46 protein-coding genes and 1 riboswitch (1 of these 47 cut by a window edge) are annotated in these 48549 nt (G+C 71.1%); of the genes, 32 read left to right on the top strand and 14 right to left on the bottom strand.

The genetic code is table 11. The features are described from left to right. The first annotated feature begins 462 nt into the window (after nucleotides 1–462). The 4 genes from ACFVWY_RS20365 (at nucleotide 463) to ACFVWY_RS20350 (ending at nucleotide 7447) form a co-directional block, all read left to right on the top strand. Complete coding sequence (locus ACFVWY_RS20365; RefSeq protein ID WP_389874179.1) at nucleotides 463–1956, top strand: SulP family inorganic anion transporter; 1494 nt, start codon at nucleotides 463–465, stop codon at nucleotides 1954–1956. A 195-nt stretch (nucleotides 1957–2151) separates the two neighbouring features. After that, on the top strand, nucleotides 2152–3420 hold the full coding sequence (locus ACFVWY_RS20360; RefSeq protein WP_389874177.1) for a sensor histidine kinase: 1269 nt from the start codon (nucleotides 2152–2154) through the stop codon (nucleotides 3418–3420). Continuing rightward, on the top strand, nucleotides 3417–4112 hold the full coding sequence (locus ACFVWY_RS20355; protein ID WP_389874174.1) for a response regulator: 696 nt from the start codon (nucleotides 3417–3419) through the stop codon (nucleotides 4110–4112). The genes ACFVWY_RS20360 and ACFVWY_RS20355 overlap by 4 nt, the downstream gene beginning before the upstream one ends. Before the next feature lie 188 nt (nucleotides 4113–4300). Beyond that, nucleotides 4301–7447, top strand: coding sequence for an efflux RND transporter permease subunit (locus tag ACFVWY_RS20350; protein WP_389874172.1), 3147 nt, complete (start codon nucleotides 4301–4303; stop codon nucleotides 7445–7447). A gap of 74 nt (nucleotides 7448–7521) precedes the next feature. On the opposite strand, the gene ACFVWY_RS20345 is transcribed toward ACFVWY_RS20350, so the two are convergent. The 3 genes from ACFVWY_RS20345 to ACFVWY_RS20335 are packed head-to-tail and all read right to left on the bottom strand — an operon-like array spanning nucleotide 7522 to nucleotide 8767. After that, nucleotides 7522–7716: a DUF397 domain-containing protein gene (locus ACFVWY_RS20345; RefSeq protein WP_389874170.1), complete on the bottom strand. Its 195-nt coding sequence runs from the start codon at nucleotides 7714–7716 to the stop codon at nucleotides 7522–7524. 29 nt (nucleotides 7717–7745) lie between these two features. Continuing rightward, complete coding sequence (locus ACFVWY_RS20340) at nucleotides 7746–7943, bottom strand: DUF397 domain-containing protein (protein ID WP_389874168.1); 198 nt, start codon at nucleotides 7941–7943, stop codon at nucleotides 7746–7748. After that, a complete protein-coding gene (locus tag ACFVWY_RS20335) occupies nucleotides 7922–8767 on the bottom strand; it encodes a helix-turn-helix domain-containing protein (protein WP_389874166.1) in 846 nt (281 codons plus the stop codon). The genes ACFVWY_RS20340 and ACFVWY_RS20335 overlap by 22 nt, the downstream gene beginning before the upstream one ends. Nucleotides 8768–8943: 176 nt before the next feature. Here ACFVWY_RS20335 and ACFVWY_RS20330 point away from each other — a divergent pair, with 176 nt between their 5' ends. Beyond that, the gene (locus ACFVWY_RS20330) at nucleotides 8944–9219 is read left to right on the top strand and encodes a hypothetical protein (protein WP_389874163.1); all 276 of its coding nucleotides are present in this window, start codon (nucleotides 8944–8946) and stop codon (nucleotides 9217–9219) included. Nucleotides 9220–9366: 147 nt separating this feature from the next. Continuing rightward, complete coding sequence (locus tag ACFVWY_RS20325) at nucleotides 9367–9840, top strand: carboxymuconolactone decarboxylase family protein (protein WP_389874161.1); 474 nt, start codon at nucleotides 9367–9369, stop codon at nucleotides 9838–9840. Nucleotides 9841–9943: 103 nt separating this feature from the next. On the opposite strand, the gene nadA is transcribed toward ACFVWY_RS20325, so the two are convergent. Continuing rightward, a complete protein-coding gene (gene nadA, locus ACFVWY_RS20320; RefSeq protein ID WP_389874159.1) occupies nucleotides 9944–11140 on the bottom strand; it encodes a quinolinate synthase NadA in 1197 nt (398 codons plus the stop codon). A gap of 269 nt (nucleotides 11141–11409) precedes the next feature. Between nadA and ACFVWY_RS20315 the strand changes: the two genes are divergently transcribed. After that, nucleotides 11410–11766: an iron-sulfur cluster assembly accessory protein gene (locus tag ACFVWY_RS20315; RefSeq protein ID WP_072483280.1), complete on the top strand. Its 357-nt coding sequence runs from the start codon at nucleotides 11410–11412 to the stop codon at nucleotides 11764–11766. Nucleotides 11767–11874: 108 nt separating this feature from the next. On the opposite strand, the gene ACFVWY_RS20310 is transcribed toward ACFVWY_RS20315, so the two are convergent. Continuing rightward, a complete protein-coding gene (locus ACFVWY_RS20310) occupies nucleotides 11875–13332 on the bottom strand; it encodes a hypothetical protein (protein WP_389874157.1) in 1458 nt (485 codons plus the stop codon). Between the two features lie 133 nt (nucleotides 13333–13465). Then, nucleotides 13466–13663 (bottom strand): hypothetical protein, encoded by a 198-nt coding sequence (locus tag ACFVWY_RS20305; RefSeq protein WP_389874155.1) that lies wholly within the window; start codon nucleotides 13661–13663, stop codon nucleotides 13466–13468. A 160-nt stretch (nucleotides 13664–13823) separates the two neighbouring features. Here ACFVWY_RS20305 and ACFVWY_RS20300 point away from each other — a divergent pair, with 160 nt between their 5' ends. Then, nucleotides 13824–14798, top strand: a complete 975-nt coding sequence (locus tag ACFVWY_RS20300; protein ID WP_389874152.1) for a carbohydrate kinase family protein — start codon at nucleotides 13824–13826, stop codon at nucleotides 14796–14798. Nucleotides 14799–14814: 16 nt separating this feature from the next. Here ACFVWY_RS20300 and ACFVWY_RS20295 read toward each other — a convergent pair whose 3' ends face one another. After that, nucleotides 14815–16200 carry a cysteine desulfurase/sulfurtransferase TusA family protein gene (locus tag ACFVWY_RS20295; protein WP_389874150.1) on the bottom strand — a complete coding sequence of 462 codons (1386 nt, stop codon included), beginning with the start codon at nucleotides 16198–16200 and terminating at the stop codon, nucleotides 14815–14817. Between the two features lie 293 nt (nucleotides 16201–16493). Here ACFVWY_RS20295 and coxB point away from each other — a divergent pair, with 293 nt between their 5' ends. The 4 genes from coxB (at nucleotide 16494) to ACFVWY_RS20275 (ending at nucleotide 20957) form a co-directional block, all read left to right on the top strand. Further along, nucleotides 16494–17456 carry a cytochrome c oxidase subunit II gene (gene coxB / locus ACFVWY_RS20290; RefSeq protein ID WP_389874147.1) on the top strand — a complete coding sequence of 321 codons (963 nt, stop codon included), beginning with the start codon at nucleotides 16494–16496 and terminating at the stop codon, nucleotides 17454–17456. Continuing rightward, nucleotides 17453–19189, top strand: a complete 1737-nt coding sequence (ctaD, locus tag ACFVWY_RS20285) for a cytochrome c oxidase subunit I (RefSeq protein ID WP_389874144.1) — start codon at nucleotides 17453–17455, stop codon at nucleotides 19187–19189. Before coxB ends, ctaD begins: the two co-directional genes overlap by 4 nt. Then, entirely contained in the window at nucleotides 19186–19584 is a 399-nt protein-coding gene (locus ACFVWY_RS20280) for a cytochrome c oxidase subunit 4 (RefSeq protein ID WP_389874142.1), read from the top strand. The genes ctaD and ACFVWY_RS20280 overlap by 4 nt, the downstream gene beginning before the upstream one ends. 116 nt (nucleotides 19585–19700) lie before the next feature. After that, on the top strand, nucleotides 19701–20957 hold the full coding sequence (locus ACFVWY_RS20275) for an Ig-like domain-containing protein (RefSeq protein WP_389874140.1): 1257 nt from the start codon (nucleotides 19701–19703) through the stop codon (nucleotides 20955–20957). Nucleotides 20958–21002: 45 nt separating this feature from the next. On the opposite strand, the gene ACFVWY_RS20270 is transcribed toward ACFVWY_RS20275, so the two are convergent. Next, nucleotides 21003–21404, bottom strand: a complete 402-nt coding sequence (locus ACFVWY_RS20270; protein ID WP_389874137.1) for a hypothetical protein — start codon at nucleotides 21402–21404, stop codon at nucleotides 21003–21005. 187 nt (nucleotides 21405–21591) lie between these two features. Here ACFVWY_RS20270 and ACFVWY_RS20265 point away from each other — a divergent pair, with 187 nt between their 5' ends. The 6 genes from ACFVWY_RS20265 (at nucleotide 21592) to ACFVWY_RS20240 (ending at nucleotide 28734) form a co-directional block, all read left to right on the top strand. Further along, nucleotides 21592–22212, top strand: a complete 621-nt coding sequence (locus tag ACFVWY_RS20265) for a heme-copper oxidase subunit III (RefSeq protein WP_352274842.1) — start codon at nucleotides 21592–21594, stop codon at nucleotides 22210–22212. A gap of 62 nt (nucleotides 22213–22274) precedes the next feature. Then, complete coding sequence (locus tag ACFVWY_RS20260; RefSeq protein ID WP_389874135.1) at nucleotides 22275–23084, top strand: c-type cytochrome; 810 nt, start codon at nucleotides 22275–22277, stop codon at nucleotides 23082–23084. After that, the gene (locus ACFVWY_RS20255) at nucleotides 23081–24133 is read left to right on the top strand and encodes a Rieske 2Fe-2S domain-containing protein (RefSeq protein ID WP_389874132.1); all 1053 of its coding nucleotides are present in this window, start codon (nucleotides 23081–23083) and stop codon (nucleotides 24131–24133) included. The genes ACFVWY_RS20260 and ACFVWY_RS20255 overlap by 4 nt, the downstream gene beginning before the upstream one ends. After that, a complete protein-coding gene (locus ACFVWY_RS20250) occupies nucleotides 24130–25779 on the top strand; it encodes a cytochrome bc complex cytochrome b subunit (protein ID WP_389874130.1) in 1650 nt (549 codons plus the stop codon). Before ACFVWY_RS20255 ends, ACFVWY_RS20250 begins: the two co-directional genes overlap by 4 nt. A gap of 123 nt (nucleotides 25780–25902) precedes the next feature. Beyond that, entirely contained in the window at nucleotides 25903–26967 is a 1065-nt protein-coding gene (gene trpD / locus ACFVWY_RS20245; protein WP_389874127.1) for an anthranilate phosphoribosyltransferase, read from the top strand. 95 nt (nucleotides 26968–27062) lie between these two features. Then, a riboswitch (SAM riboswitch) is annotated at nucleotides 27063–27180 on the top strand. 177 nt (nucleotides 27181–27357) lie between these two features. Further along, the gene (locus ACFVWY_RS20240; protein ID WP_389874124.1) at nucleotides 27358–28734 is read left to right on the top strand and encodes an aminotransferase class V-fold PLP-dependent enzyme; all 1377 of its coding nucleotides are present in this window, start codon (nucleotides 27358–27360) and stop codon (nucleotides 28732–28734) included. A gap of 66 nt (nucleotides 28735–28800) precedes the next feature. Here the strand turns inward: ACFVWY_RS20240 and ACFVWY_RS20235 are convergent, their stop codons facing one another. Together ACFVWY_RS20235 and ACFVWY_RS20230 are read right to left on the bottom strand one after the other, a co-directional pair. Next, nucleotides 28801–29082, bottom strand: a complete 282-nt coding sequence (locus ACFVWY_RS20235; RefSeq protein WP_389874122.1) for an Lrp/AsnC family transcriptional regulator — start codon at nucleotides 29080–29082, stop codon at nucleotides 28801–28803. Continuing rightward, on the bottom strand, nucleotides 29079–29831 hold the full coding sequence (locus tag ACFVWY_RS20230) for a rhomboid family intramembrane serine protease (protein ID WP_389874120.1): 753 nt from the start codon (nucleotides 29829–29831) through the stop codon (nucleotides 29079–29081). The genes ACFVWY_RS20235 and ACFVWY_RS20230 overlap by 4 nt, the downstream gene beginning before the upstream one ends. 162 nt (nucleotides 29832–29993) lie before the next feature. Between ACFVWY_RS20230 and ACFVWY_RS20225 the strand changes: the two genes are divergently transcribed. From ACFVWY_RS20225 to ACFVWY_RS20205, 5 genes are all read left to right on the top strand, one after another. After that, nucleotides 29994–30236: a hypothetical protein gene (locus tag ACFVWY_RS20225; protein ID WP_389874117.1), complete on the top strand. Its 243-nt coding sequence runs from the start codon at nucleotides 29994–29996 to the stop codon at nucleotides 30234–30236. A gap of 36 nt (nucleotides 30237–30272) precedes the next feature. Continuing rightward, nucleotides 30273–31634 (top strand): NYN domain-containing protein, encoded by a 1362-nt coding sequence (locus tag ACFVWY_RS20220; RefSeq protein WP_389874266.1) that lies wholly within the window; start codon nucleotides 30273–30275, stop codon nucleotides 31632–31634. Nucleotides 31635–31919: 285 nt separating this feature from the next. Further along, nucleotides 31920–32948: an NlpC/P60 family protein gene (locus ACFVWY_RS20215; protein ID WP_389874115.1), complete on the top strand. Its 1029-nt coding sequence runs from the start codon at nucleotides 31920–31922 to the stop codon at nucleotides 32946–32948. A 237-nt stretch (nucleotides 32949–33185) separates the two neighbouring features. Beyond that, entirely contained in the window at nucleotides 33186–34217 is a 1032-nt protein-coding gene (locus tag ACFVWY_RS20210) for an NlpC/P60 family protein (RefSeq protein ID WP_389874113.1), read from the top strand. Between the two features lie 17 nt (nucleotides 34218–34234). Beyond that, complete coding sequence (locus ACFVWY_RS20205) at nucleotides 34235–35476, top strand: hypothetical protein (RefSeq protein WP_389874110.1); 1242 nt, start codon at nucleotides 34235–34237, stop codon at nucleotides 35474–35476. Nucleotides 35477–35483: 7 nt separating this feature from the next. On the opposite strand, the gene ACFVWY_RS20200 is transcribed toward ACFVWY_RS20205, so the two are convergent. Continuing rightward, nucleotides 35484–36731: a glycosyltransferase 87 family protein gene (locus ACFVWY_RS20200; protein ID WP_389874109.1), complete on the bottom strand. Its 1248-nt coding sequence runs from the start codon at nucleotides 36729–36731 to the stop codon at nucleotides 35484–35486. Between the two features lie 144 nt (nucleotides 36732–36875). On the opposite strand from ACFVWY_RS20200, the gene ACFVWY_RS20195 reads away from it, so the two are divergent. Next, entirely contained in the window at nucleotides 36876–38018 is a 1143-nt protein-coding gene (locus ACFVWY_RS20195) for a glycosyltransferase family 4 protein (RefSeq protein ID WP_389874107.1), read from the top strand. Between the two features lie 65 nt (nucleotides 38019–38083). Here ACFVWY_RS20195 and ACFVWY_RS20190 read toward each other — a convergent pair whose 3' ends face one another. Continuing rightward, a complete protein-coding gene (locus ACFVWY_RS20190) occupies nucleotides 38084–39880 on the bottom strand; it encodes an AMP-dependent synthetase/ligase (protein ID WP_389874105.1) in 1797 nt (598 codons plus the stop codon). A 281-nt stretch (nucleotides 39881–40161) separates the two neighbouring features. Between ACFVWY_RS20190 and ACFVWY_RS20185 the strand changes: the two genes are divergently transcribed. The 6 genes from ACFVWY_RS20185 (at nucleotide 40162) to ACFVWY_RS20160 (ending at nucleotide 45235) form a co-directional block, all read left to right on the top strand. Beyond that, entirely contained in the window at nucleotides 40162–40974 is an 813-nt protein-coding gene (locus ACFVWY_RS20185; protein WP_389874103.1) for a metallophosphoesterase, read from the top strand. 109 nt (nucleotides 40975–41083) lie between these two features. Beyond that, complete coding sequence (locus ACFVWY_RS20180; protein WP_389874101.1) at nucleotides 41084–41530, top strand: SRPBCC family protein; 447 nt, start codon at nucleotides 41084–41086, stop codon at nucleotides 41528–41530. A gap of 5 nt (nucleotides 41531–41535) precedes the next feature. After that, entirely contained in the window at nucleotides 41536–42846 is a 1311-nt protein-coding gene (locus ACFVWY_RS20175; RefSeq protein WP_389874098.1) for an ArsA family ATPase, read from the top strand. 83 nt (nucleotides 42847–42929) lie between these two features. Further along, complete coding sequence (locus tag ACFVWY_RS20170; protein WP_389874096.1) at nucleotides 42930–43388, top strand: DUF5304 domain-containing protein; 459 nt, start codon at nucleotides 42930–42932, stop codon at nucleotides 43386–43388. 66 nt (nucleotides 43389–43454) lie between these two features. Next, entirely contained in the window at nucleotides 43455–44396 is a 942-nt protein-coding gene (locus ACFVWY_RS20165) for an ROK family glucokinase (protein WP_389874092.1), read from the top strand. 80 nt (nucleotides 44397–44476) lie between these two features. After that, the gene (locus ACFVWY_RS20160) at nucleotides 44477–45235 is read left to right on the top strand and encodes an endonuclease/exonuclease/phosphatase family protein (protein WP_389874089.1); all 759 of its coding nucleotides are present in this window, start codon (nucleotides 44477–44479) and stop codon (nucleotides 45233–45235) included. A 41-nt stretch (nucleotides 45236–45276) separates the two neighbouring features. Here the strand turns inward: ACFVWY_RS20160 and ACFVWY_RS20155 are convergent, their stop codons facing one another. After that, entirely contained in the window at nucleotides 45277–45960 is a 684-nt protein-coding gene (locus tag ACFVWY_RS20155) for a hypothetical protein (protein WP_389874087.1), read from the bottom strand. Further along, nucleotides 45953–46732 (bottom strand): alpha/beta hydrolase, encoded by a 780-nt coding sequence (locus ACFVWY_RS20150; RefSeq protein ID WP_389874084.1) that lies wholly within the window; start codon nucleotides 46730–46732, stop codon nucleotides 45953–45955. The genes ACFVWY_RS20155 and ACFVWY_RS20150 overlap by 8 nt, the downstream gene beginning before the upstream one ends. A gap of 201 nt (nucleotides 46733–46933) precedes the next feature. Between ACFVWY_RS20150 and ACFVWY_RS20145 the strand changes: the two genes are divergently transcribed. Both ACFVWY_RS20145 and macS read left to right on the top strand, forming a co-directional pair. Continuing rightward, the gene (locus ACFVWY_RS20145) at nucleotides 46934–47662 is read left to right on the top strand and encodes a lysophospholipid acyltransferase family protein (protein WP_389874264.1); all 729 of its coding nucleotides are present in this window, start codon (nucleotides 46934–46936) and stop codon (nucleotides 47660–47662) included. A 51-nt stretch (nucleotides 47663–47713) separates the two neighbouring features. Then, nucleotides 47714–48549, top strand: partial view of a MacS family sensor histidine kinase gene (gene macS, locus ACFVWY_RS20140; RefSeq protein ID WP_389874081.1) — the 5' portion only. 388 nt of this gene lie beyond the right edge of the window; the window shows 836 of its 1224 coding nt (coding positions 1–836); the start codon lies at nucleotides 47714–47716; its stop codon lies beyond the right edge, outside the window.

Below are 48549 nucleotides of genomic sequence, written 5' to 3'. Positions count from 1 at the left end.
CCCTGGGTCTCCCCGCCGGCGGGGGCGCCGCCTTGCTCTTTTGTTTGTTTGGTTACCCCCAGTAGTTTCGGGGGTCTCCGCCGCGGGGGGGGGGGCCCCCCCCCCCCCGACCCCACCCATCTCTACCCTAACGTTAGGGTAGAGTTGTTGACGGTGAGGCGGCCTGACTGTCCCGCTACTTCCCCTCCGGGGCCGGTGGTGCCCCGGCGACGTCCGATTCTTGCAGGAGAGAGCGTGCGCGAGCCGATGACGCCGATCGCCGCCTGTCCGCCGTGACCCTTCGCCCCCGGACGTGAGCCGCCGCCCGCCCGCGCGCCCCGTCCCGCGTTCCTCCCTCACCCTTTCGACTTCCGGCCCGTCCCGCGGGCCGTCCGCAGGGCGCCGACCCGGCCCCGCGCGCCCTTCCCGCACGCCCCCGGCCCGTCGGCGGGGTGTGCCCGAGCACGACAGGTACGCATCTCCTTGTCCTCCGCCGCCGCGACTCCCGCCGCACGCCTGCGGGGCCTGCGCCCCGACTGGCTGAACGACCCGAAGGTCTGGCGCACCGAGATCCTGGCCGGTCTGGTCGTCGCCCTGGCCCTGATCCCGGAGGCCATCTCCTTCTCGGTCATCACCGGTGTCGACCCGGCGATCGGCCTGTTCGCCTCCTTCACCATGGCCGTCACCATCTCCGTCGTCGGCGGACGGCGCGCGATGATCTCCGCCGCCACCGCCGCCGTCGCCCTCGTCAGCGCGCCCGTGAACCGTGAACACGGCCTGGGCTACCTGGTCGCCACCGTCATCCTGGCCGGTGTCTTCCAGGTCGTCCTCGGCGCGATCGGCGTGGCCCGGCTCATGCGGTTCGTGCCCCGCTCGGTGATGACCGGCTTCGTCAACGCCCTCGCCGTCATGGTCTTCATGGCGCAGGTGCCGGAGATGCACGACGTGCCCTGGCCGGTCTATCCGCTGATCATCGGCGGGCTCGCGCTCATGGTGTTCTTCCCCCGGGTCACCAGGATGGTCCCGGCCCCCCTGGTCTCCATCGTCATCCTCACCGTGATCACCGTCGCCGCCGGGATCGCCGTGCCCACCGTCGGCGACAAGGGCGAACTGCCGTCCTCGCTGCCCGTGCCCGGCCTGCCGGACGTGCCCTTCACCCTGGACACCCTGACCACCATCGCCCCCTACGCCCTCGCCGTGGCACTGGTCGGCCTGATGGAGTCGCTGATGACCGCCAAGCTGGTCGACGACATCACCGACACCCATTCCTCCAAGACGCGTGAGTCCATCGGCCAGGGCATCGCCAACATCGTCACGGGCTTCTTCGGCGGCATGGGCGGCTGTGCCGTGGTCGGCCAGACCATGATCAACGTGAAGGTGTCCGGTGCCCGCACCCGCCTGTCCACGTTCCTCGCCGGAGTGTTCCTGATGGTGCTGTGCATCGTCTTCGGCCCGGTCGTCTCCGACATCCCCATGGCCGCTCTGGTCGCGGTGATGGTCATGGTCGCCTTCAGCGCCTTCGACTGGCACTCCATCGCCCCCAGGACACTGAAGCGGATGCCCGTCGGGGAGGTCGCCGTCATGGCCGTCACCGTGGTCGTCGTGGTCTCCACCGGCAACCTCGCCATCGGCGTCGTCGTCGGCACCATCACCGCCATGGTCATCTTCGCCAGGCGCGTCGCCCGCCTCGCCCACGTCACCGCCGTCACCGACCCCGACGGCGGCACGGTCGTCTACGCGGTCACCGGAGAGCTGTTCTTCGCCTCCTCCAACGACCTCGTGGGCCAGTTCGACTACGAGGGAGACCCGGAGAAGGTCGTCATCGACCTCTCCGCCGCCCACATCTGGGACGCCTCCTCCGTCGCCGCCCTGGACGCGATCGAGACCAAGTACGCCCAGCGCGGCAAGACCGTCGAGATCACCGGCCTGAACGACCCCAGCGCCGACCTCCACGGCAGACTCACCGGCAGCCGCTGACCCTGGGCGCGCGGCACACCGACGGACCCCGGCCCGCCTGGCCGGGGTCCGTCGGTCTCCGTCCCGAAGCCCGGCGCCCTCGAAGGGCCGCGGCAGGTGCCGAAGACCCACCCGTGACTGCGCGGGAGCGGAACCGCGTACGGATGTGCTGGCCCCGTATAAATGCGCGGGCGACACGCCGTACCGTAGCGTGACGTGACCACCCTCGTATCCCGGGGCCTGCGCCTGCGCCACTGGCTGCGCGGCCACCCCCTCGCGCTGGACGCCGCCCTGGCCCTGGCCGTGCTGGTCGCCATGCTCGTCGGGGCGTTCGTGCACGCGCGTGCACGCGAGGGGCTCGAATTCGGCGCCGACCTGCCCGCGCCGAGCAGCCTGCTGCTGATGGTGGCCGGGGCCGTGGCGCTCATCTGGCGGCGCCGGAACCCGCTGGTGGTGCTCTGCGTCACCGCCGCGCTCACCGTCGTCGAACTGCTGCGCATCGACCCGCCCGCGCCTGTCGTCATGAGCACGGTCATCGCGCTGTACACGGTCGCCGCCCGCACGGACCGGCCCACCACCTGGAGGGTCGGCGTGCTGACGATGGCCGCGCTGACCGCCGCGGCGATGCTCTTCGGCCCGCCCCCCTGGTACAGCCAGGAGAACTTCGGGGTCTTCGCCTGGACCGGACTGGCCGGAGCCGCCGGGGACGCCGTCCGCTCCCGGCGCGCCTTCATCGACGCCATCAAGGAGCGCGCCGAACGCGCCGAGCGCACCCGCGACGAGGAGGCCCGGCGGCGGGTCGCCGAGGAACGGCTGCGGATCGCCCGCGACCTCCACGACGTCGTCGCCCATCACATCGCCCTGGTCAACGTGCAGGCCGGGGTCGCCGCCCACGTCATGGACCGCCGTCCCGACCAGGCCAAGGAGGCGCTGGCCCACGTCCGCGAGGCCAGTCGCGCCGCGCTCGACGAACTGAGGGCCACGGTCGGGCTGCTGCGCCAGTCCGGCGACCCGAAGGCGCCGACCGAACCCGCCCCGGGCCTCGCCGTACTCGACGCGCTGGTCGACACCGTCCGCCGGGCCGGGCTCCCCGTGGAGGTGGCCTGCACCGACCGGCGGCCCCCGCTCCCCGCAGCCGTCGACCTGGCCGCGTACCGGGTCATCCAGGAGGCGCTGACCAACGTACGCAAGCACGCGGGCCCCGGCGCCAAGGCCGAGGTGAGCGTCGTACGGGTCGGCTCCACGGCCGAGATAACGGTCCTCGACAACGGGATCGGCAACGGCACCGGAAAGGGCGCCGAGGTCTCCGGCGGCGGCCACGGCCTGCTCGGCATGCGCGAACGGGTCACCGCCCTCGGCGGCACCCTGACCGCCGGACCCCGCTACGGAGGAGGCTTCCGGGTCCATGCCATCCTGCCCGTCGAGGCCCGCAGCGCGGAGTCCGGGCAGCCGGACGCGGCGGGCCGGACGGGGGAGACCGTATGACACCGCCCATCAAGGTGCTGCTCGCCGACGACCAGGCCCTGCTGCGCAGCGCGTTCCGGGTGCTGGTCGACTCCGAGCCCGACATGGAGGTGGTCGGCGAGGCGGCGGACGGCGCCCAGGCGGTGGAGCTGGCCCGCTCCTCCCGCGCCGACGTGGTGCTGATGGACATCCGGATGCCCGGCACCGACGGCCTCGCCGCCACCCGCATGATCAGCGCAGACCCGGAACTGGCCGACGTACGGGTCGTGATGCTCACCACCTTCGAGGTGGACGAGTACGTGGTCCAGTCGCTGCGGGCCGGGGCCTCCGGCTTCCTCGGCAAGGGCGCGGAACCCGAGGAGCTGCTCAACGCCATCCGGATCGCCGCGGGCGGCGAGGCACTGCTCTCCCCGGCCGCGACCAAAGGGCTCATCGCCACTTTCCTCGCGCAGGGCGGCAGTTCGGACGGTGAGGGACCGAGCACCGCGGAGTACTCCGAGCGGCTCGCCGCGCTCACCGGCCGCGAACGCGAGGTGCTCGTCCTGGTGGCCGGCGGCCACTCCAACGACGAGATCGCCGAACGGCTGGCGGTCAGCCCGCTCACCGTCAAGACCCATGTGAACCGGGCGATGGCCAAACTGGGTGCCAGGGACCGGGCCCAATTGGTGGTAACCGCGTACGAATCCGGCCTGGTGCGCCCCAGGGTGGAGTGAGGGGCCGCCCCGGGGTGGGGTGAGGGTGGAGAGACGGCGTACTCCACCTGCGGTATGCGCGGCGTAAGAAAGCGACCTGGGGCCGACGCCCGCACCCCGGCTGGCAGGAGATCGTATGAGTGGGCCGGTGCTGCCCTCCGAGTCAGCCGCCCACTTGCCGCGCACGCCACAGAAGAGAGACCTCACCCATGTCCTGGCTGTCCAGATTCAGCCTCGCGCAACGGGCCCTGATCGGACTGATCTCGATCGTCGCGCTCGTGTTCGGGGCGATCGCGATACCGCAGCTCAAGCAGCAGCTGCTGCCCACCATCGAGCTTCCGATGGTCTCGGTCATCGCCCCCTACCAGGGAGCGTCCCCCGATGTGGTCGAGAAGCAGGTCGTCGAACCGCTGGAGAACTCCCTCAAGGCGGTCGACGGCGTCACCGGCATCACCTCGACCGCCAGTGAGGGCAGCGCCGTCATCATGGCGTCCTTCGACTTCGGTTCGGAGGGCACCAAGCAGCTCGTCGCCGATATCCAGCAGGCGGTGAACCGCGCCCGCTCCCAGCTTCCGGACGCTGTCGACCCGCAGGTCATCGCCGGTTCGACGGACGACATCCCGGCCGTCGTCCTCGCCGTCACCTCCGACAAGGACCAGCAGGCGCTCGCCGACCAGCTGGACCGCACGGTCGTCCCCGCCCTGGAGGACATCAGCGGCGTCGGCCAGGTCACCGTCGACGGTGTGCGGGACCTCCAGGTCTCCGTCACCCCCGACGACAAGCAGCTCGCCGCCGCCGGGCTGAACGCGATGACGCTCGCCCAGGCGCTCCAGGCGGGCGGCGCGACCGTCCCCGCCGGGTCCTTCTCCGAGTCGGGCAAGAGCCGCACCGTCCAGGTCGGCGGCGCCTTCTCCTCCCTGAAGGAGATCAAGGACCTGCGGCTCGTCAGCAAGGACCCGGCCACCGGCAAGGCCGGAAAGCCGGTCCGCCTCGGTGACGTCGCCTCGGTGAAGCAGGAGGAGGCCAGCGCGGTCTCCCTCACCCGTACGAACGGCCGCCCGAGCCTCGCCGTGATGGCCACGATGGACAAGGACGGCAGCGCCGTCGCCATCTCCGACGCGGTCAAGGACAAGCTGCCCGGCCTCCGCGAGGACCTCGGCGCCGGTGCCGAACTGACCGTCGTCACCGATCAGGGCCCGGCCGTCTCCAAGGCCATCTCCGGCCTGACCACCGAGGGCGCGCTCGGTCTGCTCTTCGCGGTCATCGTGATCCTGGTCTTCCTCGCGTCGCTGCGGTCGACCCTGGTCACCGCGGTCTCCATCCCGCTCTCCGTGGTCCTCGCGCTGATCGTGCTGTGGACCCGTGACCTCTCGCTCAACATGCTCACGCTGGGCGCGCTGACCATCGCGATCGGCCGCGTCGTCGACGACTCGATCGTGGTCCTGGAGAACATCAAGCGTCACCTCGGCTACGGCGAGGAGCGCCAGTCCGCGATCATCACCGCGGTGAAGGAGGTGGCCGGAGCGGTCACCTCCTCGACCCTCACCACGGTCGCCGTCTTCCTGCCGATCGGCCTCGTCGGCGGCATGGTCGGCGAACTGTTCGGCTCGTTCTCGCTGACCGTCACGGCGGCCCTGCTGGCCTCCCTGCTGGTCTCGCTGACGGTGGTCCCGGTCCTCTCGTTCTGGTTCCTGCGCGCCCCGAAGGGCACCGCCGAGGACCCGGACGAGGCCCGCCGCCAGGCGGAGGAGAAGGAAGCCCGCAGCAAGCTCCAGCTGCTGTACCTGCCGGTCCTGCGCTTCGCGACCCAGCGCCGGATCACCAGCATCGTCATCGCCTTCGTGGTGCTCTTCGGCACCTTCGGCATGGCCCCGCTGCTGAAGACCAACTTCTTCGACCAGGGCGAGCAGGAAGTCCTCTCCATCAAGCAGAAGCTGACGCCGGGCACCAGCCTGGCGGCGGCCGACGAGGCGGCGAAGAAGGTCGAGAAGGTCCTCGCCGACGACAAGGGCGTCAAGGACTACCAGGTCACCGTCGGTTCGTCCGGCTTCATGGCGGCCTTCGGCGGCGGCACCGGCTCCAACCAGGCGTCCTACCAGATCACCCTGAAGGACGCGGGCGAGTTCGAGGCCACCCAGGACCGCATCGAGAAGGCCCTCGCCCGGCTTGACGGCATCGGTGACACCACCATCTCCGCGGGCGACGGATTCGGCGGCCAGGACCTCAGCGTCGTCGTCAAGGCCGCCGACGCGGACGTCCTGAAGAAGGCGTCCGAAGCGGTACGCAAGGAGGTCGCCGGGCTCAAGGACGTCACCGACGTCCAGAGCGACCTCGCCCAGAGCGTCCCGCGCATCTCGGTCAGGGCCACGTCCAAGTCCGCCGACGCCGGTCTCGACCAGAGCGCCCTCGGCGCGGTCGTCGCCGGAGCCGTACGCGGCACCCCGGCCGGCAAGGCCGTCATGGACGACACCGAGCGGGACATCGTCATCACGTCCGCTCACCCCGCCACCACCATGGCCGAGCTGAAGAACCTTCCGGTCGGCCCGGTCAGGCTCGGCCAGATCGCCGACGTCGAACTGGTCCCCGGCCCGGTCTCGATGACCCGGATCGACGGCCAGCGCGCCGCGACCATCACCGCCCGGCCCACCAGCGACAACACCGGCGCGGTCAGCACGGACCTCCAGAAGAGGATCGACGCGCTGAAGCTCCCGGACGGCGCCACCGCCACCATCGGCGGTGTCTCCGAGGACCAGAACGACGCCTTCATCAAGCTCGGCCTCGCCATGCTGGCCGCGATCGCGATCGTCTTCATGCTGCTCGTGGCGACCTTCAAGTCGCTGATCCAGCCGCTGATCCTGCTGGTCTCCATCCCGTTCGCCGCCACCGGCGCGATCGGCCTGCTGGTCGTCACCGGCACACCGATGGGCATCCCGGCCATGATCGGCATGCTGATGCTGATCGGCATCGTGGTGACCAACGCGATCGTGCTGATCGACCTGATCAACCAGTACCGGGCCCAGGGCATGGGCGTGGTCGAAGCGGTCGTCGAGGGCGGTCGCCACCGCCTCCGCCCGATCCTGATGACCGCGCTCGCCACGGTCTTCGCCCTGCTCCCGATGGCCCTCGGGGTCACCGGCGAGGGCGGCTTCATCTCGCAGCCGCTCGCGGTGGTCGTGATCGGCGGTCTGATCACATCGACGCTGCTGACCCTGCTCCTGGTCCCGACGCTCTACGCGATGGTCGAACTCCGCAAGGAACGCCGCGCGAAGAAGAAGGCGGCCAAGCGCGCGAAGAAGGCGGGCCTGCCCGCCGCCCCGGCCGAGGAGATCCGCGAAGCGGAGCCCTCGGGCGTGTAGGCAGCGGTCCCGAGAAAGCCGAACGGCCTGTCCCACGCGGAAGCGGGGACAGGCCGTTCGTGCTGCGTGACGCGCTACTTCAGTGAGGTGATGAAGTCGTTCCAGGCGGGGGCGGGGATGAGGAGTGCGGGCCCGGTGGGGTGCTTGCTGTCGCGTACGGGGACGGTGCCGGGGTAGCCGTCGGCGACCTCGACGCACTCGCCCCCGTTGGTGTTGCTGTAGCTGCTTCTGCGCCAGCGGGCCGTGCTCAACTCGGAGGCGTGTCGCATGGCGTGTGGTCCTCCGTTGCTTTCGCGTCCTACTGCTTGAGTGAGGTGATGAAGTCGTTCCAGGCGGGGGCGGGGATGAGGAGTGCGGGCCCGGTGGGGTGCTTGCTGTCGCGTACGGGGACGATGCCGGGGAAGTCGTCGGCGACCTCGACGCACGCGCCCCCGTTGGAGTTGCTGTAGCTGCTCCTGCGCCAGCGGGCGGCGCTCAGCTCGGGGGTGTGTCGCATGATGAGTAGCCCTCCATAATCGTCCGGATCATGAGCGCCGACTCGGGCAGCGAGAGCGCGTTGGCCCGCAGTACTTCGTACTGGCGTCGCCACTTCCTCACCTCGTCCGGTCCCTCGTAGAGGTGACCGGCCTTGATGCCCTCTTCGTAGGCCACCTGCGTGCCGTCGGGGAGGGTCAGCAGAGTCAGCGAGCCGCCGATGAGCGAGTGGAGCCCCGCACTGAACGGCATCACCTGAATACTACTGTCCGGGGTGTTCACCTGAGCGAGCAGCGAAGCCAGCTGCTCGCGCATGGCCTCCGGACTGCCCATCCGTCGCCGCAGCGCCGCCTCGTCGATGATGGCCCACCGGAACGGAGGCGTGTCCGAACGCTGTCGCTCCTGCCGGGCCATCCGCGCCATGACCCGCTGCTCCACCTGCTCGTCACTCAAGTCTCGCTGGCAGCGCAGGAATTCGCGTGCGTAGGACTCGGTCTGGAGTAGCCCCGACAGGGCCTGCTCCCCGTATTCCTCTATCACTTCGGCCTTGGACTCGAAGTCCATGTAGCGCCGGTACTGGTCCGGGTGGATCTCCTTCTTGGCCAGCTCGTACAGCCCGTGGAAGTGCGCGTCCGTGCCGAACGCCGCGTCCAGCCGGTCGGGGATGTCCGGCGGAGGCATCAGCTCCGCGGTCTCGATCCGGGCGAGGGCGCTCTTGCTGGAGTTCAGGATGTCCGCCAGCTGTACGAGGGAGAGCCCGGCGAGCTCGCGGTGGCGGCGCTGCTCGGAGCCGAAGTAGTGGCGGGCGGAGAGGTACGGGTTCAGGGGCCGAGGTGTGAATGCCATGCGTGCGCCTTCCCTGCGTCCCGAACCCAACACCGGGACGTGGCGATCCTGTTGGTGCGGTGCGCCGTAGCGCGACGATTGGTGTACACACGGTAACCGTCGTGTGTGGCGGGGCACCAGGGTGCTCCTCGATCGGAGGTAGGGGCGACATGATGTGCGATGCGGAGGGGCGGCCCATGCGGTTGCTCCCGTGGGTCAACGAGAGCGGGGGCCCGTGCTACCTGAGCACCGGCGACCCGGACGGCCCGCTGTCGCGACTGGCCGACGACGTGGAGGCGGGCCTCCTGGAATCCGCCGAGTGCGTACTGGAGGAGGCGCGGGCGCTGTTGCGTGAACCCGTCGTGGGGGAGCGGGAGTTGAGGTTCGCCGGGGCGCGGCTGGCGGAGTCGCTGAGCGACACCCTGCGGATCGCCGTCGGCCGGGGCGAGCGGCTGGAGGAACAGCGGCCCTGAGAGCGTCCCGTCACCGTCGGCGGACGGTCACACCGGGGCGGGCGAGTCCATGTGCCCGAGTGCGGCGGGGTCGGCCACGGCGGTCATGCCGGTGGTGCGGCCGTCGGTGACGATGAAGGTGAGCGGGGGCGGCGGGGTGCCGTCCGCGTGAGAACGTCCGCCGTGCGGAACCGGCTGGAGGGCAAGAACACCGGCAGCCCGGATGTGCGGAAGGCGGTCGGATACCTGCACAGGGCGATCGCCGCCAGGGGTGTCGACCCGAAGCTGCTCGCCCTGGCCCCTCTGCGCGTCAGCCGGATCAACGGCTGCCCGGCGCGCGTCCACGCGCGTGTCGCCGGAGGCAGGGCGGCAGGTGACACCGACGAGCGGCTGCACAGCGCGGCGGCGTGGCGGGAGGCGCCGTTCCGCACGGCGCCGAACCGCGCGGCACTGGCGCTGGCCGAGGCGGCCACCCGGCTCCAGGACGGCGCGGAGGGGGCCGTCGACACGATCTGGAACGAGGCCGCCGCCCATTTCACCGAGGAGGAGACCGGCGCGGCCAACCTGGAGATCGCGCTGACCAGCTTCTTCAACCGGACCAACCGCACCATCAACGAACCGGCCGGCCGGACCTGGGGCTGATCCCGGCCGACCGGCCACCGGCGACCGGCGACTGGCGACCGGCCACCGGGGCCCGGGGTGCCGGGCCCGCGGCCACCGGCACCCGGGCCCCGCCCGGTATTCGCTACGGCAGCGCCAGCATCCGCTCCAGCGCGAGCTTGGCGTACTTCTCCGTCTCGGGGTCGACCTCGATCCGGTTGACGAGCGTGCCCTCTGCCAGCGACTCCAGCGCCCACACCAGGTGCGGGAGGTCGATCCGGTTCATCGTCGAGCAGAAGCAGACCGTCCGGTCGAGGAAGACGATCTCCTTGTCCTCGGCGGCGAAACGGTTCGCCAGCCGACGGACCAGGTTCAGCTCGGTGCCGATCGCCCACTTCGAGCCGGCCGGGGCCGCCTCCAGGGCCTTGATGATGTACTCCGTCGAGCCGACGTAGTCCGCCGCCGCCACGACCTCGTGCTTGCACTCGGGGTGCACCAGGACGTTCACGCCCGGTATCCGCTCGCGGACGTCGTTGACCGACTCCACCGAGAACCGGCCGTGCACCGAGCAGTGCCCGCGCCACAGGATCATCTTCGCGCCGCGCAGCTCCTCGGCGGTCAGGCCGCCGCCCGGCTTGTGCGGGTTGTAGACGACGCAGTCCTCCAGCGACATGCCCATGTCGCGGACGGCGGTGTTCCGGCCCAGGTGCTGGTCGGGCAGGAAGAGGACCTTCTCCCCCTGCTCGAAGGCCCACTCAAGCGCCCGCTTCGCGTTGGAGGAGGTGCAGATCGTGCCGCCGTGCCGACCGGTGAAGGACTTGATGTCGGCGGAGGAGTTCATGTACGCGACCGGCACGACCTGCCCGGCGACCCCGGCCTCGCTCAGCACGTCCCAGCACTCGGCGACCTGCTCGGCGGTGGCCATGTCGGCCATGGAGCAGCCCGCCGCGAGGTCCGGCAGCACGACCTTCTGGTCGCCGGTGGTCAGGATGTCCGCGGACTCCGCCATGAAGTGCACGCCGCAGAAGACGATGTACTCGGCCTCCGGCCGCGCCGCCGCGTCCCGGGCGAGCTTGAACGAGTCGCCGGTGACGTCGGCGAACTGGATGACTTCGTCGCGCTGGTAGTGGTGACCCAGGACGAAGACCTTGTCGCCGAGCTTCTCCTTGGCCGCACGGGCGCGCTCCACCAGGTCCGGGTCGGACGGGGATGGCAGGTCGCCGGGGCACTCGACGCCGCGCTCGCTCCTCGGGTCGGCCTCACGGCCGAGCAGGAGCAGGGCGAGGGGCGTCGGCTGGACGTCGAGTTCCTGGACGGGGTGGGCCGTGGTCACGTCACGCACCCTTTCTTCTCTGCTGAAGTCTGCTGGAGGGTTGCCGAAGGCTCCGCGCCACCGCGGGCCCTCGACGTCTTCTCGTCTAATTGACGCTATCTATCATATCCGTTTCACGTCACTTTGACGATGTCCATAGCGTCGATGTGACGCATCCCCCCGCCAGGCCGGTGTGCGAGCATGAATGGACCAGGCAAGCGCTCGGCCCGGAATGAATCCGCGGTCCCGACGGTTGCAACGTCGGCAAGCAGTCTCCGTACAACCCGGGAGAGAAGCAGATGTCCGTATCGGACGAGACCACCACCGTGAGCGACGGCATCCTCCTGTCCGACGCCGCCGCAGCCAAGGTCAAGGGCCTGCTGGAGCAGGAAGGCCGCGACGATCTGGCGCTGCGCGTCGCCGTCCAGCCCGGCGGCTGCTCCGGCCTGCGTTACCAGCTCTTCTTCGACGAGCGTTCGCTCGACGGTGACGTGGTGAAGGACTTCGACGGCGTCAAGGTCGTCACCGACCGGATGAGCGCTCCCTACCTGGGCGGCGCCTCCATCGACTTCGTCGACACCATCGAGAAGCAGGGCTTCACGATCGACAACCCCAACGCCACCGGTTCCTGCGCCTGCGGCGACTCCTTCAACTAAGCCGGCGGGCCCCTTGGCCGGCTGAAGGACAGCACGACGACGGCGGCGGTTCCCGGCATCCCGGGGCCGCCGCCGTCGTCGTGCTGTCCCCGTGGGGGCCGGTGGTGCTCAGCCCCGGGGCACCTCGCCGCCCGAGACCGCGTCGACCACCTTCCGGTCGCCCAGCGGCGCGTCCAGTGTCACCGTGCGGGTCAGCTCCTTGGCGATCGCGATGCAGGTCTGCTTCCCGGGCTGCTTCGCCTCCGTGATCCGCACGGTCACGGTGTCCGCGCTCTCGGTCGCGCTCGCCGTGTACGTACTGCACACCCCGCCCCAGAACGTCACCGACAGGTCCCGCCCCTCGGCCCGGTACGACAGCGACTGCCGCTGGGCCTTCTCCGCGTTGCCCGGGGGAGTGGGGGCCGCCGACCCCGCCGCCGGTGCGCTCCTCGTCAGGTACGCGGGCGCCACCGCGACCTGCGCCACCGTGCTGCCCGTACCACCGGCGGCCGGACGCACCGAGAAGAGCCACGACGGCACGAGTGCCTGCCGCCCCGCCACGTACTGGGCCGACAGCCCGAACACCGCCTTCTCCACCGTCACGGTCGTCACCTCCGGCTCCGCCCCGGTCCGCGCGCCGCAGCGCACCTTCCCGCTCGCGGCCGGCACGGGGTCGGCGCAGCCGCCGATGTCCCTGCGGGCCGCGGGACCGTTCAGCTGCGCCAGCGTCTCGGCCGCGCCGAGCACGGGATAGGTGTCGCCCTTCTCCAGGCCCTTCATACGGCCGCTGCCGCCCACCACGCGACCGTCCGGGCCCACCTGGACGCCGGTGGACCAGCCGTAGGTGGGCAGGCCGTCCACCTTCGGATCGGCGTTCACCACCCGTACGGAACCCATGAGCTGGCGGGTGTCCAGGGCGGCGCCGTCCTGTCCGGCCGCCTTCAGGACCGGGGCCGCGGCGGCCCGTGCGGCGCTCTCGCTCACCGGGGAGCCGCCGCCGTCCGGGGACTGCTTCGTACCCGAACAGACCGCACCCTTCTGGCAGTTGTCGGTGCCGCCGGAGCCGTGACGGGTGAAGGTCCAGGTTCCCGGGGCCTGCTTCTCCACCCGGAGCACCGGGTTCGTCCCGTCCCCGTCGGAGCCCACCTTCCAGTACGTGGCCTCCTCCTGCGGGGTGCCGGGCAGACCGAGCGCCTTCGCCAGCCGGGTCACCTCATCGGCCGAGACCGTCCCGGCCGCCCGCCGCACGGCGGACGTGCGCGGGCCCTCGGGCAGTGCGCCGGAGGCGCGGTAGACCACGCGGCCGCCGCTCGGGTCGGGCTCGCCGGGCGCGATGCCGCGCGAGGCGCCCTCGGGCGGTGTGCCGGAGCCGGCCTGTCCGTCCGCCGTGTCCAGGGCCAGCGGCGGCGGGGAGGTCCGCCCGCCGGTGTCCGCCCCGCTGTCGGACCTGCCGCCGTCGGCCGCGGTGGCGGCCCAGTAGGCCCCGCCGCCCCCGGCCAGCAGCACGGCTGCCGCCACCGAGGCCACGGCGAGCGGCGAACGCCGCCGGGGGCCGGTCACGTCGTTGTCGGGTCGCTCGGTGCTCACCGGATCCGCTCCTTCACCTGCCGTATGGCCGTCACGCGCCGTTGCCCGGCCCGTCGTCGGTCCCCGGGGTCCGGGGACAACGGTGGGACGGGGCAGCGGCGCGGACGGTTCCCTCCAGGGAGCGGGAGCGGGCTCAGTCGCCGTAGCCCTCCATCGCGTCGATCAGCCGGGCGGACGCGGCCGGAACGGTGACGCCGTGAATCCGGGACGGGGCGACCGGGGCAGGGGCAGACTTCGTATGAGCCGTCCAGTGCGGGGCCATCCGCGCGCAGTCTCCGCGCAGCTCGGCCAGGCTCATCTCGGACTCGCGCAGGGCGATGTGGTTCGACATATCGGCACCGTAAGCACCACAAGCCACAGGAAGAAAGCCCTACTATCGGGTAGTTTCCCCCTCTTCAGGGCCGGTCCGGCGAACGGGTAGCGTGAACTGTCACGCCGCCCCGGGAACACAGCGACCCGTTCCCCCCGATCTCCGCAGGAGCAGTTTCCCCGTGCGAATCGCAGTCACCGGCTCCATCGCCACCGACCACCTCATGACCTTCCCCGGCCGTTTCGCCGACCAGCTGGTCGCCGACCAGCTGCACACGGTCTCGCTCTCCTTCCTGGTGGACAACCTCGAAGTGCGTCGGGGCGGTGTCGCCGCCAACATCTGCTTCGGCATGGGCCTGCTGGGCACGCAGCCGATCCTGGCGGGTGCCGCGGGCGCCGACTTCGACGAGTACCGCGCCTGGCTCGACCGCCACGGCGTCGACACCGGTTCGGTGCGGATCTCCGAGGTCCTGCACACCGCCCGCTTCGTCTGCACCACGGACGCCGACCACAACCAGATCGGCTCCTTCTACGCCGGGGCGATGAGCGAGGCCCGGCTCATCGAGCTGAAGGCCGTCGCCGACCGGGTCGGCGGCCTCGACCTGGTCTCGATCGGGGCCGACGACCCCGAGGCGATGCTGCGCCACACCGAGGAGTGCCGTACCCGGGGCATCCCGTTCGCCGCGGACTTCTCGCAGCAGATCGCGCGGATGGACGGCGAGGAGATCCGGATCCTCCTGGAGGGCGCCACGTACCTCTTCTCCAACGAGTACGAGAAGGGGCTCATCGAGTCCAAGACCGGCTGGAGCGACGAGGAGATCCTGGCCAAGGTCGGCCACCGGGTCACCACCCTCGGCGCCCGCGGCGTACGCATCGAGCGCGTCGGCCAGGAGCCGATCGAGGTCGGCTGCCCGGAGGAGACGGCCAAGGCCGACCCGACCGGTGTCGGCGACGCCTTCCGGGCCGGCTTCCTGTCCGGCCTCGCCTGGGGCGTCGGCCTGGAGCGCGCCGCCCAGGTCGGCTGCATGCTGGCCACCCTGGTGATCGAGACCATCGGCACCCAGGAGTACACCCTGCACCGCACCCACTTCATGGACCGCTTCACCAAGGCGTACGGCCACGACGCCGCCACCGAGGTCCGCGCCCACCTGAGCTGACCGCGGCACGGAACGCTCAGCCGAGCCGGCGGACCACATAGGCCGAGCCGCGGTCCGCCGGCTCCTCGCCCACGTACTCCTGCTCCCGCATCGCGCACCAGGCGGGGATGTCCAGCCGTGCCGCCTCGTCATCGGCGAGCACGGTCACCGTCCCGCCGACCGGCACCCGCCCGATCACCTTCGCCAGCTCGATCACCGGGACCGGGCAGCGCTTCCCCAGGGCGTCGACCACCAGGGCCGCGGCCGGTGCGGGCGGGGCGGCGGCGGGCGGGGCGGCGGCGCCGAGCCGCTGGCGTACCTCCGCCACCACCTCGGGCAGCACCTCCAGGAAACGCTCGACGTCCGCCTCGGCCGTGCCGTCCGGCAGCGACACCCGTACGTTGCCCTCCGACAGCACCCCCATGGCCCGGAGCACATGGCTCGGAGTCAGCGTGCTGCTGGTGCAGGACGAACCGGATGAAACGGAGAAACCGGCCCGGTCCAGCTCATGGAGCAGTGTCTCCCCGTCGACATAGAGACAGGAGAAGGTCACCAGATGCGGCAGCCGCCGCACCGGATCACCGACCACCTCCACATCGGGCACCAGCTCCGGCACCGCGGCCCGGATCCGGTCCACCAGGGCCCGCAGCCGGGCGGACTCGCTCCCGGCCTCGGCCCGTACGGCCCGCAGCGACGCCGCCGCCGCGACGATCGCCGGAATGTTCTCGAAGCCGGCCGACCGCCCCGCCTCCCGCTCGTCAGCCGGCCCCGGGACGGCGAACCTGGTTCCCTTGCGCACCGCGAGCAGTCCCACGCCCGAGGGCCCGCCCCACTTGTGGGCGCTGCCCGTCAGCAGTGACCAGCCCTCCGGCACCGGGCCCCGGCCCAGCGACTGCGCGGCGTCCACCAGCAGCGGCACCCCCGCCGCCCGGCAGGCCTCCGCGACGGCGGCCACCGGCTGCTCGGTGCCGACCTCGTGGTTGGCGGACTGCAGACAGGCCAGCGCGGTGTCCTCGCGCAGCGCCTGGGCGTACGCCGTCGCGCTCACCGCCCCCGCGCGGTCCACCGGCACCTCGGCGACCGACCCGCCCCGCGCCTCATGGGCGGCGGCCGAATGGAGTACCGACGAGTGTTCGACCGCGGAGACGACCAGATGGCGGCCGACACGCCGACGTCCCTCAAGGGCTCCGGAAATCCCCGAATGCACCGCGGAGGTCCCCGAAGGAGTGAATGTGAGCTCGTCCGGGCGGCAGCCGACGGCCTCCGCGGCAGCCTCCCGGGCGGCGTCCAGCAGCAGCCGGGCCCGCCGCCCCTCGCGGTAGAGCCTGGCCGGATCGGCCCAGCCCTCGTCCAGCGCGGCAAGCAGCGCCTGACGTGCGACGGGATGCAGGGGGGCGGCGGAGGCGGTGTCGAAGTAGGGCACCCGGCCACGCTAGCCCGCACCGCCGCCCCGGCCGGGGACGGGGCGGCGGTGGCGTGGGGGAGAGGCGCGCCGTCCGGCCGGGAGAGGGGGCGTCAGATGACGCTCAAAGGCCCGTATTCCACCCCTTCGGGGAGTCGGACGGCGCGTTGGGCACCCTCCCCGCGCGACCCCAAATAGCGTCCAGTAGGGTTTGGTCCGCATAAACATCCAAACCCCTGCCCGCGTCAGGGCGGCGACCGACCAGAAAGACGGCCGCGCCGACCGCGTGGGCGAGACTCTCGGGAAGGCGCTACGTGAGTCCCAACGGCTCCGACCGCTCGTCGCGGCGCCCGATGCGGCGGAAGCTGCCGCAGGTGCTGACTGCGGGCCTGATCCTTGTGACCGCCACCGGTTGCACATACAAGGACTTCCCCCGCCTTGGAATGCCGACTCCGGTTACGGAAGAGGCACCACGGATCCTCTCTCTCTGGCAGGGCTCGTGGGCGGCAGCGCTCGCCACGGGCGTGCTGGTATGGGGTCTGATCCTGTGGAGCGTCATCTTCCACCGGCGCAGCCGCACCAAGGTCGAGGTTCCTCCGCAGACCCGGTACAACATGCCCATCGAGGCGCTGTACACCGTGGTCCCTCTGATCATCGTCTCGGTGTTGTTCTACTTCACCGCGCGCGACGAGACGAAGCTCCTCACGCTCTCCGACAAGCCCGCCCACACCATCAACGTGGTCGGCTACCAGTGGAGCTGGGGCTTCAACTACATCGAGAACGTGGACGGCTCGTCCGCCACGGGCAACGAGATCCCCAAGGAGCTCGACGCCATCCCCGACCGGTTCCGCAAGGACTTCCCGAAGAACGCCGAGGGCGTCTACGACTTCGGTGTCCCGGGTACGCGGAACCCGCAGAACGGCAACCCGGGTCCGACCCTGTGGCTGCCGAAGGGTGAGAAGGTCCGTTTCGTTCTGACTTCGCGTGACGTCATCCACTCCTTCTGGGTGGTGCCGTTCCTCATGAAGCAGGACGTCATTCCGGGCCACACCAACGCCTTCGAGGTGACTCCCAACCAGGAGGGCACCTTCATGGGCAAGTGCGCCGAGCTCTGCGGCGTCGACCACTCCCGGATGCTCTTCAACGTCAAGGTCGTCTCCCCGGAGCGCTACCAGGCGCACCTGGAGGAGCTGGCGAAGAAGGGCCAGACGGGCTACGTGCCGGCCGGCATCGAGCAGACTGACCCGGCCAGGAATGCGGAGACGAACAAACTGTGAGCATCCTCAACGAACCTCAGGGTGCCGCGGCAGCAGACGACTCGTACGAGGATGAGCTGCCGGTCCGGCGGAAGCAGCCGGGAAACGTCGTCGTCAAGTGGCTGACCACCACTGACCACAAGACGATCGGCACGATGTACCTGGTCACGTCGTTCGCGTTCTTCTGCATCGGCGGTCTGATGGCGCTCTTCATGCGCGCCGAACTGGCCCGTCCCGGCACGCAGATCATGTCGAACGAGCAGTTCAACCAGGCGTTCACGATGCACGGCACGATCATGCTGCTGATGTTCGCGACGCCGCTGTTCGCCGGATTCGCGAACTGGATCATGCCGCTCCAGATCGGTGCGCCCGATGTGGCGTTCCCGCGGCTGAACATGTTCGCGTACTGGCTGTACCTCTTCGGCTCGCTGATCGCGGTGGCCGGCTTCCTCACCCCGCAGGGTGCGGCCGACTTCGGCTGGTTCGCCTATTCCCCGCTCTCGGACGCCGTCCGGTCGCCGGGTATCGGCGCCGACATGTGGATCATGGGTCTGGCCTTCTCCGGCTTCGGCACGATCCTCGGTTCGGTCAACTTCATCACCACGATCATCTGCATGCGCGCTCCCGGCATGACGATGTTCCGCATGCCGATCTTCGTCTGGAACGTGCTGCTGACCGGTGTGCTGGTCCTGCTGGCCTTCCCGGTTCTCGCCGCCGCGCTCTTCGCGCTGGAGGCCGACCGTAAATTCGGCGCACATATCTTCGATGCGTCGAATGGTGGCGCATTGCTCTGGCAACACCTCTTCTGGTTCTTCGGCCATCCAGAGGTGTACATCATCGCCCTGCCATTCTTCGGAATCATTTCCGAGGTCATTCCGGTATTCAGCCGGAAGCCGATGTTCGGTTACATCGGTCTGGTCGCCGCGACGATTGCCATCGCCGGTCTTTCCGTGACCGTGTGGGCCCACCACATGTACGTCACGGGCGGTGTGCTCCTGCCGTTCTTCTCGTTCATGACCTTCCTCATCGCGGTACCGACCGGTGTGAAGTTCTTCAACTGGATCGGCACGATGTGGAAGGGGTCGTTGTCCTTCGAGACACCGATGCTCTGGGCCGTCGGCTTCCTGATCACCTTCACCTTCGGTGGTCTGACCGGAGTCATCCTGGCCTCGCCGCCCATGGACTTCCACGTGTCGGACTCGTACTTCGTGGTCGCGCACTTCCACTACGTCATCTTCGGCACCGTGGTGTTCGCGATGTTCTCCGGATTCCACTTCTGGTGGCCGAAGTTCACCGGCAAGATGCTCGACGAGCGGCTCGGCAAGATCACGTTCTGGACGCTGTTCGTGGGCTTCCACGGCACGTTCCTGGTGCAGCACTGGCTGGGTGCCGAGGGCATGCCGCGTCGCTACGCGGACTACCTCGCCGCCGACGGCTACACCGCGCTGAACACGGTCTCCACGATCTCCTCGTTCCTGCTCGGTCTGTCGATACTGCCGTTCTTCTACAACGTGTGGAAGACCGCCAAGTACGGCAAGAAGGTCGAGGTCGACGACCCGTGGGGCTACGGCCGTTCGCTGGAGTGGGCGACTTCCTGCCCGCCGCCGCGGCACAACTTCCTCACCCTGCCGCGGATCCGTTCCGAATCCCCGGCGTTCGACCTGCACCACCCGGAGATCGCGGCCCTCGAACAGCTGGAGCACCACTCCGCTGACGACAAGGCCCTCGCTGGCGGCAAGGAGGCCGGCAAGTGAAGATCCAGGGCAAGATGTTCCTGTGGCTGAGCGTCTTCATTCTGGCCATCGCCGTCACGTACGGCGTGTGGTCGAAGGAGCCGGCCGGTACCACCGCCCTCGCGCTGGCCTTCGGCCTGAGCCTCATGATCGGCTTCTACCTGGCCTTCACGGCTCAGCGGGTCGACGACATGGCGCAGGACAACAAGGAGGCCGACGTCGCGGACGAGGCCGGCGAGGTGGGGTTCTTCTCCCCGCACAGCTGGCAGCCGCTCTCCCTGGCGATCGGCGGCGCCATGGCCTTCATGGGCGTCATCTTCGGCTGGTGGCTGCTGTACTTCTCGACCCCGATCATCCTGATCGGCCTCTTCGGCTGGGTCTTCGAGTACTACCGCGGTGAGAACCGCACCCAGTGACCTCGCGTCACCGCTCCACCTGACGGGGGCCCGCGCTTCTCCACCGAGAGAAGCGCGGGCCCCCGTTCGTACGTACAGAACGCGCCGATCCGGGCGGGCCTTCTTAGCGTGGCCCCATGAACCGCACGCCGCGCCTCCGCCCCGCAGTGGGCTGCCCCCTGCTGGTCATGACCCTGGTCGTGGCCGCGACCGCCTGTGCGGGGTCCGGGGGCCACCCGCTCGCGGAGAAGCCGTACGACGCCGTGCACGAGATCTCCTCGACCGCGCGCGACGGCGACGGGAAGGTCGTCCCCGGCAGGCCGCTGGAAGTCACCGTCAAGGGTGACGACGGCCGGATCACGGACGTGTCGGCCGTCGACACCACCGGCCGCCACCTCGCGGGCGAGCTCGACGCCGACGGCAGGCGCTGGCGCTCCACGATGCCGCTCGCCGCCGGAGCCCGCTACACCGTCCGGGTCAGCACGGAGGACGAGGACGGCGCCCCTGGCGCCCGTACGCTCTCGTTCGGCACGACCTCGGCCCAGGAGCTGCTGGAGGTCGCCTTCGGCCCTCAGGCGGGCACCTACGGCGTCGGGCAGCCCCTGACCGCGGAACTCAGCGCCCCCGTCTCCGACAGGGCCTCCAGGGCCCGTGTGGAGCGCGGCCTGAGGGTCCGCTCGACCCCCTCCGTGACCGGCTCCTGGTACTGGGTCGACGACCAGACCCTGCACTACCGCCCCAAGGGGTACTGGCCCGCCAGGGCCACCATCGACGTCAGCAGCGGCCTGGCGGGCGTCAAGGTCACCGACACCCTCTACGGCGCCCCCACGAAGGCCCTCAGGCTCTCCACGGGTGCCCGCGTCGAGGCCGTCACCGACGCCGTGGCGCACTCGATGACGGTCAAACGCGACGGAAAAGTGATCAACACCATTCCGGTCACCACCGGCAAGCCCGGCTTCGCCACCCGAAACGGCGTCAAGGTCGTGCTGGACAAGGAGTACTACGTACGTATGCGCGGGGAGACCATCGGCATCGCGGAGGGTTCCTCGGACTCGTACGACCTGCCGGTCTACTACGCGACGCGGGTCACCTGGAGCGGCGAGTACGTGCACGCCGCCCCCTGGTCCACCGGCTCGCAGGGGTACGCGAACGTCAGCCACGGCTGCACGGGCATGAGCACCAGCCAGGCCGAGTGGTTCTACAACACCGTGCGTCCGGGGGACATCGTCACGGTGGTGGGCAGCCAGGGCGAGATGATGACGCCGTTCGACAACGGCTTCGGGGACTGGAACCTCTCCTGGGCCGCATGGCTGAAGGGCAGCGCCCTGCAGAAGAGCACCGCGCCGGACCGTACGGAGACGGTCCAGGCGGCACGACTGCGCCCCGAGGTCTGAACGACCGGGCCGGGGAGTGCGCTGCCCTTCGGGGGACCGCCCGGGTCAGGCGCTCACAGCGGCCCGGTCGCGCAGCAGGGCGGCCAGGGCCTCCGCGAACTCGACCGGCTCGACCGGCAGGGTCACCGCGGCGTCCGCACGGCTCCAGGTGGCCAGCCAGGCGTCCTGGGGGCGTCCCATCAGCAGCAGGACCGGCGGGCACCGGAAGATCTCGTCCTTGATCTGCCGGCAGACGCCCATGCCGCCCGCGGGCGCCGTCTCGCCGTCCAGCACGCAGACGTCCACGCCGCCGGCGTCCAGCGCCTCCAGGACCGCGGGCAGCGTCGCGCACTCCAGGAATTCCACCGGTGGTACGTCGGAGGCGGGCCGGTGCCCGGCCGCCAGCCTCACCTGCTCGCGGGTGTTGGCGTCGTCGCTGTAGACCAGGACCGTGGCGGTCGGCTGCATTGTTCCTCCGTGACATCTGTGTCTTCGGGGCTTTCCGGGCATGAACCGATGCGCGGATCGTACTCCGCCGGACGGTCTGTCAGCACCGCTCCGGACAGCGGTTCCCTGGGCCGTTCGGGGAGGACACACCCGCCTGACACACCGAACGGCACCCCCCGGGGTGAGGGCGGGATAAGCGACCGACATAATGTCGGTCGTGGCGACAGCAACGACAGTAGAAACCGGGCACGCGCACCCGTCGGTCAATCGACCGAACCTCACCAGCGTCGGAACCATCATCTGGTTGAGTTCCGAGCTGATGTTCTTCGCGGCCCTCTTCGCGATGTACTTCACCCTGCGATCGGTGACGGGACCGGAGCACTGGAAGGAAATGGCTTCGGCCCTGAACTTCCCGTTCTCCGCGACGAACACCACGATCCTGGTGCTCTCCTCACTCACCTGCCAGCTCGGCGTCTTCGCCGCGGAGCGGGGCGACGTGAAGAAGCTCCGTACCTGGTTCGTGATCACTTTCGTGATGGGTGCGATCTTCATCGGAGGCCAGGTCTTCGAGTACACCGAGCTGGTGAAGAAGGACGGCCTCTCGCTGTCCTCCGACCCGTACGGCTCGGTGTTCTACCTGACCACCGGCTTCCACGGGCTGCACGTGACAGGCGGTCTCATCGCCTTCCTGCTCGTACTGGGCAGGACGTACGCAGCCAAGAGGTTCACCCACGAACAGGCGACCTCCGCCATCGTCGTGTCCTATTACTGGCACTTCGTCGATGTCGTGTGGATCGGCCTGTTCGCCACGATCTACATGATCAAGTAATCGGGCTCGAACCCGAACCACATCCAGCATCGACGCAGAAGATCCTGACACCGGGGTAATCCGTGAAAAAGCTCTCCGCACGACGACGCCATCCGTTGGCGGCGGTCGTCGTACTACTCCTCGCGCTTGCGGCCACTGGGGGGCTGTACGCCGCTTTCGCGCCCGCGAGTAAGGCACAGGCCGACGAAACCGCCCAGTCCCTCGCCATCGAGGAGGGCAAGAAGCTGTACTCCGTCGGTTGCGCCAGCTGCCACGGAACCGGCGGTCAGGGCAGCACCGACGGGCCGAGCCTGGTCGGTGTCGGCTCCGCCGCCGTTGACTTCCAGGTCGGTACGGGCCGTATGCCGGCGCAGCAGCCCGGCGCCCAGGTGCCGAAGAAGAAGGTCATCTACAGCCAGGCTCAGATCGACCAGCTGGCCGCGTACGTCGCGTCGCTCGGCGCCGGTCCGATCACGCCGACCAAGAAGGACTACGACCCTGCCGGCGCTGACGTCGCCAAGGGTGGCGAGCTGTTCCGTACCAACTGTGCGCAGTGCCACAACCTCACCGGTGAGGGCGGCGCGCTGACGGACGGCAAGTACGCGCCCAGCCTTGAGGGCGTGGACCCGAAGCACCTCTACGAGGCCATGCAGACCGGCCCGCAGAACATGCCGTCCTTCCCGGACACGACGATGCCCGACAAGCAGAAGCGGGACATCATCGCGTACGTCCAGACCGTGAACAGCGCCCAGTCGGAGAACCCGGGTGGTCTGAAGCTGGGCGGCCTGGGGCCGGTCAGCGAGGGACTGTTCGCCTGGATCTTCGGACTCGGCGCACTGATCGCAGTTGCCGTTTGGGTCGCGGCCCACACCGCTAAGGCCAAGAAGTCATGAGTAGCCAAGAGATTCCAGAAGAGAACCTGCCCGAAACGCAGGTCCCCGCGCACGGCGCGGTAGAGGTCGCGGACGACCCGTTCGCCGACCCCGGGCTGCCGGCTCACCAGCCGCGCATCCAGGACATCGACGAGCGGGCAGCCAAGCGCTCCGAGCGCGTGGTCGCCTTCCTGTTCACGCTGTCGATGCTGGCCACGGTCGGCTTCATCGCCTCGTACGTCATCTTCCCGGTCGACAAGATCGTGTACATCTGGCCCTTCGGCCACGTGAGCGCGCTGAACTTCTCGCTGGGTCTGACTCTGGGTGTGGCGCTCTTCGCGATCGGCGCCGGCGCCGTCCACTGGGCGCGCACGCTGATGTCCGACGTCGAGGTCGCCGACGACCGGCACGCCATCGCGGCGGAGCCCGAGGTCAAGGCGAAGGTCATGGCCGACTTCGCGGCGGGTGCCGCGGAGTCCGGGTTCGGCCGGCGCAAGCTGATCCGCAACACCATGTTCGGCGCGCTGGCCCTGGTGCCGCTCTCCGGCGTGGTGCTGCTGCGCGACCTCGGTCCGCTGCCGGAGAAGAAGCTCCGCAGCACCCTGTGGGCCAGGGGCAAGCAGCTCATCAACATGAACACGATGGAGCCGCTGCGTCCCGAGGACGTCGCCGTCGGTTCGCTGACCTTCGCCATGCCCGAGGGCCTGGAGGAGAGCGCGGAGGACTTCAACAACCAGATCGCCAAGGCCGCCCTGATGATCGTCCGGATCCAGCCGGAGAACATCAAGGACAAGCGCGAGCGCGAGTGGGCCCACGAGGGCATCGTGGCCTTCTCCAAGATCTGCACCCACGTCGGCTGCCCGATCAGCCTGTACGAGCAGCAGACGCACCACGTGCTCTGCCCGTGCCACCAGTCCACCTTCGACCTCTCCGACGGCGCCCGCGTCATCTTCGGTCCGGCCGGTCACGCCCTCCCGCAGCTGCGGATCGGCGTGAACAGCGAGGGCAACCTCGAAGCGCTCGGCGACTTCGATGAGCCCGTCGGTCCTGCATTCTGGGAGCGCGGATGAGTACTGCGACCACGAACACACCCAGTGCCAGCGCACCGGGCAACCGCAAGGCGCCCGCTGGCGAGCGGGTGGCCGACTGGGCGGACGGCCGGCTCGGGATCTACTCCCTGGCCAAGGCCAACATGCGCAAGATCTTCCCGGACCACTGGTCCTTCATGCTGGGCGAGATCTGCCTCTACAGCTTCATCATCATCATCCTCACGGGTGTGTACCTGACGCTGTTCTTCCACCCGAGCATGAACGAGGTCGTGTATCACGGCTCGTACGAGCCGATGCAGGGCATCCGGATGTCCGAGGCGTACGCCTCGACCCTGGACATCAGCTTCGACGTCCGCGGTGGTCTGCTGGTTCGCCAGATCCACCACTGGGCCGCGCTGATCTTCCTGGCCGGCATGTTCGTGCACATGATGCGCGTCTTCTTCACGGGTGCGTTCCGCAAGCCGCGTGAGATCAACTGGCTGTTCGGCTTCCTGCTGTTCGTGCTGGGCATGTTCACCGGCTTCACCGGCTACTCGCTCCCGGACGACCTGCTGTCCGGTACCGGTATCCGCTTCACCCAGGGCGCGATCCTGTCGATGCCGATCGTCGGCACGTACATCTCGATGTTCCTGTTCGGCGGAGAGTTCCCCGGCCACGACTTCGTCGCCCGGTTCTACTCGATCCACATCCTGCTGCTGCCGGGCATCATGCTCGGCCTGCTGGTGGCGCACCTGATCCTGGTCTTCTACCACAAGCACACGCAGTTCGCGGGCCCCGGCCGCACCAACAAGAACGTCGTCGGCATGCCGCTGCTGCCGGTGTACATGGCGAAGGCCGGCGGGTTCTTCTTCCTGGTCTTCGGCATCATCGCGGTCATCGCGGCGATCGCCACGATCAACCCGGTGTGGAACATCGGCCCCTACCGTCCGGACCAGGTGTCCACCGGCGCCCAGCCCGACTGGTACATGGGCTTCGCCGAGGGTCTGATCCGTGTCATGCCGGGCTGGGAGATCAACCTCTGGGGCCACACGCTGGTCCTGGGCGTCTTCATCCCGCTGATGGCCTTCGGTGTGGTGCTCGCGATCATCGCGGTCTACCCGTTCATCGAGTCCTGGATCACCGGGGACAAGCGCGAGCACCACATCCTGGACCGCCCGCGCAACGCCCCGACCCGGACGGCCTTCGGTGTCGCCTGGATCACCGAGTACGTCATCGTCTTCATCGGCGGTGGCAACGACCTGTGGGCCACGCACTTCCACCTGTCGATCAACGCCATTTCCTGGTTCGTCCGAATCTTCATCTTCGTCGGCCCGGTCCTCGCGTTCATCGCCACCCGGCGGATCTGCCTCGGTCTCCAGCGCCGCGACAAGGAGAAGGTGCTGCACGGACGCGAGTCCGGCCTCATCAAGCGCCTGCCGCACGGTGAGTTCGTCGAGATCCACGAGCCGCTCAGCCCCGGGCAGCTGCACACCCTCACCGCGCACGAGCAGTACAAGCCGCTCGAGCTCGGCCCGACGGTCGACGAGAACGGTGTCGAGCGCAAGGTCTCGGCCCTGCAGAAGCTGCGGGCCAGGCTCAGCAAGGGCCTCTACGGCGAGGACAACCAGATCGCCAAGCCCACCGCCGAGGAATACAAGGAGATCACCAGCGGCCACGGTCACCACTGATCGCCTGAACTGATCGCCACGGCAGGAGCCCCGTCCATTCGATGGACGGGGCTCTTTGCCGTGCCCGCTGGTGGATAGGGTGGAGGCAATCCCTTTTACTGGCTGTGGACCCTGGAGCGGACCATGAACGTTGTGACCCCGATCGGCGGCGACAGCGTGGCGGACCACTCCTGGCCCGGTGTGCTGAACCCCCTGCTGCGCGGCGAGGACCTCAGCGCGGACGCCACCGCCTGGGCGATGGACCGCATCATGCGCGGGGAGGCGACCGATGTGCAGATCGCCGGGTTCGCGGTGGCGCTGCGGGCCAAGGGCGAGACCATCGGCGAGGTCTCCGGGCTGGTCCGGGCGATGTACGAGCACGCCCACACCATCGAGGTGCCCGGCCGCACGGTCGACATCGTCGGCACCGGCGGCGACCTCGCCAGGACGGTCAACATCTCCACCATGTCGGCGGTCGTCATCGCCGGTACCGGGGCCAAGGTCGTCAAGCATGGCAACCGCGCCTCGTCCTCCGCGTCCGGTTCCTCCGACGTGCTGGAGAAGCTCGGCGTCAACCTGGACCTCTCCGCGCAGCGGGTCGTCGAGGTCGCCCAGGAGGCGGGCATCACCTTCTGCTTCGCGGTGCGCTTCCACCCCGCCCTGCGCCACGTGGCCAGGGCCCGCAAGGAGCTCGGCACGCCGACCACGTTCAACATCCTCGGTCCGCTCACCAACCCGGCCCGGGTGCGCTCCCAGGCCGTCGGGGTGGCCGACCCGAAGATGGCTCCCATCGTCGCCGGGGTGCTGGCCGAGCGCGGCAACTCCGCGCTGGTCTTCCGCGGCGACGACGGCCTGGACGAGCTGACGACGACCGCGACCTCGCGGGTCTGGGTGGTACGGGACGGAGCCGTCCGCGAGGAGGCGTTCGACCCGCGCGACGTCGGTCTGGAGCTGGTGCCCGTGGAGGCGCTGCGCGGCGCGGACGCCTCGTACAACGCGGATGTGGCCCGCCGGGTGCTGGCGGGCGAGCGGGGTCCGGTGCGCGATGCCGTGCTGCTCAACTCGGCGGCGGCGCTGGTGGCGCTGGACGCGGCGGACGGCGCGCTGACCGAGCAGCTCGCGGCCGGGATGGTCCGGGCCGCCGAGTCCATCGACTCGGGTGCGGCGGCCCGTGCGCTGGAGCGCTGGGTGTCCGTCAGCAACGCCTGAACGCACCGGCGCCGGTATCGGCGCGGACAGGGGGCGCGGTCCGGATCGTGGACCGCGCCCTTGCGCGTCTTGCCGCGTATGGCAAGATGCTGGCAGGTCATGAGTGACAGCGACTACGGCCCCGGCCCGCTGTCCGGCAACCCTCCGTCCGTGGCGGGGTGCCCCGGGTGAAGACCAGGCCGTAGGCAGCGAGGTCTGCGGCAAGCGCGGGCCCCTCGGCATCGGAGCATGCCAACCCCCGGGGTCCTGGTCCCTAGGGAGCCTCCTGTGAGCACGCGAATGCGTTAGGGCCGTCGGCCCCTTCCGCACACCCCCTCTTCGTTCTTTTCCGCTGCGCTGCCGCGTACCCGCCGGCGCACGGGTTTCGCCTGCCTCTCACGGGAGTTCGCCATGTCTGTCTTCACCGCTGCCGCCGACCAGTCGCTTTGTGCCCCCCTGTCGGTTCTGGGGGAGGACGTGAGGGTTCCGCTGGTCACCGGTGGTGAGGTCACGTACGCCGCGCTCGACTACGCCGCCAGCGCCCCGGCGCTCCAGCGGGTCTGGGACGACGTCGCCGCCTACGCCCCGTACTACGGCAGCGTCCACCGCGGAGCCGGGTACCTCTCGCAGCTCTCCACCGACCTCTTCGAGAACAGCCGCGCCACCGTCGCGGAGTTCCTCGGCTGCCGCCCCGACGACCAGGTGGTCTTCACCCGCTCCACCACCGACTCGCTGAACCTGCTGGCCGCGGTCCTCCCGGCAGGCTGCCAGGTCTTCGTCTACGAGACCGAGCACCACGCCTCGCTGCTGCCGTGGCGCGACGCCCAGGTGACCTACCTGAACGCTCCGCGCACCCCCGCCCAGGCGGTCGAGACCCTGGAGCGGGCGCTCGCCGACCGCGATCCCCACGGCCCCGCGCTGGTCTGCGTCACCGGTGCCTCCAACGTCACCGGCGAGCTGTGGCCGGTGAAGGAGCTGGCCGCCGCCGCGCACGCGCACGGTGCACGGATCGTGCTGGACGCCGCCCAGCTCGCCCCGCACCACCCGGTGGACATCGCCGCGCTGGACGTCGACTGGGTCGCCTTCTCCGGCCACAAGCTGTACGCGCCCTTCGGCTCGGGCGTCCTCGCCGGGCGGGCCGACTGGCTCCGGGAGGCCGAGCCCTACCTCGCGGGCGGCGGAGCCTCGCGCACGGTGGCCCGCCGTGCCGACGGCGGTGTGGACGTGGAGTGGCACTCCACCGCCGCCCGTCACGAGGCCGGATCGCCCAATGTCATCGGCGTGTACTCCATCGCCTCCGCCTGCAAGGCACTGACCGAGGCGGGCTTCGACACCCTGGTCGCCCGGGAGCAGCGCCTGGTGGCCGCGGTCCGGGCCGGGCTCGCCGAGGTGCCGCAGGTCAAGGTGTTGTCGCTGTTCGGCGACGACGCCCCGCGGGTCGGCGTGATCTCCTTCGTGGTGGAGGGCTGGAACAGCTCGCACTTCGCCGCCGCGCTCTCCGCCGAGTACGGCATCGGCGTCCGTGACGGCCTCTTCTGCGCCCACCCGCTGGTCCGCACCCTGCTGGGCAGTGACCCGCAGCAGGTCGGCGAGTGCGGCGCGCCCGAGGCCGCCCCGGGCGAGCGGTCGCTGAACGCCATCCGGGTGAGCTTCGGGGCCGGTACGCCCGAGGAGCACATCGAGCGCTTCGTCCGCGCGGTCCGGGAGCTGGTCAGCGAGGGCGCCCAGTGGAAGTACCGCACCGAGGGCGGGCGCTGCGTCCCGGACCGGGGCGCCGCACAGGTCTGAACAGACCTTCGGCGGGGGACGGGCTGTGTGCCCGTCCCCCGCCGAAGGTGTGGTGAAAGGGAGCGCCTACGCGTCCAGCCCGATGGCGAAGGCGGCCTCCAGATCGTGCTGCGAGTAGGTGCGGAAGGCCACGTGCGTGTCGGTGGCCTCGACACCGGGGATCTTGCTGATCCGGCCGGGGATGACATCGGCCAGATCGTCGTGCTGGGGCACCCGGACCATGGCGATCAGGTCGTACGTACCGGTAACCGAGAAGACTTCGCTGACACTGTCCAGCGCGGCGATGGCCTCGGCGATCTCGGGAATCCGGTCCACGCTGGTTTTGATGAGCACGATCGCGGTGATCACGGCTGACGTTCTCCCTCGGTGGCCGCGGCTGGTGCCTTCACTCTATCCGTACGCCGGTAACGGCCCCACGCGTAGAAGAAGCCCAGGGCGAAGCCCACCACATGGGCCAGGTAGGCCACGCCCGGCCCGCCGTTGCCCGCGCCCCGCACCGCCAGCCACTGGAGGACGAACCAGAAGACCAGCACGATCCAGGCGGGGAAACGCAGTGGCAGGAAGAAGAGGAACGGGAACAGACTGGTGACCCGGGCCCGCGGGAAGAGGTACAGAAAGGCCCCGAGCACCGCCGAGATCGACCCCGACGCGCCCACCAGCGTCTGGTCGGAGGTGGCGTGGGCGGCGGCGTAGGCCGTCAGGGCGAGGTAGCCGCTGATCACGTAGAAGAAGGTGAACCCGGCCCGGCCCATCCGTTCCTCCGTCATCGCCCCGAACACGTACAGGAAGAGCATGTTGCCGAGCAGGTGGAGCCAGCTGCCGTGTACGAACAGGGCGGTCAGCGGGGTGAGCAGGGCGTGCCCGGAGCCCTCCCACAGCTCGCTGGGGATCACTCCCCAGCGTTCGAAGTACCCGGCCTGGGCGGCGAGCACGGCGTCGGCGGTGCCGCGGACCGGGTGGAGTCCGGACAGCGGGCTGATCGCGAAGACCAGGACGCAGACCGCGATCAGGGAATGGGTCACCCAGGGCCCGCCGGAGGTGACCGTGCGGAGCGGCCCGCCGGTCGCCCGGCCCGCCGCGGCTCGCGGTTCGATCATGAACAGAGCATGACGCAAGCGGAGGGAACGGGACAGACCGCCTCGCCGTGCCGGGGGAACGTGGCGAGGCCGTAGGGTTACGGCAGGACATCCGCAGTTCGACGGCGCACCGCGAGATCCTTGAAGCAAGCGGCACAAGGTTCGACGAAAGAGGACGCAACGATGACGACGGTTCCCCAGCCGACCGACCGGACTCGCTGGCGCTGCACGCTCTGCGGAAATCTCACGCGCTTCGACGTGACGCGCTCCTCGAAGGTCGTCGAGTATGTCCATCTCGACCTGGCCGGTGAGGCCACCGTCGAGGAACGCGAGGTGGTCAGTGAGACCATCGAGTCGGTGCGTTGCCGGTGGTGCAATGCGGTGGACCAGATCGAACTGGTGGACAGGCCGGGTGCCGACTCCTGACGGAGCCGCGCCCACAGACTTTTGGGGTGACGGATGGTGGAGCAGCCCGAGAGCGGCGCCGGAGCGGCCGAGTCGGCCGGCGACGCCGCCGAGGTGCTCGACCGCCCGCTGCCCGAAGGGGTACGGCGACGGGTCGTCGCGCTGGTGGCGGACGCGTTCGGCGGCCTGACGGTCACCGAACTCCCGGCCCAGCTGCGCCAGTACGCCCGCTTCACCCCGACCCGGCGCGCCAAGTTCGCCGGGAACGCCATGGCGGCCGCGCTGGAGAGCGACGCGCTGTTCCGCCAGCGCATCGGTGAGCGGCTCAAGGAGGGCCAGCCGGAGCTGGCCACCGCCCTGGAGGCCGGTGCGCCGCCCGCCGCGGCCGACCCCGTCGACGTCGCCGCGGCGGCCTATGTGCTGCGCCCGGTGGGCTGGGTGAAACTGGTCGCCGCCGCGGGCGAGGAGGTCCAGCGCGCCGACGCCGAGCGGGCCGACGAGGAGGGCCGCCGCGAGCTGGAGCGGCTGCGCGAGGAGCTGGGCCGGGCCCGCTCCCACACGAAGGACGAGACGGAGCGGCTCCGCGCCGAGCTGGACACGGCCCGCAAGGAGGCCGACGCCCTCCAGCGCAAGCTGCGCAGCGCCGTCAACGAGGTCAGGCGTGGTGAGGCGGCGCTGCGCCGCAGCCGGGCCGAGACCGAGACCGTACGGTCCGAGGCGGCTGCCCAGGTCTCGGCGGCCGAGAGCGAGAGCCGTCGGCTCAAGGCGCGGCTCGCGGAGGCGGAGGCGGCCGTGGAGGCGGGCCGCCGGGCCGCCCGGGAGGGCCGTTCCGTCGAGGACATGCGGCTGCGGCTGCTGCTGGACACGGTGCTCGACGCCGCGAGCGGGCTCCGGCGGGAACTGGCTCTGCCGCCCTCCTCGATGCGCCCCGCCGACGGGGTCGACGCGGTGGAGCCGGGCCGGATGTCGCCCAAGGACATCGCGGCCAGGGCCCTTTCGGAGACCGACCCGGCCCTGCTGGACCAGCTGCTCGCGCTGCCGCAGGCGCACCTGATCATCGACGGCTACAACGTCACCAAGACCGGCTATCCGCAACTGCCGCTGGAGAAGCAGCGGCTGAGGCTGCTGGGCGGGCTCTCGGTGCTCGCCGCGCAGACCGGTGCCGAGGTGACCTGCGTCTTCGACGGGGCCGAGCTGGCGGCTCCGGTGCTGCTGGCGCCGCCGCGCGGGGTCCGGGTGCTGTTCAGCAAGCCGGGGGTGACCGCCGATGAGCTGATCCGCCAGCTGGCGCGTGCCGAGCCTCCGGGGCGTCCCGTCGTGGTGGTCTCCACCGACCGCGAGGTCGCCGACGGGGTGGCGAAGGCGGGCGCCAGGCCCGTTGCGTCCGTCTTGCTCCTGAAGCGCCTTTCGCGCGTCTAGTGCGACTTGCCGGTTCTCGGGGGAAATCGGGGAACGGTCCGTCAGATCGCCACTACGCCCCGTGTGTCGCGGGTAAAGAAGTGTGTGGTGTGACGAGATTTTTGGTGCGAGGATTTGAACTGATCACAACTCGGTCACTAGGGTCAGCCTTCGAACCTTCGCTCGGTTGATCACCCATCCGGGGTGACGGCGAAGGCACCGCCGAGTCCGTGACGTGCACGGAGCCGGGGAGACCGCATCCCCCACAGCCCGGTAGGCGGCTGGAGGAAGAAGGAGCTCGCCTTCGTGGCGTCCCACCGTCGTCCCAAGCAGCCGAGCCGAGCCCGTGTGACCGTGATCACCGCGGCCGCCACCGCTGCCGTAGCTCTGTCCTCCCAGGCGGCCCAGGCCGACCCCAAGCCGTCCAAGGGCGAAGTCAGGTCCAAGGTCGAAAAGCTCAGCCATGACGCCGGCGAGGCCAACGAGCAGTACTACGGCGCCAAGGAGAAGCAGCAGAAGCTGGAGAAGGAAGTCGGCGCGCTGCAGGACAAGGTGGCCCGCGGCCAGCAGGAGATCAACAAGCTCCGCAACGGCCTCGGTTCGCTCGCCGCCGCGCAGTACCGCTCCGGCGGCATCGACCCCTCGGTGCAGCTCTTCCTCTCGTCCAACCCGGACACCTACCTCGACGAGGCCTCGGCGCTCGACCAGCTGACGGCCAAGCAGACCGAGACCCTGGGCAAGATCCAGGAGAAGCAGCGGGTCCTCGCGCAGCAGCGCAAGGAGGCCCAGGCCAAGCTCGGTGACCTCGCGGACGTGCGCAAGACGCTCGGCGTGAAGAAGAAGGAACTCCAGACCAAGCTGGCCAAGGCGCAGCAGATGCTCAACTCGCTGACCGCGGCCGAGCGTACGAAGATGCGCGAGGACGAGCAGCGCTCCAGCCGCGCCGCGGGTGACCGGGTCGAGCTGGGCAACGAGGCCCCCGCCTCCGCCTGGGGCGCCGCCGCCCTCCAGGCCGCCTCCAGCCAGGTGGGCAAGCCGTACGGCCGCGGTGGCACCGGCCCCGGCTCCTTCGACTGCTCCGGGCTGACCCAGTGGGCCTACGCCCAGGCCAACGTCCAGATCTCCCGGGTCACCTACACCCAGGTCAACGACGGTGTCCGCATCGGGCGCAGCGCGCTGAAGCCGGGCGACCTGGTGTTCTTCAACAACACCTCGCACGTGGGGCTCTACGCGGGCAACAACACCCTCCTGCACGCCCCGTACCCGGGCACGGTCGTCCGCTACGAGTCGATGAACACCATCGGCAGCTTCCAGTTCGGCGTCCGCGTCGGCTGACGACGCCCGAACGGGCGAATTCCCGCGTTCGCGCAGACCGTCCGCCCCGCCGGAGACCGCAAGGTCACCGGCGGGGCGTCGCCGTTCCCGCCGTCATCCCGGCGGACACGGCCCCTGGCCGGTGCGTAACCGTGCGACTACTGTCTGTCTGCTGTGCGGCTCCCGGTCGTCGGTCCGCCCGCCCCGGGCGGCAGGGGCTGCGCGCGTCTGCGTACAGCGGAAGGAGTGCGGCGTCCTGTGGTGTCCCATCGCCGTTCCACTCAGCCCGGCCTCAGCCCGAGCGTCCGGGCCACCGTCCTGACGGCCGCGGCGGCGACCGCGGCCGCCGCCCTCGGCACCACCGTCGCCGGTGCCGACCCGCAGGGCGCGCCCCGCACCGCCAAGGCCCGCGTCGACCGCCTGTACACCGAGGCGGAACGCGCCACCCAGCAGTACGACCAGGCCGGTGAGAACGCCGAGCGGCTGCGCGGCGAGATCTCCCGCGCCCAGGACCGGGCGGCCCGCGACCAGGAGCGGGTCAACCGGATGCGTACGGCGCTCGGGGAGGCGGCGGGCGCCCAGTACCGTTCCGGCGGCATCGACCCCTCGCTGGCCCTGCTGCTCTCCTCCGACCCGGACAGCTACCTCGACCGGGCCGCCGTACTGGAGCGGGTGACGGGCCTTCAGTCCGTCCGGCTCCACCAGCTCCAGCAGGCCCGGCGCGGCCTGGAGCAGACCCGCGCGGAAGCGGCCCGCGCCCTGGCCGAGCTGGAGCGCAACCGGCAGGCGGCCACCCGCCACAAACGGACCGTCGAACGCAGACTCGCCGAGGCCCAGCGGCTGCTGGCCACCCTGACCGGCACCGACCGGGCGGAGTTCGAGCGGGCCTCGCGCTCCGGCCGTGACCCCGGTTTCCCGGACCTGGCCGGTCTGCCGGCCGGTTCCGCCCGCGCCGCCGCCGCCGTCCTGGCCGTCCGGCGGGCGCTGGGCCACCCGTACGTCTGGGGGGCCAACGGGCCGTCCGGATTCGACTGCTCCGGGCTGATGCAGTGGGCGTACGCACAGGCCGGGGTCGGCCTGCCGCGCACCTCGCAGGCCCAGCGGTACGCGGGCCGCATGGTGCCGCTCTCCGCGGCCCGCCCCGGCGACCTGGTCGCCTACCGCGCGGACGCCAGCCACATTGCGATGTACGTCGGCCACGGCCAGGTCATCCACGCCCCGTACCCCGGTGCCGCGGTGCGCTACGACCCGGTCGGAATGATGCCCGTCTCCTCGGTCACCCGCGTCTGACCCGTACCCTCGACCGGGTGAACGACGGACGGGGACGGAACGGGCGGCGCGGCACCGCCGCGGCGCTGCTCGCCGGACTGCTCCTCCTCGCCGGATGCGCGGCCCCGGGCGGCGACGACGCCCCGGCCGGGTCCGTCGGCCGGGGCGTCCGCGCCACCCTGGACCGCCGGGCGGACGCCGTGCTCCGCCACGACCCGGACGCCTACCTGGCCACCACCGACCCCGGCGCGACCGCCCTGCGCACCGCCCAGCGCCGGGAGCTCGCCAACCTCGCCGACGTACCGCTGAGCGCCTGGGAGTACCGGCTGCTGAGGGTGACCGGGCGGAACGGCGGCCGGGCCACCGCCGATGTCGAGCTGCGCTACCGGATCACCGGCTACGACGCCGCCCCGGTCACCGCGGACCGGGTCGTCGAACTGCGCTGGGAGGGGACGGACGGCCGCTGGTACGTCACCGGCGACCGCCCCGGCGCGGACGGCGGCCACCAGCTCTGGCAGCAGGGCGCGGTACGGGTGGCGCGCGGCGGGCACACCCTGGTGCTCGGCGTCGGCCGTAGCGACCGGGAACTGCGCGCGATCGCCCGGACCACGGACCGTGCGGTCCCCGCCGTCTCGGATGCCTGGCCGGGGCGCTGGGCGGGCCGGGTGGTGGTGCTGGTGCCCCGGACCACGGCGGACCTGGCGGCGCTGCTGGGCTCCACGGCGGACTACCGGGGCATCGCGGCCGTCACCACCGGCAGGACCGGCGAGCCCGGCCGGAACCCCGCGGACCGGGTGATCGTCAACCCGGAGGCGTACGGCACGCTCGACGGCTTCGGGCAGCGCGTCGTCCTCGCCCACGAGACCACCCACGTCGCCACCCGAGCCCGCACCTCCGCCGCGACCCCGGCCTGGCTCTCCGAGGGCCTCGCAGACTGGGCGGCCTACCGCGCCGAGGACCGCGAGCCCGCCCGGAACGCCCCCGAACTGGCCGCCGCCGTCCGGCGCGGCGCGCTCCCCGCCGCCCTCCCCACCGACGCGGACTTCGGCTTCGCGGGCGACCCGGTGCGTCTGGCCAGGGCGTACGAGGGCGGCTGGACGGCCTGCCAGCTGATCGCCGACCACTGGGGCGAGCCGGAGCTGCGCGCCTTCTACCGGGCTGTCGGCGCCCATCCGGAGCGGGACGGCGCGGTCGGACAGGCCCTGCGCGAGGTGCTCGGCACCACCCCCGCGGAGTTCACCGCGCTCTGGCGCACCTGGCTGCGCACCCACCTGGCCTGAGCGCCGCTCAGGTACCGGCCGGCTCCGCCACGCGGCCGGTACCGGCCGCGGACGCCGTGGCGTCCGCCGCCCGGGGCACGGTCCGCCGCCACAGCCGCTGACAGGCGATCAGCGTCGCCGCCACCAGCAGCCCGTTGCGCAGGAACATCAGCGTCACCCCGGTCGCGTCGCTGGACACCACGTGCACGAACCCGAGCGGGAACTCCGCCTGGGTGACCCCCGTCGCCGCCAGCACCAAAACGGCGGGCAGGGCCATCCGGCCGCCCCGGAAGACCAGACAGACCGCCGCCAGACCGACCAGCCACAGCATGTACTGCGGGCTGATCACCCGGCTCGTCGTCGTGAACAGCAGCACCGCCGTGAACGCCGCGTCCGCCGGGGTGCTGAGCGTGAAGTCACGGGCCCGCAGCCGCCACAGCAGCAGCCAGCCCAGCGCGAGCACGGACAGCCCGAGCGCGAGCGTGCTCACCAGGGGCACCCGGGGCCCCAGGAACTCCATGGAGCCGTAGTGCAGTTCGATCCGGCCCGACCAGCCGAACTGCCGCGCCACGTGGAAGACCAGCCCGCCCAGCGACTCGATCTCGGTGCCCCGGTCCCGCTGGAAGCCGAGGAAGGCCAGCGCACCCGGCATCGCCAGCACGCACCCCGCCAGCAGCCCGGCCGCCGTCACGGCCGCGGCGCCCCACGCCAGCCGCGTCTGCCGCCCGCGCGCCGTACCCGCCAGCAGCAGCGCGGGCCACACCTTCAGCAGCCCGCCCACCGCCGCCAGCGCCCCCAGCACCCGCGGATGCCGCACCCCCGCCAGCAGAGCCGCCACCGCGACCGCCGTCACCATCACGTCGTAGCGGGCGTACGCGGTCGTGCCGAGCAGCGGCACCCCCGCCACCCACACCCAGGTGCCCGCCTGCGACCGGCCCTCGCCCCGGCCCGCGTACAGCAGCAGCCCCAGCACCAGCAGATCGCAGAGACACACGAGGACGAAGAACGCCGAGGTGTAGTCCAGCATCGGCAGCAGCCCGGGGGAGAGCACCGCGAGCGCCGCCAGCGGGGGGTACTGCCAGGTGACGTCGTCCTGCGGGTACGTACCGCTCTTCAGGACCTCGGACCAGCCGTGGTAGATCGCCGAGACATCGCTGGTCACGTCCGGTCCGGGCAGGGTGATCACCTTGGTGACGCAGAGCAGCAGCGCCACTCTGGTCAGGGCCCACACCGCGACCGCGTACCGTGCGCCCGTCGATCCCGTCGATCCCGCCATACCGCCTCATCCGCTCGTGCCCGGCGACGCCCGCCCCTGAGTGAGGAGGACACCCCTTCGTACCCGCCGACGGGTACGAGGAGCCATGATGCCCGCCCGGCCGGTGCCGGAGCCATCGGGCCGGGCCCGGTACTGTCGGCCGCGATGGACAAGACCCTGATCGTGACCAACGACTTCCCGCCCCGCCCCGGCGGCATCCAGGCCTTCCTGCACAACATGGCGCTGCGCCTGGATCCCGGACGGATCGTCGTGTACGCCTCCACCTGGAAGCGGAGCCCCGAGGGCATCGCGGCCACCGCCGCCTTCGACGCCGAACAGCCCTTCACCGTCGTGCGCGACCCCACCACGATGCTGCTGCCGACCCCGCGGGTCACCCGCCGCGCGGTGGGGCTGCTGCGGGAACACGGCTGCTCCTCCGTCTGGTTCGGCGCCGCCGCCCCGCTCGGGCTGATGGCCCCGGCGCTGCGCCGGGCCGGGGCCCGCCGCCTGGTCGCCACCACCCACGGCCACGAGGCGGGCTGGGCCCAGCTCCCCGCCTCCCGGCAGCTGCTGCGCCGGATCGGCGAGGGCACGGACACCATCACCTATCTGGGGGAGTACACCCGCTCCCGGATCGCCCCCGCGCTCACCCCGAAGGCAGCGGCGCGGATGGTCCAGCTGCCGCCCGGCGTCGACGAGAAGACCTTCCACCCGGACTCGGGCGGACAGCGGGTGCGGGCCTCGCTCGGCCTCGCGGACCGGCCCGTCGTCGTCTGCGTGTCCCGGCTCGTGCCGCGCAAGGGCCAGGACACCCTGATCCGGGCGATGCCCGCGATCCTGGCCCGGGTGCCGGACACGGTGCTTCTCATCGTCGGCGGCGGACCGTACGCCAAGGAGCTGCGGAAGCTGGCCGGCGAGACCGGCGTCGCCGACGCGGTGCGGTTCACCGGGCCGGTGCCCTGGGAGGAGCTGCCCGCGCACTACGGCGCCGGTGACGTCTTCGCCATGCCGTGCCGTACCCGGCGAGGCGGCCTCGACGTGGAGGGCCTGGGCATCGTCTTCCTGGAGGCGTCCGCGACCGGGCTTGCGGTGGTGGCGGGCGACTCGGGCGGCGCGCCCGACGCGGTGCTCGACGGCGAGACCGGGTGGGTGGTGCGCGGCGGCAGCGCGCAGGAGTCGGCCGAGCGGATCGTCACCCTGCTCGACGACCCGGAACTCCGGCGGCGGATGGGGGAGAAGGGGCGGGCCTGGGTCGAGGAGAAGTGGCGCTGGGACCTGCTCGCGGAGCGGCTGAGGGCCCTGCTCTGACCTGCCGCGGCATACGGAAGGGGGCCCGCACGGTGTGTGCGGGCCCCCTCTCGCGTACGGCCGGGTCAGCCCCGGTAGATCGCCTCGATCTCGTCCGCGAAGTCCTTCGCCACCACGTTCCGTTTGAGCTTCAGCGAGGGGGTGATGTGGCCCGCCTCCTCGGTGAGCTGGGCATCCAGGACGCGGAACTTGCGGACCGACTCCGCCTTGGACACGGCCGCGTTCCCGTCGTCCACCGCCCGCTGTACCTCGGCCAGCAGCTCAGGGTCCTCGCGCAGCGACCGGGCCGTCGAACCGGCCGGCTTGCCGTGCTCCGCGGCCCAGAGGCCCAGGAACTCCTCGTCCAGCGTGACCAGCGCGCCCACGAACGGCCGCCCGTCGCCGACCACCATGCACTCGGCGACCAGGGCGTGCCCGCGGATGCGGTCCTCGATCACCGCGGGGGCGACGTTCTTGCCGCCCGCGGTGACGATGATCTCCTTCTTGCGGCCGGTGATGGTGAGGTAGCCGTCCTCGTCGAGCGTGCCGATGTCACCGGTGTGGAACCAGCCGTCGGCCAGCGCCTCGGCGGTCGCCGCCGGGTTGTTCCAATACCCCGTGAACAGGTGTTCGCCGTGCAGCAGCACCTCGCCGTCGTCGGCGATCCGCACCACCGAACCGGGCAGCGGCTGGCCGACCGTACCGACCTTCTGCCGGTCCCACGGGTTGAAGGCGGTGGCCGCGCAGGACTCCGTCAGGCCGTAGCCCTCCAGGACGGTGAAGCCGATGCCGCGGTAGAAGTGGCCGAGCCGCTCGCCCAGCGGGGCGCCGCCGGAGATCGCGTGCTCGCCGCGCCCGCCGAGCACCGCGCGCAGCTTGCCGTAGACCAGCCGGTCGAAGATCTTGTGCTTCATCCGCAGCCCGAAGGACGGGCCCTGCCGGGTGTCCAGGGCACGGCTGTAGGCGATCGCCGTGTCGGCGGCCCTGTCGAAGATCCTGCCCTTGCCGTCGGCCTGCGCCTTGGCCCGCGCGCCGTTGTACACCTTCTCGAAGACCCGGGGCACGCCGAGGATCAGCGTGGGCTGGAAGGACGCCAGCTCCTCGGTGAGGTGCTTGATGTCCGGTACGCAGCCCAGCCGGATCGGGGCCATCACCGACGCCACCTCGACCAGCCGCCCGAAAACGTGCGCGGCGGGCAGGAAGAGCAGTACGGAGCACTCGCCGGTACGGAACAGCGGCTTCAGCCGCTCCACCACATTGCCGCACTCGGCGAAGAAACTGCGGTGCGTGAGCACACAGCCCTTCGGGCGGCCGGTGGTGCCCGAGGTGTAGACGATGGTGGCCGGGTCGTCGGCCTTCGCCGTCGCCATCCGCCGGTCCAGTGTCTCGTCGCTGACCTCCGCGCCGCTCTCGGCCAGCCGGCGGACCGCGTCGTCCTCGATCTGCCAGATGCTCTTCAGCGCGGGCAGGTCCGCCCTGACGGACTCCACGGACGCCTGGTGCCCGGCGGACTCCACCAGGCACAGGACGGCACCGGAGTCACTGAGGATCCACTGGATCTGCTCGGGCGAGCTCGTCTCGTACACCGGGACGGTGACCGCGCCCGCGCTCCAGATCGCGAAGTCGAACAGCACCCACTCGTAGCGGGTCCGCGACAGCAGGGCCACCCGGTCACCCGCCTCGACACCAGCCGCGATCAGGCCCTTGGCGACACTTCTGACCTCGGCCAGGAACTGCCGGGCGTCGACATCGGTCCAGACACCCGCCACCTTGCGGCTCATCACCGCGGCATCGGGATGCTGAGCGGCATTGCGGCGGATGAGATCCGTCAGGTTGCCGTCCGAGGGGACCTCGTACAGGGCCGGAAGGCTGAACTCGCGCAAGACTGCTGCTCCTCATCGGGCTCCGGTGCCACGGCTCTGTGTGACGCACCGGCTGCGGTCCAAGACTGGCTCGTGCTCAGTGGGGGTGAGCACAACTGGACTGCCCGGACGTTACCCACCAGTACATGGTTCCCGATAGGGGGTTCCGGCCAGATGTCTTATGCGTCACACATCACGGTGATCCTTGGGCGCACAGTAGTCCACCCCTACGGACGGGCGGCGATATGCGCAGGTCCGGCGGGCTCTACCCAGGTGACGGGCGGAGTTCTAGGGTGATCGGCATGCGAGTCGGAGAGAGCGCGAAGCGGGCCGGGGAGAGCGCGGGGAAGCGCACACGCATCCACGTCGTCAGTGATGTGCACGGCAACAGCGAGGCGCTGGCCCGCGCCGGGGACGGCGCCGACGCGCTGGTCTGCCTCGGCGACCTGGTGCTCTTCCTCGACTACGCCGACCACTCGCGCGGCATCTTCCCCGACCTCTTCGGCGTGGAGAACGCCGACCGGATCGTCGCCCTGCGCACCGCGCGCCGCTTCGAGGAGGCCCGCGCCTTCGGCCGCGCCCTCTGGGCGGGCGTGGACCGCGACGCGGCGATCGTCTCGGCGGTGCGCAAGCAGTACGCCGAACTCTTCGCTGCCTTCCCGGCCCCCACGTACGCCACCTACGGCAACGTCGACATCCCCGGCCTCTGGCCGGAGTACGCCCGCCCCGGCACCACCGTCCTCGACGGGGAGCGGACCGAGATCGGCGGCCGGGTCTTCGGCTTCGTCGGCGGCGGGCTGACGACCCCGATGAGGACCCCGTACGAGATCGGCGACGAGGAGTACGCGGCGAAGATCGACGCGATCGGCCCGGTCGACGTGCTCTGCACCCACATCCCGCCCGAGGTGCCGGAACTGACCTACGACACCGTGGCGCGCCGCTTCGAGCGCGGCAGCCGCGCGCTGCTGGAGGCCATCCGCAGGACCCGCCCCCGGTACGCCCTCTTCGGCCACGTCCACCAGCCGCTGGCGCGCCGGATGCGGATCGGCGCCACCGAGTGTGTGAACGTCGGTCACTTCGCGTCCACCGGCAGGCCATGGGCCCTGGAATGGTGACCGCACCGGCACCGGACCCCGGGACGAGGCGGCGCACACACGCGATAGCCTTCTGACGGCAGGGTCTCTGCCGACGCACCGGGTACACCGCACTGGAGGAGCCACAGCGATGGCTGAACACACCAGGTCGAGCATCACGATCGAGGCGGCACCGGCCGACGTCATGGGAGTGATCGCCGACTTCGCCCGCTACCCGGAGTGGACCGGAGAGGTCAAGGAGGCCGAGGTCCTCGCCACCGACACGCAGGGCCGCGCCGAGCAGGTCCGCCTCGTTCTGGACGCCGGAGCGATCAAGGACGACCACACCCTCGCCTACACCTGGACCGGCGAGAACGAGGTCAGCTGGACGCTCGTCAGGTCCCAGATGCTGCGCGCCATCGACGGCTCCTACGCCCTGGCCGACCTCGGCGGCAACCGCACCGAGGTCACCTACCGGCTGACCGTGGACGTCAAGATCCCGATGCTCGGCATGATCAAGCGCAAGGCGGAGAAGGTCATCATCGACCGGGCCCTGGCCGGTCTGAAGAAGCGCGTCGAGTCCGTCCCGAAGGCCTGACCCCGATGCGTACGGTCCTCGTCACCGGCCCCGGAGGCGCGGGCCGTACCACCGTCGCGGCGGCCACCGCGCTGGCCGCCGCCCGCCGGGGCGGGCGCGCCCTGCTGCTGACCGCCGACCGCATACCCGGCTTGCCCGGCGGCACCGGGCCCACCGAGGTCACCGACGGGCTGTGGGCCGCCCGCGTCGACTCCGCCGGACACTTCCGCGGCGAATTCCTCGCCCTCCAGGACCGGGCGTCCGGCGTCCTGGACCTGCTCGGCGGGAACCGGCTGGACGGTGAGGAGATCACCGAACTCCCCGGCAGTGCCGAGCTCGCCCTGCTGCACAGCCTGCGCCGAGCCGCCGTGGGCGACTGGGCGCAGCACGGCTACGACCTCCTGGTCGTCGACCTGCCGCCCCTGCGCGAAGCCCTCGACCTGCTCTCCCTCCCCGCCCGGCTCCGCCGCTATCTGCGCAGGCTGCTGCCGCCGGAGCGGCAGGCCGCCCGCGCCCTGCGCCCGATGCTCGCCCAGCTCGCCGGGGTTCCCATGCCCGCCCAGTGGCTGTACGAGGCGGCCTCCCGCAAGGACGAGGAGCTGGCCGCCGTCCAGGCCCTGATCGAGGACCGCGCCACCACGCTCCGGCTGGTCGCCGAGCCCGGCCCCGCCGCCGAGGACGCCCTGCGCACCGCCCGTACCGGCCTCGCCCTGCACGGGCTGCGCGTCGACGCCCTCGCGGTGAACCGCCTGCTGCCCCGCCACTCGGCCGACCCCTGGTTCGCCGGGCTCGCCGCGCAGCAGGAGAAGACCGTCGGCCTCTGGCGGGAGGAGTGGGCGCCGCACGCCGCGCTGTGCGAGCTGCCCCACCTGGGCCGCGCCCCGCGCGGCCTGGACGACCTCGCCCGCCTCGCCGGGCACGTCGCGCCGGTCCGCGGCGTACGGGGCCCGGAACCCGGCGTGCACGGACCCGCCGCACCAGGGCCCGGCCGGGCCGAGGACCCCTGGTGGATCGAGGTGCCCGACGCCCCGGACGGCCTCGGCGGGCTGCTGCCCGGCAGCCGGATCGTGAGCACCGGCCCCTCGGGGGAAGGCGGGGGCGACGAGGACGGCGTACCGGTCCTGGTCTGGTGCCTGCCACTGCCCGGCGCCGTCAAGGAGGACCTCCGGCTGGTCCGCCGCGGGGACGAACTGCTGCTCACGGTGGGCCCGTTCCACCGGACCGTGCCACTGGAGTCCGGGCTGCGCCGCTGCACCGTCTCGGGAGCCTCGCTCACCGACGGGCTGCTCCGGGTCCGCTTCACCCCGGACCCCGGCCTCTGGCCCCGGACGGGCTGAACGGCGCCCGGCCGTTCGGGTAACGTCGGTAGGAGGCGACCGCGTACGCCAGGCCGCCGTACACCACGTCGCAGGAGTCCGTCATGAGCGATGCCACCGATCGTCCCGCCGACGACGACGCGTGGGCGAGCGCCTGCGCCGAGGACCTCGAAGCGGAGAAGGCCCGCCGTCGCGCCCAGCACGGCCCGCCGCCCGGCTCCGCCGCCGAGGAGCTGCGCAAGCTGGTCGACGCCGTGGCCGACAAGATCTCGTCCCTCCAGACACCACTGCTCGGCGCGGCGGCCCAGGGCACGGTGCAGCAGATCATCAAGCAGGCCAAGTCCGCGGTCGAGCCGGTCATCGAGCGCAACCCGGAGGTCTTCGACCACATCGCCGCGGCCGGCGGTGAACTCCTGGCCGCCTACCGCTCCGCCGTCGAGGGCCAGGAACGCCGCTGGACCCGTACCGCCGCCGACCGGCCCGGTACGGAGAAGCAGGCCGGCGATCCCACCGACCCGCGCGACGAGCCGCCCGCGGCGGGCGAGCACATCGACCTCGACTGACCGCGGGGCGGGCCCCCGGCTCGGGTACGGTTGCCCCAGCGGGGCACGACCGGAACTGAGGGATTCATGGGACTCACCATCGGCGTCGATATCGGCGGCACGAAGATCGCAGCTGGCGTGGTCGACGAAGAGGGCCGCATCCTCTCCACGCACAAGGTGCCGACCCCGCCGACCGCCGAAGGCATCGTGGACGCGATCGCGACGGCCGTGTCCGGCGCGAGCGAGGGGCGCAGCATCGAGGCCGTCGGCATCGGCGCAGCCGGTTACGTCGACGACAAGCGCGCCACCGTGCTGTTCGCCCCGAACATCAACTGGCGCCACGAGCCGCTGAAGGACAAGGTCGAACAGCGCGTCGGGCTCCCGGTCGTCGTGGAGAACGACGCCAACGCCGCCGCCTGGGGCGAGTACCGCTTCGGTGCCGGCCAGGGCCACGACGACGTCATCTGCATCACGCTCGGCACCGGCCTCGGCGGCGGCATCATCATCGGCAACAAGCTGCGCCGCGGACGCTTCGGCGTGGCCGCCGAGTTCGGCCACATCCGGGTCGTCCCGGACGGTCTGCTCTGCGGCTGCGGCAGCCAGGGCTGCTGGGAGCAGTACGCCTCCGGGCGGGCCCTGGTCCGCTACGCCCGCCAGCGGGCCAACGCCACCCCGGAGAACGCCACGGTCCTGCTGGCGCTCGGCGACGGCACGGTGGACGGCATCGAGGGCAAGCACATCAGCCAGGCCGCCCGGCAGGGCGACCCGGTGGCGATCGACTCCTTCCGTGAGCTGGCCCGCTGGGCCGGTGCCGGACTCGCCGACCTCGCCTCGCTCTTCGACCCGTCCGCGTTCATCGTCGGCGGCGGGGTGTCGGACGAGGGCGAGCTGGTCCTCGGCCCGATCCGCAAGTCCTTCCGGCGCTGGCTGATCGGTGGCCAGTGGCGCCCGCACGCCCAGGTGCTCGCGGCCCGGCTGGGCGGCGAGGCCGGACTGGTGGGCGCGGCCGACCTGGCCCGCCAGGGCTGATCCGTACCCGGACACGAGCTGACCGGACGCCCGTCGCGCCCCTGGGGGGAGCGGCGGGCGTCCGTCGTATCGTGTGGCGCATGGTCCTGACGCCACTGCCCGACTCCCGTACCGGGCCGGATGGTTCGGCCGTCGTCCGTGTGCTCGGCTACAACATCCGGTCGATGCGCGACGATCCCGAAGCGCTGGTCCGCGTCATCGGTGCCTGCGCCCCCGACCTGGTGTTCATCCAGGAGGCCCCGCGCTTCTTCCGCTGGCGCAAGCGCGCCGCCTGGCTCGCGGCCCGCACCGGTCTGGTCGTCCTCAGCGGCGGCGCGACGGCGGCCGGTCCGCTGCTGCTCTGTTCGCTGCGGGCCACGGTGGAACGCACGCAGGACGTCCTGCTGCCGCTCACCCCGGGGCTGCACCGCAGGGGCCTGGCCACCTCGGTGGTACGCGTCGCGGGCACCCGCATCGGTCTGCTGAGCTTCCATCTGAGCCTGCAGCGCGCGGAACGCCTGGCCCAGGCCGGGATGGTGCTGGAGCGGATGGACGCGCTGGGCGTCGAGCACGCCATCGCGGCCGGTGACCTCAACGACGTGCCGCCCGGCGGGGCCTTCGGCGTGCTGACCGGGCGGCTCCAGGACTGCTGGACGGTACGGCCCTGGGGCGGCGAGCACACGTATCCGGCGGACGGCCCGGACCGCCGGATCGACGCGGTCTTCGCGACGCCCGGGATCGAGGTGCTCGGCTGCGGCGTCCCCGCCGGGCTGCCGGGCGTCGGCGACGCGGACCTGCGCGCGGCCACCGACCACCTTCCGGTACTGGCCGCGCTGAGGGTTCCCGCCTTGAGGCCCTGAGGCCCTGAGGCCCTGGAGCCCTGGGGCTCCAGGGCCTCCTGTCAGACCACCGCGCCGCGCCCGGGGTTGTCGTCGTCCTCCCCGTCGTCGTTCATCCGGGCCACCAGGGTGACGAAGCCGCCCAGGAAGCCGCCGATGCAGACGGTGGTGAACCACCAGGTCATCTCCCAGCCCAGCACCACCGCGAGCAGCATCAGCACCGGGCCGCCGACGACCCCGAGCCAGGCGAACTTCGCCGTGGTGTCGGCCTCCGGCAGCGGCGGAGGCTCCGGGGGGACGAAATGCCCCTCGTCGTTCTCGTCGAAGTCGTCGTCCTTGGGCTCTTCCAGCCCGTAGTCGCGCGGGCCCATGACACCGGGGGCGAAGACGACCGAGCTGCCGAGCGGCTTCTCCGGCGGACGCGGCGGCTTCTTGCCGAGCCCCTTGTCGATCTCGGGGATGCCGGGCTTGTCATCCTCCAGCAGCGCGAGGTCCTCGACCGAACGGAACGGCTTGGCGCCCGGCGGGTCCGGCGGTTCGTCGCCGTACCCCTCGACGATCGCGCGCCACACGGCCTCCTCGTCGACCGGCGCCCCGTCCCGGCCGCCCTCGCCGCCCGGCGAGGCCGCCTTCCGGGGCGTGCTCTCCTCCTGGCCCGTGCCGTCCTCGGGCACGGCCGCGCCCTCGGCGGGAAGCGGCTCGCGCTCCTCCTCGCTGCCCGCGCGCTCCGCGTCGTGCTCAGCCACCTGACGTGCTCCCCTTCATACCGGCGCTCGGGGCGAGGCGGCCGATGAACCGGTGGCTCTCGTCGAAGATCCGCTCCGCATCGTGGTCCAACGTCGCCACGTGGTAGCTCTGTTCCAGCAGGATCTCCTCGACGTCCGTCGACGACACCCGGCTCAGGATGCGTGCCGAGTCGGCGGGCGGCACCACATGGTCCTGCGGACTGTGCAGCAGCACGATCGGCTGGGTGACCTGCGGCAGCTCGGTGTCGACCAGCCGGAAGAACTGCCGCAGCGAGTGCGCGGCGTGCAGCGGCACCCGGTCGTACCCCACCTCCTCGGATCCCTCCAGGGCGATGTCGCTGGCCAGGCCCTTCGTGGTGGGCATCAGATGGCGGACGACCGGCAGCGCGTGGGCCGCCAGACCGTGCACCTTGTTCGCCGGGTTGACGAGCACCAGGCCGCTGATCGCCTCGCCGTGCTTCGCCGCCAGCCGCAGCGTCAGCGCGCCGCCCATGGACAGCCCGAAGACGAAGACCTGGCTGCACCGCTCCAGCAGAGCGCGCAGCTCCCGGTCCACCTCCGCGTACCAGTCCTGCCAGCCGGTGAGCTGCATGTCCTGCCAGCGGGTGCCGTGGCCCGGCAGCAGCGGCAGCGAGACGGTGAGTCCGCGCTCCGCCAGATAGTGCGCCCAGGGGCGCAACGACTGCGGGGAACCGGTGAATCCGTGGCAGAGGAGGACGCCGACCTCTCCGCCCTCGTGGCGGAACGGCTCGGCTCCGGGAAGGACCGGCACCAAGGTCTCCTGTTCGTGAGGCTCGCGGGGGAGCGCAAGGGAAGGGGGAGTGCAGAGGATTACTTCACCGTACGCGACCGGGCTGACACCGACCAGGGCCGTCACCGGCACGGGCCGCCGCAACGGCCCCGTGCCGGGCCGCCCACGGGATAGGGTCTGTCGGACAGCACACAGGAGGCACCCGAGTTGATCTACGGCGCAATGAAGTTCTCCATCGGCGGGGGGCTGAAGCTCGCCTTCCGGCCGTGGGTGGAGGGCCTGGAGAACATCCCCGCGCAAGGGCCGGCGATCCTCGCGAGCAACCACCTGTCATTCTCCGACTCCTTCTTCCTGCCGGCCGTCCTGGACCGCAAGGTCACCTTCATCGCCAAGTCCGAGTACTTCACCGGCACCGGCGTGAAGGGCAAGCTGACCGCCGCCTTCTTCAAGGGCGTCGGCCAGCTCCCGGTGGACCGCTCCGGTACCCGCGGCGCCGGTGAGGCGGCCATCAAGGCGGGCATCCAGGTCATCGAGAGCGGCGGCCTGTTCGGCATCTACCCGGAGGGCACCCGCTCGCCCGACGGCCGCCTCTACCGCGGCAAGCCCGGCGGGCTGGCCCGGGTGGCCCTGGCCACCGGTGCGCCGGTGATCCCCGTCGCGATGATCGACACGGAGAAGATCCAGCCGCCCGGCCAGGTCGTGCCCAAGCTGATGCGCCCGGGGATCAGGATCGGCAAGCCGCTCGACTTCAGCCGCTACCACGGCATGGACGGGGACCGCTTCATCCTCCGCTCGGTCACCGACGAGGTGATGTACGAGATCATGAAGCTCTCCGGCCAGGAGTACGTCGACATCTACGCGACGGCCGCCAAGCGGCAGATGGCCGACGAGGCGAAGCACCGGGCCGAGGCGGAGAAGCGCAGGAACGACGGGTCCGGGGCACAGGACTGAGGAACGGTACGGCGCGTGCGCGCGCCCGTACCGTCCGGGGGGTGGGGGGAAGTGGCCGGGCGCGTGCGCGTCGTACGGATGTCGGTCGAGCAGCCGCTGTGGAGTGCGCTGACCGCGTACCGCGTGCTCACCATGATCTACGCGGTGCTGCTCTCCGTCTTCGGCCGCGCGAAGTACGACCGGCCGTGGGTGGCCGTCGTCTTCCTGACGGTGATGGTGGTCTGGACGCTCGCCACCCTCCCGAAGGTCGCGGGCGCCACCGCCTGCACCAAGCGATTCCTCGGCGCCGACCTGACGATCGCGCTCGCCGGCATACTCCTCACCCCGCTGGCCGACTTCGAGGCCCAGCAGGTCGACGGTCCGACGCTGCCGTCGATCTGGACCGCGGGCTCGGTGCTGGCCTTCGCGATCAAGGGAGGCTGGCGCTGGGCCGCCGTGGCCTCCACCTTCGTCGCCGTCGCCAATATCGTCGAACGCGGGAACCCCAGCCGGGACACCTTCCACAACGTGCTGCTGGTCTGGGTCGCCTCCATCGCGATCGGATACGTCGTCGAGGTCGCCCGCGCCAGTGAGCGCACCCTCGCCCGCGCCCTGGAGATCGAGGCCGCCACCCGCGAACGGGAACGGCTGGCCCGCGACATCCACGACAGCGTGCTCCAGGTCCTCGCGATGGTGCAGCGCCGCGGCACCGCGCTCGGCGGCGAGGCGGCCGAGCTGGGCAGGCTCGCCGGAGAGCAGGAGATCGCCCTGCGCACCCTGGTCTCCAGCGGACTGGTGCCCGCCGACCGGCTCTCCGAGGACGCCGCCGAGGGGGCCGTGGTCCGCCGCGTGGAGCCCGATGACGAGCCGTCCGGCCAGGCACCCTGCGATCTGCGCTCCCTGCTCGC

Origin of the sequence: Streptomyces sp. NPDC058195, from assembly GCF_042883525.1 — a bacterium.
In the GTDB taxonomy this organism is placed as follows: Bacteria; Actinomycetota; Actinomycetes; order Streptomycetales; family Streptomycetaceae; genus Streptomyces.
This window is presented reverse-complemented; position numbering and strand designations above follow the sequence as displayed.

What these genes read in the sequence shown, in the direction of transcription:
- ACFVWY_RS20355 (WP_389874174.1), top strand. Translation starts at nt 3,417, where the DNA reads ATGACACCGCCCATCAAGGTGCTGCTCGCCGACGACCAGGCCCTGCTG.
- ACFVWY_RS20250 (WP_389874130.1), top strand. Translation starts at nt 24,130, where the DNA reads ATGAGTACTGCGACCACGAACACACCCAGTGCCAGCGCACCGGGCAAC.
- ACFVWY_RS20195 (WP_389874107.1), top strand. Translation starts at nt 36,876, where the DNA reads ATGGACAAGACCCTGATCGTGACCAACGACTTCCCGCCCCGCCCCGGC.
- ACFVWY_RS20350 (WP_389874172.1), top strand. Translation starts at nt 4,301, where the DNA reads ATGTCCTGGCTGTCCAGATTCAGCCTCGCGCAACGGGCCCTGATCGGA.
- ACFVWY_RS20145 (WP_389874264.1), top strand. Translation starts at nt 46,934, where the DNA reads ATGAAGTTCTCCATCGGCGGGGGGCTGAAGCTCGCCTTCCGGCCGTGG.
- ACFVWY_RS20185 (WP_389874103.1), top strand. Translation starts at nt 40,162, where the DNA reads ATGCGAGTCGGAGAGAGCGCGAAGCGGGCCGGGGAGAGCGCGGGGAAG.
- ACFVWY_RS20340 (WP_389874168.1), bottom strand. Translation starts at nt 7,943, where the DNA reads ATGCGACACACCCCCGAGCTGAGCGCCGCCCGCTGGCGCAGGAGCAGC.
- ACFVWY_RS20330 (WP_389874163.1), top strand. Translation starts at nt 8,944, where the DNA reads ATGCGGTTGCTCCCGTGGGTCAACGAGAGCGGGGGCCCGTGCTACCTG.
- ACFVWY_RS20275 (WP_389874140.1), top strand. Translation starts at nt 19,701, where the DNA reads ATGAACCGCACGCCGCGCCTCCGCCCCGCAGTGGGCTGCCCCCTGCTG.
- ACFVWY_RS20180 (WP_389874101.1), top strand. Translation starts at nt 41,084, where the DNA reads ATGGCTGAACACACCAGGTCGAGCATCACGATCGAGGCGGCACCGGCC.
- ACFVWY_RS20200 (WP_389874109.1), bottom strand. Translation starts at nt 36,731, where the DNA reads ATGGCGGGATCGACGGGATCGACGGGCGCACGGTACGCGGTCGCGGTG.
- ACFVWY_RS20305 (WP_389874155.1), bottom strand. Translation starts at nt 13,663, where the DNA reads ATGTCGAACCACATCGCCCTGCGCGAGTCCGAGATGAGCCTGGCCGAG.
- ACFVWY_RS20225 (WP_389874117.1), top strand. Translation starts at nt 29,994, where the DNA reads ATGACGACGGTTCCCCAGCCGACCGACCGGACTCGCTGGCGCTGCACG.
- ACFVWY_RS20170 (WP_389874096.1), top strand. Translation starts at nt 42,930, where the DNA reads ATGAGCGATGCCACCGATCGTCCCGCCGACGACGACGCGTGGGCGAGC.
- ACFVWY_RS20160 (WP_389874089.1), top strand. Translation starts at nt 44,477, where the DNA reads ATGGTCCTGACGCCACTGCCCGACTCCCGTACCGGGCCGGATGGTTCG.
- ACFVWY_RS20335 (WP_389874166.1), bottom strand. Translation starts at nt 8,767, where the DNA reads ATGGCATTCACACCTCGGCCCCTGAACCCGTACCTCTCCGCCCGCCAC.
- ACFVWY_RS20165 (WP_389874092.1), top strand. Translation starts at nt 43,455, where the DNA reads ATGGGACTCACCATCGGCGTCGATATCGGCGGCACGAAGATCGCAGCT.
- ACFVWY_RS20240 (WP_389874124.1), top strand. Translation starts at nt 27,358, where the DNA reads ATGTCTGTCTTCACCGCTGCCGCCGACCAGTCGCTTTGTGCCCCCCTG.
- ACFVWY_RS20270 (WP_389874137.1), bottom strand. Translation starts at nt 21,404, where the DNA reads ATGCAGCCGACCGCCACGGTCCTGGTCTACAGCGACGACGCCAACACC.
- ACFVWY_RS20315 (WP_072483280.1), top strand. Translation starts at nt 11,410, where the DNA reads ATGTCCGTATCGGACGAGACCACCACCGTGAGCGACGGCATCCTCCTG.
- trpD (WP_389874127.1), top strand. Translation starts at nt 25,903, where the DNA reads ATGAACGTTGTGACCCCGATCGGCGGCGACAGCGTGGCGGACCACTCC.
- ACFVWY_RS20265 (WP_352274842.1), top strand. Translation starts at nt 21,592, where the DNA reads ATGTCGGTCGTGGCGACAGCAACGACAGTAGAAACCGGGCACGCGCAC.
- ACFVWY_RS20230 (WP_389874120.1), bottom strand. Translation starts at nt 29,831, where the DNA reads ATGATCGAACCGCGAGCCGCGGCGGGCCGGGCGACCGGCGGGCCGCTC.
- ACFVWY_RS20255 (WP_389874132.1), top strand. Translation starts at nt 23,081, where the DNA reads ATGAGTAGCCAAGAGATTCCAGAAGAGAACCTGCCCGAAACGCAGGTC.
- ACFVWY_RS20345 (WP_389874170.1), bottom strand. Translation starts at nt 7,716, where the DNA reads ATGCGACACGCCTCCGAGTTGAGCACGGCCCGCTGGCGCAGAAGCAGC.
- ACFVWY_RS20175 (WP_389874098.1), top strand. Translation starts at nt 41,536, where the DNA reads ATGCGTACGGTCCTCGTCACCGGCCCCGGAGGCGCGGGCCGTACCACC.